This is a genomic window from Citrobacter sp. Cy070 (assembly GCF_030332245.1).
GTDB lineage: Bacteria > Pseudomonadota > Gammaproteobacteria > Enterobacterales > Enterobacteriaceae > Citrobacter > Citrobacter youngae.
On record NZ_JAOWIG010000089.1, the window covers coordinates 1 to 54,949 of the forward strand.

The 54,949-nt window shown below is 57.1% G+C and carries 62 protein-coding genes and 1 pseudogene (1 of these 63 cut by a window edge); 38 read left to right on the top strand and 25 right to left on the bottom strand.

Annotation, left to right across the window (positions count from 1 at the left end; genetic code table 11):
* Nucleotides 1-78: 78 nt before the first annotated feature.
* The 3 genes from OGY19_RS19760 to OGY19_RS19770 all read left to right on the top strand — a co-directional run bounded on the left by OGY19_RS19760 (nt 79) and on the right by OGY19_RS19770 (nt 3,143).
* The gene (locus OGY19_RS19760; RefSeq protein ID WP_286597160.1) at nt 79-843 is read left to right on the top strand and encodes a winged helix-turn-helix domain-containing protein; all 765 of its coding nucleotides are present in this window, start codon (nt 79-81) and stop codon (nt 841-843) included.
* On the top strand, nt 840-1,304 hold the full coding sequence (locus OGY19_RS19765) for a hypothetical protein (protein WP_061066869.1): 465 nt from the start codon (nt 840-842) through the stop codon (nt 1,302-1,304). Before OGY19_RS19760 ends, OGY19_RS19765 begins: the two co-directional genes overlap by 4 nt.
* A 342-nt stretch (nt 1,305-1,646) precedes the next feature.
* Nucleotides 1,647-3,143, top strand: a complete 1,497-nt coding sequence (locus OGY19_RS19770) for a C69 family dipeptidase (RefSeq protein ID WP_286597049.1) — start codon at nt 1,647-1,649, stop codon at nt 3,141-3,143.
* Between the two features lie 36 nt (nt 3,144-3,179).
* On the opposite strand, the gene OGY19_RS19775 is transcribed toward OGY19_RS19770, so the two are convergent.
* The gene (locus OGY19_RS19775) at nt 3,180-4,082 is read right to left on the bottom strand and encodes a LysR family transcriptional regulator (protein WP_115601277.1); all 903 of its coding nucleotides are present in this window, start codon (nt 4,080-4,082) and stop codon (nt 3,180-3,182) included.
* Nucleotides 4,083-4,192: 110 nt separating this feature from the next.
* On the opposite strand from OGY19_RS19775, the gene OGY19_RS19780 reads away from it, so the two are divergent.
* The 3 genes from OGY19_RS19780 to OGY19_RS19790 all read left to right on the top strand — a co-directional run bounded on the left by OGY19_RS19780 (nt 4,193) and on the right by OGY19_RS19790 (nt 6,528).
* Nucleotides 4,193-5,200 (top strand): zinc-binding alcohol dehydrogenase family protein, encoded by a 1,008-nt coding sequence (locus OGY19_RS19780; protein WP_115601276.1) that lies wholly within the window; start codon nt 4,193-4,195, stop codon nt 5,198-5,200.
* Nucleotide 5,201: 1 nt separating this feature from the next.
* Nucleotides 5,202-5,507: a putative quinol monooxygenase gene (locus OGY19_RS19785; protein ID WP_061066872.1), complete on the top strand. Its 306-nt coding sequence runs from the start codon at nt 5,202-5,204 to the stop codon at nt 5,505-5,507.
* A 118-nt stretch (nt 5,508-5,625) separates the two neighbouring features.
* Entirely contained in the window at nt 5,626-6,528 is a 903-nt protein-coding gene (locus OGY19_RS19790; protein ID WP_048213744.1) for a carboxylate/amino acid/amine transporter, read from the top strand.
* Nucleotides 6,529-6,556: 28 nt separating this feature from the next.
* On the opposite strand, the gene nlpA is transcribed toward OGY19_RS19790, so the two are convergent.
* From nlpA to OGY19_RS19840, 10 genes are all read right to left on the bottom strand, one after another.
* Nucleotides 6,557-7,375, bottom strand: coding sequence for a lipoprotein NlpA (nlpA, locus tag OGY19_RS19795; RefSeq protein ID WP_061066874.1), 819 nt, complete (start codon nt 7,373-7,375; stop codon nt 6,557-6,559).
* 123 nt (nt 7,376-7,498) lie between these two features.
* A complete protein-coding gene (locus OGY19_RS19800) occupies nt 7,499-8,413 on the bottom strand; it encodes an Rpn family recombination-promoting nuclease/putative transposase (protein WP_115601275.1) in 915 nt (304 codons plus the stop codon).
* A gap of 210 nt (nt 8,414-8,623) precedes the next feature.
* Nucleotides 8,624-9,367 (bottom strand): 2-dehydro-3-deoxy-phosphogluconate aldolase, encoded by a 744-nt coding sequence (gene dagF / locus OGY19_RS19805; protein WP_199954683.1) that lies wholly within the window; start codon nt 9,365-9,367, stop codon nt 8,624-8,626.
* On the bottom strand, nt 9,354-10,463 hold the full coding sequence (dgaE, locus tag OGY19_RS19810) for a D-glucosaminate-6-phosphate ammonia lyase (protein WP_115601273.1): 1,110 nt from the start codon (nt 10,461-10,463) through the stop codon (nt 9,354-9,356). Before dgaE ends, dagF begins: the two co-directional genes overlap by 14 nt.
* A 3-nt stretch (nt 10,464-10,466) precedes the next feature.
* A complete protein-coding gene (locus OGY19_RS19815) occupies nt 10,467-11,327 on the bottom strand; it encodes a PTS system mannose/fructose/sorbose family transporter subunit IID (protein ID WP_005121522.1) in 861 nt (286 codons plus the stop codon).
* The gene (locus tag OGY19_RS19820; RefSeq protein WP_003023960.1) at nt 11,324-12,073 is read right to left on the bottom strand and encodes a PTS mannose/fructose/sorbose/N-acetylgalactosamine transporter subunit IIC; all 750 of its coding nucleotides are present in this window, start codon (nt 12,071-12,073) and stop codon (nt 11,324-11,326) included. Before OGY19_RS19820 ends, OGY19_RS19815 begins: the two co-directional genes overlap by 4 nt.
* Before the next feature lie 25 nt (nt 12,074-12,098).
* The gene (locus OGY19_RS19825) at nt 12,099-12,584 is read right to left on the bottom strand and encodes a PTS sugar transporter subunit IIB (RefSeq protein WP_003023959.1); all 486 of its coding nucleotides are present in this window, start codon (nt 12,582-12,584) and stop codon (nt 12,099-12,101) included.
* A 12-nt stretch (nt 12,585-12,596) separates the two neighbouring features.
* Nucleotides 12,597-13,022, bottom strand: coding sequence for a PTS sugar transporter subunit IIA (locus tag OGY19_RS19830; RefSeq protein ID WP_040231533.1), 426 nt, complete (start codon nt 13,020-13,022; stop codon nt 12,597-12,599).
* A 120-nt stretch (nt 13,023-13,142) separates the two neighbouring features.
* A complete protein-coding gene (dagR, locus tag OGY19_RS19835) occupies nt 13,143-15,941 on the bottom strand; it encodes a transcriptional regulator DagR (RefSeq protein WP_115601272.1) in 2,799 nt (932 codons plus the stop codon).
* 90 nt (nt 15,942-16,031) lie between these two features.
* Entirely contained in the window at nt 16,032-16,448 is a 417-nt protein-coding gene (locus tag OGY19_RS19840; protein WP_003844473.1) for a GNAT family N-acetyltransferase, read from the bottom strand.
* 130 nt (nt 16,449-16,578) lie between these two features.
* On the opposite strand from OGY19_RS19840, the gene OGY19_RS19845 reads away from it, so the two are divergent.
* Entirely contained in the window at nt 16,579-16,872 is a 294-nt protein-coding gene (locus OGY19_RS19845) for a YicS family protein (protein WP_003840665.1), read from the top strand.
* Nucleotides 16,873-16,966: 94 nt separating this feature from the next.
* Complete coding sequence (gene gmuD, locus OGY19_RS19850; protein ID WP_115601271.1) at nt 16,967-18,349, top strand: 6-phospho-beta-glucosidase GmuD; 1,383 nt, start codon at nt 16,967-16,969, stop codon at nt 18,347-18,349.
* Nucleotides 18,350-18,395: 46 nt separating this feature from the next.
* Here the strand turns inward: gmuD and nepI are convergent, their stop codons facing one another.
* From nepI to OGY19_RS19865, 3 genes are all read right to left on the bottom strand, one after another.
* Nucleotides 18,396-19,589 (bottom strand): purine ribonucleoside efflux pump NepI, encoded by a 1,194-nt coding sequence (gene nepI / locus OGY19_RS19855; protein ID WP_200037611.1) that lies wholly within the window; start codon nt 19,587-19,589, stop codon nt 18,396-18,398.
* Nucleotides 19,590-19,758: 169 nt separating this feature from the next.
* A complete protein-coding gene (locus OGY19_RS19860; RefSeq protein ID WP_115601269.1) occupies nt 19,759-20,211 on the bottom strand; it encodes a DUF1198 family protein in 453 nt (150 codons plus the stop codon).
* A gap of 20 nt (nt 20,212-20,231) precedes the next feature.
* Nucleotides 20,232-20,987, bottom strand: a complete 756-nt coding sequence (locus OGY19_RS19865) for an IclR family transcriptional regulator (RefSeq protein ID WP_005121514.1) — start codon at nt 20,985-20,987, stop codon at nt 20,232-20,234.
* Nucleotides 20,988-21,233: 246 nt separating this feature from the next.
* Here OGY19_RS19865 and OGY19_RS19870 point away from each other — a divergent pair, with 246 nt between their 5' ends.
* The 5 genes from OGY19_RS19870 (at nt 21,234) to OGY19_RS19890 (ending at nt 26,615) form a co-directional block, all read left to right on the top strand.
* On the top strand, nt 21,234-22,133 hold the full coding sequence (locus OGY19_RS19870; protein WP_115601267.1) for a dihydrodipicolinate synthase family protein: 900 nt from the start codon (nt 21,234-21,236) through the stop codon (nt 22,131-22,133).
* A 21-nt stretch (nt 22,134-22,154) separates the two neighbouring features.
* Entirely contained in the window at nt 22,155-23,672 is a 1,518-nt protein-coding gene (locus tag OGY19_RS19875; protein WP_061066882.1) for a UxaA family hydrolase, read from the top strand.
* A 68-nt stretch (nt 23,673-23,740) separates the two neighbouring features.
* Entirely contained in the window at nt 23,741-25,051 is a 1,311-nt protein-coding gene (locus OGY19_RS19880; protein ID WP_005121510.1) for an MFS transporter, read from the top strand.
* Between the two features lie 51 nt (nt 25,052-25,102).
* Complete coding sequence (locus OGY19_RS19885; protein WP_115601266.1) at nt 25,103-25,999, top strand: 2-dehydro-3-deoxygalactonokinase; 897 nt, start codon at nt 25,103-25,105, stop codon at nt 25,997-25,999.
* Entirely contained in the window at nt 25,992-26,615 is a 624-nt protein-coding gene (locus OGY19_RS19890; RefSeq protein ID WP_115601265.1) for a 2-dehydro-3-deoxy-6-phosphogalactonate aldolase, read from the top strand. The genes OGY19_RS19885 and OGY19_RS19890 overlap by 8 nt, the downstream gene beginning before the upstream one ends.
* 47 nt (nt 26,616-26,662) lie before the next feature.
* On the opposite strand, the pseudogene uhpT reads toward OGY19_RS19890, so the two are convergent.
* Nucleotides 26,663-27,244: pseudogene (gene uhpT, locus OGY19_RS19895) on the bottom strand (hexose-6-phosphate:phosphate antiporter); the annotation flags it as partial.
* Nucleotides 27,245-27,588: 344 nt separating this feature from the next.
* On the opposite strand from uhpT, the gene OGY19_RS19900 reads away from it, so the two are divergent.
* Genes OGY19_RS19900 through OGY19_RS19910 form a run of 3 tightly spaced genes read left to right on the top strand, consistent with a single transcriptional unit; the run spans nt 27,589 to nt 29,420 of the window.
* Entirely contained in the window at nt 27,589-28,209 is a 621-nt protein-coding gene (locus OGY19_RS19900) for a DUF6088 family protein (RefSeq protein WP_153429411.1), read from the top strand.
* Complete coding sequence (locus tag OGY19_RS19905; RefSeq protein ID WP_249414721.1) at nt 28,169-29,215, top strand: nucleotidyl transferase AbiEii/AbiGii toxin family protein; 1,047 nt, start codon at nt 28,169-28,171, stop codon at nt 29,213-29,215. Before OGY19_RS19900 ends, OGY19_RS19905 begins: the two co-directional genes overlap by 41 nt.
* Entirely contained in the window at nt 29,205-29,420 is a 216-nt protein-coding gene (locus OGY19_RS19910; RefSeq protein ID WP_153429415.1) for a hypothetical protein, read from the top strand. The genes OGY19_RS19905 and OGY19_RS19910 overlap by 11 nt, the downstream gene beginning before the upstream one ends.
* 20 nt (nt 29,421-29,440) lie before the next feature.
* On the opposite strand, the gene OGY19_RS19915 is transcribed toward OGY19_RS19910, so the two are convergent.
* The 7 genes from OGY19_RS19915 to OGY19_RS19945 all read right to left on the bottom strand — a co-directional run bounded on the left by OGY19_RS19915 (nt 29,441) and on the right by OGY19_RS19945 (nt 34,560).
* Nucleotides 29,441-29,899, bottom strand: a complete 459-nt coding sequence (locus OGY19_RS19915; protein ID WP_153429417.1) for a ParB/RepB/Spo0J family partition protein — start codon at nt 29,897-29,899, stop codon at nt 29,441-29,443.
* Nucleotides 29,896-31,254, bottom strand: a complete 1,359-nt coding sequence (locus OGY19_RS19920) for a recombinase family protein (RefSeq protein WP_181519194.1) — start codon at nt 31,252-31,254, stop codon at nt 29,896-29,898. The genes OGY19_RS19915 and OGY19_RS19920 overlap by 4 nt, the downstream gene beginning before the upstream one ends.
* The gene (locus OGY19_RS19925; RefSeq protein WP_153429421.1) at nt 31,251-31,757 is read right to left on the bottom strand and encodes a DUF2924 domain-containing protein; all 507 of its coding nucleotides are present in this window, start codon (nt 31,755-31,757) and stop codon (nt 31,251-31,253) included. The genes OGY19_RS19920 and OGY19_RS19925 overlap by 4 nt, the downstream gene beginning before the upstream one ends.
* Nucleotides 31,758-31,973, bottom strand: a complete 216-nt coding sequence (locus OGY19_RS19930) for a hypothetical protein (RefSeq protein WP_153429423.1) — start codon at nt 31,971-31,973, stop codon at nt 31,758-31,760.
* A gap of 126 nt (nt 31,974-32,099) precedes the next feature.
* Complete coding sequence (locus OGY19_RS19935; RefSeq protein WP_153429425.1) at nt 32,100-33,314, bottom strand: hypothetical protein; 1,215 nt, start codon at nt 33,312-33,314, stop codon at nt 32,100-32,102.
* Nucleotides 33,315-33,331: 17 nt separating this feature from the next.
* Entirely contained in the window at nt 33,332-34,243 is a 912-nt protein-coding gene (locus OGY19_RS19940; protein ID WP_153429427.1) for an ImmA/IrrE family metallo-endopeptidase, read from the bottom strand.
* Nucleotides 34,240-34,560 (bottom strand): helix-turn-helix domain-containing protein, encoded by a 321-nt coding sequence (locus OGY19_RS19945; RefSeq protein ID WP_202324372.1) that lies wholly within the window; start codon nt 34,558-34,560, stop codon nt 34,240-34,242. The genes OGY19_RS19940 and OGY19_RS19945 overlap by 4 nt, the downstream gene beginning before the upstream one ends.
* Before the next feature lie 203 nt (nt 34,561-34,763).
* Between OGY19_RS19945 and OGY19_RS19950 the strand changes: the two genes are divergently transcribed.
* The 15 genes from OGY19_RS19950 to OGY19_RS20020 all read left to right on the top strand — a co-directional run bounded on the left by OGY19_RS19950 (nt 34,764) and on the right by OGY19_RS20020 (nt 47,539).
* The gene (locus OGY19_RS19950; RefSeq protein ID WP_153429429.1) at nt 34,764-35,993 is read left to right on the top strand and encodes a hypothetical protein; all 1,230 of its coding nucleotides are present in this window, start codon (nt 34,764-34,766) and stop codon (nt 35,991-35,993) included.
* Complete coding sequence (locus tag OGY19_RS19955; protein WP_153429431.1) at nt 35,956-36,960, top strand: hypothetical protein; 1,005 nt, start codon at nt 35,956-35,958, stop codon at nt 36,958-36,960. The genes OGY19_RS19950 and OGY19_RS19955 overlap by 38 nt, the downstream gene beginning before the upstream one ends.
* 182 nt (nt 36,961-37,142) lie before the next feature.
* Complete coding sequence (locus tag OGY19_RS19960) at nt 37,143-37,355, top strand: helix-turn-helix transcriptional regulator (protein ID WP_077144371.1); 213 nt, start codon at nt 37,143-37,145, stop codon at nt 37,353-37,355.
* The gene (locus OGY19_RS19965; RefSeq protein ID WP_250127323.1) at nt 37,352-37,822 is read left to right on the top strand and encodes a hypothetical protein; all 471 of its coding nucleotides are present in this window, start codon (nt 37,352-37,354) and stop codon (nt 37,820-37,822) included. The genes OGY19_RS19960 and OGY19_RS19965 overlap by 4 nt, the downstream gene beginning before the upstream one ends.
* 5 nt (nt 37,823-37,827) lie before the next feature.
* Entirely contained in the window at nt 37,828-38,142 is a 315-nt protein-coding gene (locus OGY19_RS19970) for a hypothetical protein (RefSeq protein ID WP_153429433.1), read from the top strand.
* Complete coding sequence (locus OGY19_RS19975; RefSeq protein WP_256074285.1) at nt 38,139-39,014, top strand: ATP-binding protein; 876 nt, start codon at nt 38,139-38,141, stop codon at nt 39,012-39,014. Before OGY19_RS19970 ends, OGY19_RS19975 begins: the two co-directional genes overlap by 4 nt.
* 2 nt (nt 39,015-39,016) lie before the next feature.
* Nucleotides 39,017-39,622, top strand: a complete 606-nt coding sequence (locus OGY19_RS19980) for a hypothetical protein (RefSeq protein ID WP_202324367.1) — start codon at nt 39,017-39,019, stop codon at nt 39,620-39,622.
* 14 nt (nt 39,623-39,636) lie between these two features.
* Nucleotides 39,637-41,313 carry a DEAD/DEAH box helicase gene (locus tag OGY19_RS19985; RefSeq protein WP_202324366.1) on the top strand — a complete coding sequence of 559 codons (1,677 nt, stop codon included), beginning with the start codon at nt 39,637-39,639 and terminating at the stop codon, nt 41,311-41,313.
* A complete protein-coding gene (locus OGY19_RS19990) occupies nt 41,310-41,732 on the top strand; it encodes a DUF6511 domain-containing protein (RefSeq protein ID WP_202324364.1) in 423 nt (140 codons plus the stop codon). The genes OGY19_RS19985 and OGY19_RS19990 overlap by 4 nt, the downstream gene beginning before the upstream one ends.
* Entirely contained in the window at nt 41,732-42,487 is a 756-nt protein-coding gene (locus OGY19_RS19995) for a PD-(D/E)XK nuclease family protein (RefSeq protein WP_286597079.1), read from the top strand. Before OGY19_RS19990 ends, OGY19_RS19995 begins: the two co-directional genes overlap by 1 nt.
* On the top strand, nt 42,484-44,676 hold the full coding sequence (locus tag OGY19_RS20000; protein WP_286597081.1) for an AAA family ATPase: 2,193 nt from the start codon (nt 42,484-42,486) through the stop codon (nt 44,674-44,676). The genes OGY19_RS19995 and OGY19_RS20000 overlap by 4 nt, the downstream gene beginning before the upstream one ends.
* Entirely contained in the window at nt 44,673-45,449 is a 777-nt protein-coding gene (locus OGY19_RS20005; protein ID WP_244857387.1) for a crossover junction endodeoxyribonuclease RuvC, read from the top strand. The genes OGY19_RS20000 and OGY19_RS20005 overlap by 4 nt, the downstream gene beginning before the upstream one ends.
* Nucleotides 45,446-45,649 (top strand): hypothetical protein, encoded by a 204-nt coding sequence (locus OGY19_RS20010; protein WP_043221801.1) that lies wholly within the window; start codon nt 45,446-45,448, stop codon nt 45,647-45,649. The genes OGY19_RS20005 and OGY19_RS20010 overlap by 4 nt, the downstream gene beginning before the upstream one ends.
* The gene (locus OGY19_RS20015) at nt 45,642-46,028 is read left to right on the top strand and encodes a DUF6362 family protein (protein WP_202324360.1); all 387 of its coding nucleotides are present in this window, start codon (nt 45,642-45,644) and stop codon (nt 46,026-46,028) included. The genes OGY19_RS20010 and OGY19_RS20015 overlap by 8 nt, the downstream gene beginning before the upstream one ends.
* A gap of 236 nt (nt 46,029-46,264) precedes the next feature.
* On the top strand, nt 46,265-47,539 hold the full coding sequence (locus tag OGY19_RS20020) for a site-specific DNA-methyltransferase (protein ID WP_235366375.1): 1,275 nt from the start codon (nt 46,265-46,267) through the stop codon (nt 47,537-47,539).
* Nucleotides 47,540-47,811: 272 nt separating this feature from the next.
* On the opposite strand, the gene OGY19_RS20025 is transcribed toward OGY19_RS20020, so the two are convergent.
* Genes OGY19_RS20025 through OGY19_RS20035 form a run of 3 tightly spaced genes read right to left on the bottom strand, consistent with a single transcriptional unit; the run spans nt 47,812 to nt 48,788 of the window.
* Complete coding sequence (locus tag OGY19_RS20025; protein ID WP_202324358.1) at nt 47,812-48,267, bottom strand: DUF3489 domain-containing protein; 456 nt, start codon at nt 48,265-48,267, stop codon at nt 47,812-47,814.
* Nucleotides 48,268-48,313: 46 nt separating this feature from the next.
* On the bottom strand, nt 48,314-48,535 hold the full coding sequence (locus OGY19_RS20030; RefSeq protein WP_043221806.1) for a hypothetical protein: 222 nt from the start codon (nt 48,533-48,535) through the stop codon (nt 48,314-48,316).
* 46 nt (nt 48,536-48,581) lie between these two features.
* A complete protein-coding gene (locus OGY19_RS20035) occupies nt 48,582-48,788 on the bottom strand; it encodes a DUF6900 domain-containing protein (RefSeq protein WP_043221808.1) in 207 nt (68 codons plus the stop codon).
* A gap of 355 nt (nt 48,789-49,143) precedes the next feature.
* Here OGY19_RS20035 and OGY19_RS20040 point away from each other — a divergent pair, with 355 nt between their 5' ends.
* The 7 genes in view from OGY19_RS20040 to OGY19_RS20070 are tightly spaced (at most 31 nt apart) and all read left to right on the top strand, a layout consistent with a single transcriptional unit that may run on beyond the window.
* Entirely contained in the window at nt 49,144-49,671 is a 528-nt protein-coding gene (locus tag OGY19_RS20040; RefSeq protein WP_153429463.1) for a terminase small subunit, Nu1, read from the top strand.
* Nucleotides 49,595-51,496, top strand: a complete 1,902-nt coding sequence (locus OGY19_RS20045; protein WP_202324356.1) for a phage terminase large subunit family protein — start codon at nt 49,595-49,597, stop codon at nt 51,494-51,496. Before OGY19_RS20040 ends, OGY19_RS20045 begins: the two co-directional genes overlap by 77 nt.
* An 18-nt stretch (nt 51,497-51,514) precedes the next feature.
* Entirely contained in the window at nt 51,515-51,721 is a 207-nt protein-coding gene (locus OGY19_RS20050; protein WP_153429468.1) for a phage head-tail joining protein, read from the top strand.
* 2 nt (nt 51,722-51,723) lie between these two features.
* Complete coding sequence (locus OGY19_RS20055) at nt 51,724-53,229, top strand: phage portal protein (RefSeq protein ID WP_153429470.1); 1,506 nt, start codon at nt 51,724-51,726, stop codon at nt 53,227-53,229.
* Nucleotides 53,226-54,359, top strand: coding sequence for a head maturation protease, ClpP-related (locus tag OGY19_RS20060; protein ID WP_153429472.1), 1,134 nt, complete (start codon nt 53,226-53,228; stop codon nt 54,357-54,359). The genes OGY19_RS20055 and OGY19_RS20060 overlap by 4 nt, the downstream gene beginning before the upstream one ends.
* Nucleotides 54,360-54,380: 21 nt before the next feature.
* The gene (locus OGY19_RS20065) at nt 54,381-54,725 is read left to right on the top strand and encodes a head decoration protein (RefSeq protein ID WP_153429474.1); all 345 of its coding nucleotides are present in this window, start codon (nt 54,381-54,383) and stop codon (nt 54,723-54,725) included.
* Nucleotides 54,726-54,756: 31 nt separating this feature from the next.
* Nucleotides 54,757-54,949 carry the beginning of a major capsid protein gene (locus tag OGY19_RS20070; RefSeq protein WP_153429476.1) on the top strand. It continues 812 nt past the right edge of the window, so only the first 193 of its 1,005 coding nucleotides appear in the window; it begins with the start codon at nt 54,757-54,759; its stop codon lies off the right edge, out of view.

Below are 54,949 nucleotides of genomic sequence, written 5' to 3' on the forward strand. Positions count from 1 at the left end.
AAAATCGGCTCAAACATGAAGAAATGAAATGACTGAGTCAGCCGAGAAGAATTTCCCCGCTTATTCGCACCTTCCCTTATCAACCAGTTGGTCGAATTTAATCCTGATAACAAAAGCCTGGTCAATCGACAGACAGGGCGAGCAATTCAACTGCAGATCCCAGCCTCGCTCTGTTTTCTCTATTTAATTACTCACGCAAGTGACATTGTTTCTCAGAGCACGCTGCTCAAAGTAGGTTGGGGAGAAAGAAACAATGTGACCACGACCAATACTTTTTACCAGGCAATTTTGACGTTGCGCAATGCACTGGCGGATGTCGGGTTGCCCCGTGATACAGTCAAAACTATTTCCCGGCGAGGACTCAGATTAAATGAGAGTACGCATGTGGAGACGATCACACATTCCCAAACTGAGCCCCCTTTAGCACCATTTATTAAGGAAAACAACGATCCCGAGGAAATGCCCTCTCCACCGCAAGTAGCAACGTCGATTCCCTGGTGGAACATTTTCTTAACCACCGGAGTGATTATTACTACTCTGATTATCTGGCTGGTTTGGTATCAGACTCGACCTGTCATGCCGTTTAGTAAATTCGTGTCGGTTTCTATGCAAATTCCCTCACAGGAAAACTGTAAAATTTATTACTCACCGAATGAACACAATCTGGAAAGCTATTTCAGCCTGATGCAATCGCATCCCGATCTTTGTGAATATAACAAACATGTGTTTCTTTCAGGTTACCGTAAGGCACAGAGGATGGTGGCCTTTGTATGCGATAAGGATGCGCGGATAGATGTTCACGCGTTTTGTTCTACTCATTACTACTGGATGCGCGGGAAATGAACAAAATACACAATCTTATCCTGCTGGCGATTGGCGTGGTATTGATGCTGGGTTCGGGCGCCTGGCTATGGTATTCACGCTACGCCGACAGACCGTTGAACTGCGTCGGTAACGTGGAGTGGAATATTGGCAGCAACCGCTTTACCGGCACGGTGTCATATCGGCTGTACGACCATCAGGGGCTGGCAACCTTAACCGGAAAACTGTACGGACGTCACGTCACAGGTATTAGCAGGAATATCTATTTTACCTATACCCAGCACCACGACGCGCGCGTGCTGCAGTCGACGCAACTGGTAAAAACCTTCTCAGACTCCGCCGATAAAGACGATATCAACGGGACGTTGCCCAGTTTTTATCGCGAAACCGGGCAGCGCCTGAGTCTGGTCATGGAGGAGTATAAAGGGGCGTGGATAGTGGCGAGTTCCACTGTTCCTTCGCTGTACTGCCGTAAAAGGTAACGTCATATCCGGATACAAAAAGAGTGCCCCCACGCAGGAATTCATATTTGTCATCATCGACTTACGCGACATGGGTCACTGAATCCATTCATATCCCATTGCTATTCTTTTCCCCGAATCAGGAAACATCCTGAATACCACAATATCCATTGCGTAACAATTAAGCGAAATGGGCGTTTTATTTTGCCCAGAAGACTTCAACCTATGGATGGATATTTGGAGAAGACGTGGGCAGGGGCGTTTATCTCTCTCGCGAGCAATGTCTGAAGGTTCAGGCGTTATCGCATTTCAGGAAACGGTGTGTTTCCGGTGTATTTTTGGCGTACATATGAGGGATACGTAATGTTTACTTTTAAAAAGTGCCTGATTGCACTTTCTATAAATTTGGCCGTTGTTTCATCAGGTTTTGCTTGTACGACCCTGCTGGTCGGTAACGAAGCATCAGCGGACGGCTCCATGCTGGTAGCGCGTAGCGCTGACAGCGATGCCCTGAAAGCGCAACATTTTGTCATTCACCCGGCAAAACAGAATCAGACCGGGGTATACAGCACCAAAGCACATAACGGCGCGAATGACTTTACCTGGCCGCTCCCCAAAAACTCGCTGCGTTATACCACGGTTCCTAACTGGAAAACCCAGTTGCACGGCGCAACCGGGTTTAACGAACTGGGCGTCGGCGTGAGCGGGACAGAATCTATTTTTGCCTCACCAAAAGCGCTGGCCGCCGACCCGTACGTTGAAGATAAAGGGATCACCGAAGACGATATCCCGGATATTCTGCTGTCGCAGAGTAAAACCGCGCGTGAAGCCGTGGCGCTACTGGGCCATATCGTTGAGACCGTCGGCGCAGGCGAAGGCTTTGGCGTTGCCGTCGTCGACGATAACGAGATCTGGTACCTGGAAACCGGCAGCGGCCATCAGTGGATGGCGCAGCGCCTGCCGAATAACCAGTATTTTGCCACCGGTAACCAGGGCCGCTTACAGGATTACGATCCGAAAAACCCGGACATGATGGCGTCAAAAAACCTGATTCAATTTGCGACCGAAAAGGGTCTGTACGAACCGGCGAAAGATGGCAAATTCAACTTCTCCAAAGCCTATACCCGTGATGACGAGCGTGACCGCACGTATAACGACCCTCGCGTATGGACCATCCAGAAAGAGTTCAATCCTTCCGTAAACCAGGATATGGCCAAAGGGCGTGAATTCCCGGTCTTCATGACGCCAGAGAAGAAAATGACGCTGGACGATGTGAAGGCCGTACTGCGTAACCATTACGAAGGCACCAGCCATGACCCCTACACCAACGGTCTGAACGGCAAAGAGCCATGGCGTCCGGTCAGCGTCTTCCGCACCTATGAAGCGCATGTTATGCAGGTCCGTCCGTGGTTCCCAAAAGAGATCGGTGAAACGACCTACATTGGTTTGGGCATGGCTGATCTCACCGCCTTTGTTCCGTACTACAGCGGCCTGAAAGCGTATCCGGCTAACTATACGATGGGTACCGATAAAGCGGACGATCAGTCTATCTACTGGAAATATCGTAAATTACAAACGCTGACGATGACCGATTATCCGAAGCTCGCGCCAATCGTCAAAAAAGCCTACAAAGCATGGGAAGACAAAGTGGCGAAGGAGCAAAAAGAGGTCGAAGCAGAGTATCTGAAGATGGCGAAAACCGATAAACCAGCCGCCGATAAGATGCTGAATGACTTCAACCTGCGCATCATGGCCGACGCCGAGAAGCTGACGGAAGATCTGACTAATCAGCTATTTACCATCCGCACCAAAGACATTCAGTCTGATATTTTCTTTGCCAACGCGGCGAAAAAAGACTGAGTAGCGACGCGATAGTATTCTGGCGTAAAGCGCTTATTAGCTTTGCGCCAGCATTTCACACCGCGCCTTCACTGCGTCGTGCAGCAGACGGACCGCCGTTGAAAGCTGCTTCCGATGCGGGCAAATCATATTCAGCGGGACTTTCTCCCCCTGATAATCCGACATCAGCAGTTGTAATCGACCGTCACGCACATCCTCACTGACATCCAGCCACGACTTGTACGCCACGCCCTCGCCGGCAATCGCCAGCCGTCGGATCACTTCCGCATCGTCGCTCATTATGGTGCCGTTAACCTGCACGCTGCTGACCTCGCCGTCACGCGTAAACGTCCAGCGATCGTGCAGGCGTCCGCGTAAGACGAAGGTCATGGCGTTGAGCTGCGCTAAGTCACCCGGGCTTTGCGGCGCACCGTTTTGTGCAACCCATTCCGGTGATGCCACCAGCACACGTCGGTTCCCCGGCGCCACGGGCAGGGCAATGTAAGACGCGTCTTCGGTATTGCCATAGCGAAACGCAACATCGACGGGGTCTTTAAAGACATCCGTCACCTGATCGGAGAAAAAGATCCGCAGGCGCAGCGCGGGATATCGGCGTCGAAACGACTGAAAGACCGGCAGCAGCAGGTTGCGACCAAGATCGGAAGGCACGGCAATTTGCAGCGTGCCAGACACTTCATCTTCCGGGGTCTGTATTTTTTGCAGCCCGGCATGCATTACGTCCAGCATCTGGCGGGCATAGGGTAGCCAGACCTCGCCTTCGGGCGTCAGGCGCAGGCTGCGCGTGGAGCGGGCGAACAAACGGATAGCCAACGTCGACTCCAGACGCTTGATGGCGGAGCTGACCTGAGCAGGCTGAACGCCGACTTCGCGCGCGGCATCGCTAAAACTGTTCAGCGCCGCGGCGCGGACAAACAACGTGAGATCTTCAAGCCGGAACATTTTCACTCCCCGAGTATAAGTCCTGTCGCCGTAGGGCTATTTTTCCCGTTCTGCTGCCGGTTTACCATCGAATTATTCAACAGAGATAAGGTTTCTGAACCGGAGAGATTATGAAAGCCATCGCTATTACCCGCGCCGCGACCGACGGCAATAACATTGAATTTTTACAAGAGATTGACCTGCCTGTGCCGGTTGCCGCCGGGCACGATCTGCTGGTTGAAGTGAAGGCCATTTCCGTCAACCCCGTTGATACCAAGGTTCGCGAAGGTTTTAACGCTGATGTGCCGCGCGTGCTGGGCTGGGATGCCGTGGGCGTGGTGAAATCCGTGGGTGAAGCCGTCACCCTGTTCTCACCGGGCGATGAAGTCTGGTACGCCGGTGCGCTGGGTCGCGCTGGCAGTAACAGTGAATTTCAGCTGGTTGATGAACGTATTACCGCGCTGAAGCCACAATCACTCGATAACGCCTCTGCGGCGGCGCTGCCGCTGACCGCGATCACCGCCTGGGAAATGCTGTTTGACCGTCTGGGCGTTGAGGAAAACGGCAATGAAGATGATGTGTTGCTGATCGTTGGCGCGGCTGGCGGCGTCGGTTCTATCCTGACGCAACTGGCCAGTAAGCTGACTAAAATGACCGTCATCGGCACCGCATCACGTCCGCAAAGCCAGAAATGGGTACGTGAAGCAGGCGCTCATCATGTCATTGACCACAGCAAGCCGCTGACGGAAGAGCTGGCACGGATAGGGGTTAAGGCGGTGACGCACGTTGCCAGCCTGAACAACACTGAGCAGCATTATCAACAAATTATTGCCGCACTGGCACCACAGGGTAAACTGGCGCTGATTGACGATCCTGAATTCCTCGATGCCCGTCCGCTGAAGGCCAAAAGCATTTCGCTGCACTGGGAGTTTATGTTTACCCGTTCGATGTTTACCACCCACGATATCATCGCGCAGCACCAGCTATTGACCCGCGTGGCGCAATTGATCGACGACAATACCCTCCGCACCACGCTGGGCGAGCATTTTGGCGCTATCACCGCGGCGAATCTACAAAAAGCCCACGCGCAAATTGAAACCGGTCGTTCGGTCGGCAAGATTGTGCTGGAGGGGTTTTAACATGTCTGATTCAGAAGTGATTTCAATTATTGCGGTATTGAAAGCCCAACCCGGGAAGATCGACGCACTGAAACAGGCGCTGCAGGCTCTGCTGTTACCCACTCGCCGGGAGCCGGGCAATATTGAGTATGAGCTGTACCAGTTACGCGACACGCCGGATGTATTCTACGTACGCGAATCCTGGCACGGTCAGGCCAGTCTGGACGAGCATATCACTCTGCCACATTTCCAGGCGTTTATTCTGCAAATGAACGATCTACTCGCCGAACCGCTACGGCTGGATTATCTGACGCCGATTGCGCCATAAAATGACTGCCGAAGCCCCCTGCCGCGCGGGGGGCTGCACCAGTCATGTCTCACTCGCTTCGCTATCTCTGCTATGATGCCTGCACACAAATAAAACAAAACAACATGCAGAGGAAAAGATGAGTTCCACCAGAAGAGGGATGATGAACGTCCTGATTGCTGCCGTATTGTGGGGAAGTTCGGGCGTTTGCGCGCAGTACATCATGGAGCAAAGTCAGATGTCGTCGCAGTTTCTGACCATGACGCGCCTGATTTTCGCCGGGCTGATTCTGCTGATGCTCTCTTTCGTTCACGGCGACAAAGTGTTCTCCATTATCAAAAATCGCAAAGACGCCATCAGCCTGCTGATTTTTTCCGTAGTTGGAGCGCTCACCGTACAGCTCACCTTCCTGCTGACCATTGAAAAATCCAACGCCGCCACCGCGACGGTGCTGCAATTTTTGTCACCGACCATTATCGTGGCGTGGTTTTCCGTAGTGCGCAAAGCACGACCGGGGATTTTAGTGCTGACGGCGATCTTCACCTCGCTTATCGGCACTTTCTTACTGGTCACCCACGGTAACCCGACATCGCTGTCTATTTCACCTGCCGCGCTGTTCTGGGGAATTGCTTCGGCGTTTGCCGCCGCGTTTTATACCACCTACCCCTCAACGCTTATCGCGCGTTACGGCACGCTGCCGATTGTCGGCTGGAGCATGTTGATAGGCGGCCTGATCCTGCTCCCGTTCTATGCCGGAGAGGGAACAAACTTCGTGGTTAATGGCAGTTTGATTCTGGCGTTTTTCTATCTGGTGGTCATCGGTACGTCGCTCACGTTTAGCCTGTACCTGAAAGGCGCGCAGATGATTGGTGGGCCGAAGGCGAGCATTTTAAGCTGCGCAGAACCGTTGAGCAGCGCGTTGCTGTCCCTGCTGTTATTAGGCATTACATTTACCCTGCCTGACTGGCTGGGCACGCTTTTGATCCTCTCATCGGTAGTGCTGATCTCAATGGACTCACGTCGCCGCGCCAGAGCGGTTTAACCCCAACCGGCGCGGCAACGGGTCACGATTACCAGCCCGGAACCGCGCCGCCGTTAAAGATAGTTTCTGCCGCCTTTGCCACTTCCGGTGACTGATAAGATTGCAGGAATTCTTTCACATTCCCGGCATCTTTGTTGTCTTCTCGCGCCACCAGGATGTTCACGTAGGGTGAGTTTTTGTCTTCAATAAATACGCTGTCATGTACCGGAGAAAGCCCGGTTTGCTGGATGTAGGTGGTACTGATAATCGCCACATCCACTTTCTGATCGTCCAGCACGCGCGGCAGCTGCGCGCCTTCCAGTTCCATAATATTCAGGTGTCGCGGATTATCAGTAATATCCAGCGCCGTGGGCAGCAGGCCTGTATTTGCTTTCAGCGTGATTAACTTTTCTTTTTGCAGCAGCAGTAGCGCCCGCCCGAGGTTGGTTGGATCGTTAGGTATCGCAATCGTCGCACCGTCTTTAAGCTCCGCAACGGTTTTGATTTTCTTCGAATAACCGGCCATCGGGAACACAAAGGTATTACCCACGGCTACCAGCTTATAGCCGTGCGCTTTATTATCTTGTTCAAGAAATGGGCGATGCTGGAAGACGTTGGCATCCAGTTCACCGTGATTGGTGGCATCGTTAGGCAACAGGGAACCGCTAAACCCTACCAGTTCGACATCCAGCCCATATTTTTCTTTAGCCACTTTCTTCGCGACTTCCGCCACATCCTGCTCTGCGCCGTTAATCACGCCGACTTTGATATGCTTTGCATCGCTGCTCTGCTGATCGCATCCTGCCAGCAATAATCCCGCCAGTAATACCGCCGCCCCGGCCCCGAAATGAGGTATCTTCAGTTTCACGTTTTATCCTTTTGTAATAACCGCCTGATGAGTAATGAAATGACTATAGCGGCAAGGCCGCTGCGGTTTAAAAAACGAAAAAGCATCAGCAAGAAGAAAAAAGCATAACGGGAAAAAGATACATTAGTCGGAAGATGCCGTTAGTTCATCACTTGAAAGCCCGGTGATAATTAGCACCAGTTCACGATCGATCCCCTTCTCCAGCATGGCATGGGCTATCCGCAACGCTTCGTCTTGTTTGCCTTCAATCTTGCCCTCTAGCAAACCCGTTCTTCGCCCTGATTCACGTAAACATTCTGCAATCGTCATTAATCTCTCCTTGTGTTGGGGAACGCGTAAAGCCACCTCGCGAATAAACGCTTCGAAACGCGGTGCGCTGCCAGACTGCATCAGATAATTAAATAGCGTTTCTACCTGGCTGTCATTAGCGTATCCCTTAACCAGCAGAGCAACCAGGTTATCCACCAGCACCATCAGGTCACGTTCACGTATATGCTTCTGGACAAGCTCAAGTAGCGCCATCCGCCGATGCTGCATAATCTCATCATCAGACACCACCGTGACGTCTACCAGCGGGAAGGTCGCGCCATAAAGCTGCCGCGCAGTTTGTGGATCGTCAAATTCATCCAGCCAACACAGCGAGTATGGATACGGGCTGTCAACGCCATGATAAAAAAGTATCGGCACCACCAGCGGCAGCGTTTTGTGTCCTGCATCAAGATGCTTCTGCATCGCAGCAATGGCATAACGCATCATCCTGAATGCCATATGAGCATCTGGCGAGCTTTGGTGCTCAATCAACGCATAGATATAGCCTTTACCCGATGTCGTTTTCAGCGACCACAGCACATCGGAATAACACGCTCGCAAATCTTCTTCAATAAAACTCCCGGGTTCCAGCTTCAGTGTGTCCAGATCGCAAAGCTCATGTAATGACGCCGGAAGATAGGTATCAAGAAAATCCCGTGCCGTATCTGGATGGCCCAGGAACTTTTTAAATACCGCATCATGCGGCGTAGAGGTTGTTGGTTTTTGCATGGCGATCCGTCACCAGAAGAACAAGATGACGGGACATTACTCGCCAGTGCTACAGACGACATCAGGGAAATGACCCCTTTGCGAGGCGTTTTCGAGGATAAATAGATGCTGCTGCAATGCATTCATTTTCCATGAATGATGTTCGCAAAAATGCCCGGTAGGCGTGAGCACCTCCGGGCATTCTCTTTTCGCTCTCCAACGATGGCGGCATCACACCAGGGTTTTGACTATCTCCATCAACCTGGCGACATCTTCTGGTCGGGTATTGCCGGTTTGCGAGTCGATAATCGAGCTATAAACATGCGGCATGACGCGCGGTACTCCTGCTTCCAGACAGGATTGCAGGATAATGCCGAAGTTATCGAGATCGATACCGCCAGTCGGCTCAATCAACGTCATGCCGTTGCGCGCCGCGGTCGTCGCCAGCGCGTACAGCTCAGGCAACGATTTCTCACCGCCCATCGGGAAGAACTTCGCGGCATGCGCGCCAGAGTCCAGCATCATGCGCACTGCGGCATCGCAGGAAACGCGGGCTGGCGTGCCCTGGCTGCTGCTGACGCCGGTGGAGATCAACACCTCTCCAGGCATTCCAGTCGGACTGACTAACGCGTTGATATGGGTCTGCTCACCGCCCGTTGCGGCCAGCGCGCCTGCCGCAAACCCACAACCGGTAAAGGTCTGGTTGACGTGTGCTGGATGGACCTGTGAGGCAATCATCGCCGCTTTGTAATACTGCGCCGGGTCACCGGCCCCCAACCCCACGGAAATCGACGGCACGTCGGCCATCCAGCGTTTTACTTCCTTAACCCCTTCCTCAACCGAGGCAAACTGTGCGGAAAGGATGCCGATCACCGCGTGACCTTCGGCAGCGTCATAGATTTCCCGGGCGTTGGCAATATCCTTCGCCAGCACGTTAATAGCCACTTTATTGCGATAAAAATTAATGCGCTGCATGCTCTGCAATCTCCTTTAGTCGCGCCACGATCAGCGCCATTTCCCCTTCTGCGACCGTACGCGGATCGAGACTAAAGACGCCCTGATGAAGGTTATAACGACGCGCGTAAATCGCGATATCACCCTCTCGCAGCTGCGCTTCTACGGCGTAAGCATCCATCCCCAGCTCTTGTGCATTCACCCGAATACGAATCCGCCAGATGGCGCGCCCGGCTTCGTCCTGCTCAATATCCGCCTTCAGTCCGCGAATCGCTGAAATCGCCTGCGCCACGGGGCGAAGCTCTTCGGCGGTGACCACGGTTTGCCCCTGATGATAGTTTTCCAGGGCATACACCAGCCCGACCATATTCTCTTTGCCGATCTTCATCGCCCGGGCAATTCCGTGGTGCTGCACTTTACACGCGGCAATCCACTTTTTCTTTCCGGTGATAAACCCGGAGGTCGGCGCGTTAAAGGCTTTTGCCCCGCTGTAGACCACCATATCCGCCCCGCTCGCCACCCAGGCGTGTAAATCCTCCTCGGCGGCGGCATCGACAATCAGCGGCAGGTTATGAACCTGCGCAACCTGTACGAAGTCTGCAATGCTCAACATGCCTTTCTGCACGCAGTGGTGCGATTTCACATACAGCAGCGCGGCAGTGTTGTCGGTAATCGCGCTCTCCAGCTGCCAGCAGGCCGCCAGATTACTTGAGCCAACCTCCACCACGCGTCCACCCCCTAAGCGGATCGCGCTGGTGATGGGCGCACCGTAGTCAACGTTATGCCCGCGCAGCATGACCACTTCATTAGCCATACCCGCGCTATCCGGCATCAACGTGACTCGCGCCTGGTCACCGCGGGTAATGGCCGCGGCAACGGCAATCGCAATACCCGCCGAGGCGCACGAAGTAACATAGCTGTCCTCCGCGCCGGTGTAGCGGGAAACCAATTCACCGGTACGGTCCACCAGCCGGTCAATTTCAACAAAGGCCGAAGCTGCCCGCGCGGTGGCCTGCATCACTTCCGGCGCGACGCTGGAAACGCCCAGAATCGTCATTTTGCCGCAGGCGTTAATCACCTGTTTTAGCCCCAGTTGTTGATAGATATTCTGTGTCATGGCTTACAACACTCCCAGCAGCGAACAGACCACGCTGAGCGCGACAATCGACAGCAAAATCGTGGTGTAACGCGGTCCTTTCTTCACCAGATAGAAGTAGATGGCGAACACCGCCGCCAGCGGCAGCAGGCCGGGGGCAATAGAGTCGAGGATTTGCTGGACCACCACTTCAGAGCCTTTCAGGGCGCTGAGTTTTAACGGCGTGGTGATCTTGACGTAGCTTGCCGACAGCGCGCCCATCATGATCAGGCCCAACACGTTCGCGCCGTAGATCAGTTCCTTAATTCGCCCTCCCTGTAGCAGACCGATAATCGAGTCACGCCCCAGCGTATAGCCTTTGTGCACCATGCCATAGCTGATTGCCAGCGTAATGGCCGGGTAGAGGATTAACGGTACAATTCCGCCCATCGCGCTGCCATTGGCGGCGAATGGGATGAAAATAGCAATTAACAGCGGCATCACGGCGGCCCAGATGATGGAGTCTCCCATCCCCGCCAGCGGTCCCATTAGCCCGGTTTTAATCCCGGTAATTGAGGCATCGCTGATCGGCTCGCCGCGGGTTTTCTGTTCCTCCATCGCAATGGAGATCCCCTGAATCACCGCCCCGAACGTCTGCTCTGAGTTGAAGAAGTTCAGATGGCGTTTCAGCGCTTCTACCTGTTCCTCTTTTTGCGGATAGAGCTTTTTGATGATCGGCGTCATCGAGGCGCAGAAAATCAGGCTCTGCAAACGCTCATAGGAGCTGGAAACTTCCGCACCCAGCCAGTAGATAAACCAGGCTTTGGTGATGTCTGCTTTGGTCAGCGTGCCGCTTTCACGTGCACGCTCCACCAGTTCATGTTGCATTACGTCGCTGCTCATCATGCTGCTCCTTCATTTTTCGCCAGACCTTTAATCAGGAAGGCCACGCAGGTACCAAAGATTGCCATCGCCATGATGTCCACCTTCAGGTACAGCACTGCGAAGAATCCGCCGATAAACCACGGCAGCAGGCTCTTTTTACCGATCACCATAATGGTGATAGCGAAGCCCAGCGCTGGCAGAATGCCGCCCATAATTTCAAAGGAGTGCGTCAGCCAGTGCGGCATCAGCTTGAGGAAGCTTTCCACCACGTCCTGACCAAAATAGTTGGCAGCGAAAACCACCGGGAAACGCAGTACAAGGCCAAGCAACGCCGGGTAGAGGAATGCACAGCGCATAATGCCCGCCATGTTGGCCGTTTCTGCATGCTTGTCGGCCATATGCACCCACGCTGCGTTTAACGTGCGGCGCAACTGGTCGAGGAACACGCCGATGACGCCAAACGGGATTGCCAGTGCGATAGCCAGGTTCGGGTCCATTCCGGCCTTCACGGCGATAGGAATTGAAATGCAGGCAGCCAGCGCAGGATCCGACGGGACGTTACCGCCTGGCGTAGAGGTCACGCCGAGATAAACCAGCTGCATGCCTGCACCGATGATCATCGCCGTTTCCATGTTGCCTAACAGCAGGCCAACGAATACGGCAATCACGACGGGCTGTAGCAGCATGGCGGAGAAGGTGTAGCCAAGGCGTAATCGGGCAAACCAGTAATACAACCCCATCAGGCTTGCAAAGACTAAAGTATCCATAGTTAAGTACCCTGTTATCAAAGAATTAGAATTTTTTCAGGATATCGTCCAGCGACTGAGGCTTATCTTCCGGGATAGTCTGGAAGAACACCTGAATCCCACGATTTTTCAGGTCGCTCAGAATGCCGACGTCTTTTTCATCCAGCGTAATGTTCTGGAATACCGCTTTGCGGTTTGGCCCGCCGCCCAGTCCACCGACCTGAATGGTAGTGACGTCAAACCCCAACTGGACCGCTTCCTGAACCGCCGCCAGAGAAGGGAACAGCACCAGCACTTTGCCGTCACCAAGCTGGTTTTCTTTCCAGGCTGCCGCAAAACTTTGGTTACCGAAACAATCCACTTTGATGTTTGGCGGCGCGGCCATCAGGTAGATGTTTTTCATAAACGGATCGGCATCCAGCTCATCGCTGACCACCGCAATCCGGTTGGCCTGAGATTGTCCAACCCATTTGGTCACCACTTGTCCATGAATCAGACGGCTATCGATACGACATAAGACGATGTTTGCCATGATGTTTATTCCTTATTGTGATTGTTGTAATTGACGCACGTGGGCGACAACGTCCAGGCAACTGCTACGCCCGGCTTCGACCAGTTCAGCCACGCAGGTGGTCAACTGGCCATGCTCGCGTTTGTCGAGCGCCTCCAGTAGCAAAGAGGCATTGAGCCCGGAAATCACTGCCACCGGGTAATCGGCACTCAGCCGCGCCGCCACGTTAGAGGTGGTGCCGCCAATAAAATCAGTCAGGATCAGTGAACCTTCCGGCATGGTTTTCACCACAGCTTCAACGCGCTGGTAAAACTCGCCGAGCGTATCAACGGGCATCAGCGCAATTTCCGTCACGCCTTTGATTTCACCCATCACCATGCGCAGGCTGTTGCAAAGCTGTTGCCCCCAGCCGCCATGGGTCAGCAGCAGGATCTGGGGCAAGGATTCAGTGGTAGTCAAAATGGCCTCCTGGCTCGATTACATAGACATAAGTAAACAGAGCAAAGGCTGTGCCAGAATTTGTGTCACGCAGGGAAGAGAGGAGTGCTGACGGGGCAGAAAGCCGCGCCAGCAAAGGGATTAGCTATACAGCAGTTCGTAGATATAAAAATATTCCGCGTCCGATAAGCGAATGGCATAGGCCTCTTCGATCGGCAGGAAAGCGGATTTAATGACACTAAACGCGCGATTATCCAGATCCGGCTTGTTCTCCAGCGCCATCTGTAACGGTTTGCGGTTAATCACGATACGCTCGACCATACAGCAGCAGTGGATCAGGAAGCGCAGTGTCACCTGACGGCTCGGTTTGAGCGAAAGCGCGGTGGTCAGATGGTTCAGCACGCCTTCCATCTCTTTGAGAATACGCTGCGGGTTGAGCACCGAAATATGGTTAATGATGCTCTCCATGGTCAACGCGCTGATAAAGCGCATCGCGCTGCGCTCCATCTCCAGACGGCGTTCGCTGCTGGAGAGATCTGGCGTCAGCAGGCTGAGTACCAGCTCGGGGCCTTGCTCAGAGAACAGCTCCTCGAGCGAGATAAACGGGATATCCGGCAGTCCTGGCTGGAAAGTACCGACTATTCCTGCCAGACGTTCACTGGCGTTAATCGCCTGCTGAACACGCTCCAGGCTGCGAACTTCGTTGTAATCGAGGATCACCATCCGTGTATCCTGCGACATCAACTCACCGAAGCTCTCTTCCAGCACCTTTTTGATTTTTTCTGCCGTTCCCATTCCGGTGATGCAGGAGATAACCAGCACCTTACCGCTGTTTTCCTGCTGCGGAGTACACAGCTGACAGGGAATATTTTTGCTCTGCATCAACGCCGCCAGCTGCGGCAAGTCGCTGGTTTCGTAGCTTAAATCCAGCCCGATTTCCAGCAGGCTGGTGAGCGTGATATTGGGCATCAGCAGTACGTCTATCTGGAATAACTTACTGATCGTGCTGCCAAAATGGACCAGCGAGCCAATATCCACCATCAGGATCAACCGGCGATATTTTCGGGTCTGGATCATCTGTGTCAAAGCTTCCAGCGTGTCATGCACCGACTGCTCGAAAGGCATATCGATAGCCCTGAACACCTCGCGCTCCAGCACGCGATTCACGTACTGCGCCTGACTTGTCGCCGTCGTCGCACCGTGGGCAATCAAAATCACCCCGCAGTCCGGACTGGCGTCAATCCGTTGGCGGTAATGGCGACACTCTTTGAGGAACAGGCACAGCCAGACCACTTCCGTCGCCGGACATTGAATATGCAGCAGTTCATTGATTTTCCGGCATAGCAACGTGGCGTTATCATATTCATCTTTGCAGCGATCGAGGATCAGGCTGGAAGAATAAAGTTGCGGAATAAGGCCGCGCTGCACATAGCCAATCAGCGCCAGGAAGTGTTTGCGCAGCGGGTTAACCAGATTCTCCGGCAGCGTAAAACCAAGCACCTGCTCAACACAGCCGATCAACAGCGTGACTCGCTCTTCAATCTGATCGCCATAGCGCGGAGGATGCGCCACGCTGTCGCGGCTATAGAGACCATATTCAAATATCGAACTGAGCTTGTTTTTGAGGATTGCCAGCGTTTCGGCTGGCGGCACGTTGCTGTTACGCAGGTTGATATATTCGCGGGTCAGGAAGCTGTAGAAAAGATCGCTCTCTTCAATTTCGGCTCCGGTCGCCAGCGAGTTTTTCAGCGCGGGCAGCGTGCGGGCATCGATGCTTAAATGCTCTTTGCCTTCGAACAGTGCGCCAACCAGCAGACGTTGTTCCGGCGTGGCGTTAAAGGGGATCTCGGTCAGACGTTTATCCAACTGTAGCGTATCGCTGTGCTCCGTCATTCCCGAAGCCCAGGCCTGGGCGCAGAGAAACTGGATGTCGCTCTTGAGCTGACCAATATTGCCTTCCAGCGGCTTGTTCAACAGCCAGAGCAGCAAGGTACGGTCGATGCTTATCGTACGCTCGATTTTGCGGCTCTCACGCTGCAAAAAGCCAACGATAAGCTCCACCTGCTCTTCCACCGAACGCTGGCGGATGCCGGGCAAATCGATACATACCTGAATACGTCGCTGGAAAGTGCGCAGCAATGCTGAACTCACCGGCTCGGTGGTGGCGCAAATCAGGCGAACCGAGATTGACCGCGCCACGGCGCTTGAGCCCAGCGGGCGATACTCACCTTTGTCGAGAATAGAAAACAGCTTTTCCTGACCTTCATACGGCAGACGATGCACTTCATCGAGCAGCAGATAACCGCCGTCGGCCTGCTCGACCAGGCCGGGTTTATTTTCGTTTGCGCCGGTAAATGCCCCCTGTCGATGACCAAACAGGTGCGAAGAAAGCAGTTCCGGGTTATGGGCGTATTCCGCGCAGTTAAAGTAAACCAGCGGCGGCGACGCTCCCACTGCGCGTTCGCAGGCGAAACGGTGCATCAGTTCGGCAAAAAAGGTTTTGCCGACGCCGGAGGGACCGGTCAGCAGAACGTGCAGTCCATGGGGATACAGCACCGCCGCGCGGCCTTTTTCCACCGCGTCGCGCAGGCTGCGATCGTAACCAATCAGGCCAGAAAAGGGATCCTCTGTCGCCTGGTTTTCCTGAACAGGTAACAGGTCGGCAACGGTTTGCACTTCGCGCTCGGACTCATCCAGTTTGCGCCCCAGCAGCGTTTCAATCGCCTGACGATGCAGAAAGAATACCGGGCGTCCGCGGCTTTTAATCGCCAGGCCGTCGTTCCAGAGCTGATTGAGATCTTTACTGACCGAGTTGCGCGCCAGTCCGAGGTTAAAGCCGATAGCTTCCGCTGTGAACGCCGTTTCCTGCGCCAGATGGGCAAGATTCAGTCCTCGCGTCAGCCGTTCCAGCTCCCCCAGTATTATCTCAATCCGTCTCATCTCTTTACCGCTTAAGAAATAAATGATTGTTCAGAACATACACTATTCTGCTGCGCAAGACAGTGAGGCGGCGTCCAGACCTTCCGGTCATCAAAACGTTTTCGACAAATAATGCCGCGCTGAGCCGGTTTCCGGGAAGTTATCGAGGGTCATTTGCAGTTGATAGCCGTTTTTCTGATAAAACGGCAGCGCCTGGAAGCTCATCGTGTCCACCAGCGCATGCAGGCATCCTCTCTCACGCGCAGTCTGTTCGGCAGCCTGCATCAATTTTGTGCCGTAACCGCCTTTACGCAGCGAATCATGCATCCACAGGAAATCAATACACAGCCATTCGCCTTTGATTTTGCCAATCAGCCCACCCAGAATTTCATTGCGTTCATCGCGCCAGTACACCGCCAGGTCGCCAAAGTTGGTGGTTCTCAGGAACTGGCGGTTGTAGGCGCGCAATCCGGCAAGCAGGGCATTTTGATCGTCTTCGGTAATGGTATCTGTAATCTGTATTTGCATCCTATCCTCCTGAAAAACTACAACTTCTGGCTGATTATTTGTTTAGAAATTAACACAGGCTGATGAGTGAGGCGCATGCCGTCTACACTTACTCTTGAGATGATGCGCATCGACAACAAGGATTATTATCATGAAACGAGCCGCTTTACCGCTTATTGCCATTCTTTTCACGCTGCCGGGTTTAGCGCAGGCCGATTCGGCTTACGGCTCTCTACAGTCTGTTCATGAAAAAAATACTGTATTGAAGGACTTACGCAAGATTTGCACCCCACAGGGGTCGCCATCCGATGACGTGTGGGAAAAAACGATTATGTCTGATACACGTAATCAGCAGCATATCCGCGAGGCTATTCTGGCAATACAAAGAAATAACCAGAACAACTACTGGGAAGCACTTGGCAAAGTGGAATGCCCGGATTTATAAGCATCTTGTTGTAAAATGAGCACTGTAACCGGTTTCTGTGTCGCAAAAACACGTATTGTTGCCAGAACGTATAAATAGCAATGGAGCAACAACAATGCGATACCGTTTTCCAGAAAACTTCTGGTGGGGCAGTGCCTGCTCGGCACTGCAAACCGAAGGGGATAGCCTGAACGGCGGCAAAAGCCAGACCACGTGGGATGTGTGGTTCGACCGTCAGCCAGGGCGTTTCCACCAGGGGGTTGGCCCGGCGAACACATCCACGTTTTATCAGCACTGGAAACAGGACATCGCACTACTCAAACAGCTGAAACACAACAGCTTCCGCACCTCAATCAGTTGGTCACGACTGATTCCGGACGGTACTGGCGAGGTGAATCCTGAGGCCGTCGATTTCTATAACAACGTCATCGACGAGCTGCTTTCGCAAGGCATTACACCGTTTATCACCCTGTTTCACTTCGACATGCCGATGGTGATGCAGGAGAAAGGCGGCTGGGAAAACCGTGAGGTGGTTGAGGCGTTTGGCCGCTACGCACAGACGTGTTTTACATTGTTCGGCAACCGGGTGAAGCACTGGTTCACCTTTAACGAGCCTATTGTCCCGGTAGAAGGCGGCTATCTGTATGACTTCCATTACCCAAACGTGGTGGATTTCAAACGCGCGGCCACCGTGGCGTATCACACTGTACTGGCGCATTCCACGGCGGTGCGCGCGTATCGCGCCGGAAACTACGGCGGTGAGATCGGTGTGATCCTGAATCTGACGCCCTCTTATCCACGCTCGCAGCACCCGGCGGATGTAAAAGCCGCGCACCATGCGGATCTGCTGTTTAACCGCAGCTTTCTTGATCCGGTACTAAAAGGGGAATATCCGGCGGATCTGGTCGAACTGCTGAAAGAGTACGATCAGTTACCGGTATGCCAGCCGGGCGACAGTCAGCTCATCGCCGAGGGGAAAATCGACCTGCTCGGTATCAATTATTATCAGCCGCGCCGCGTGAAATGTCGTGATACTGCCGTCAATCCAAACGCGCCGTTTATGCCGGAGTGGCTGTTTGATTATTACGAAATGCCGGGGCGTAAAATGAACCCTTACCGTGGCTGGGAAATTTATGAGCCTGGTATTTACGATATTATTACTAATCTGCGTGATAATTACGGCAACCCGCGCTGCTTTATTTCTGAAAACGGTATGGGTGTGGAAAATGAGCAGCGTTTCGTTGAGCATGACCAGATCAACGACAGCTATCGTATTGAATTTGTTTCTGAGCATCTTAAATGGCTACATAAAGGCATCAGCGAAGGTTGTAATTGTCTTGGCTACCATATGTGGACTTTTATTGATAACTGGTCCTGGCTCAACGGATATAAAAACCGCTACGGTTTTGTCCAGTTAGATTTAGACACGCAAAAGCGTACGGTGAAAAAGAGCGGCGAATGGTTTGCCCATACTGCCGAAAACAATGGTTTTAATTAAAAATAACCAAGATGCCGGATAGCGATCCGGCATACCGAGCTTTAGTTTATTGCATACCCTTTATGCGAACTTTTGCTGCCACCAGAAGCGCCGTCAGCAGCATCAGGCTGCCGGAAATCATCAGGGGTGACAGCAGTCCGAGAGTATCGAGCGCATAGCCTCCCACCGCAGCCCCACAGGTATTGGCAAGCTGGATCACGGCGACCTGGATGGATCCGGCTTTTTCTGCCTGATCGGCAAGCGAGCGCGTGATCCACGTCGACCAGCCGACCGGTACCAGCGCAAACAATAGTCCCCAGATAATCGCAATACCCGCCGCCACCACTTTGTCACTGCCCCACAGAATCAGGACCAGCGCACTGAGCGCCAGCACCAGTGGCGCACCGGCTAACGCCAGTTTGACCGAACGCTTCAAAATCATCGACGAAAACGACGTACCAACAAAGCTGGCAATACCGAAGCTCAGCAGCACCAGCGTCAGGCCATCAACGTCAAAGCCCGCCAGATTCATATAGATCGGGCGAATATAGGTAAAGAAGGCGAACTGCCCGGCAAAGGACATGAAGATGGCAATCATCCCGGCCATCACCCCCGGTCGCTGCAACAGGCTGAACATGTTTTGTTTCTGATGCGAAGGCTCGCCAGGCAGCGAAGGCAACGCTCTCACTACCCAGATGGTACACAACACCCCCATCACCGCCGCCGCATTAAACACGTTACGCCAGCCGATAATGCCGCCCAAAAAGCTCCCCAACGGCGCGGCAATCACCAGCGCGATAGAGACTGCGCCAAAAATCACCGACAGCGCTTTCGGCACCGTACGTGCAGGAACCAGACGCATGGTCAGCGACGCCGACATCGCCCAGAAGCCACCAAGCGCCAGACCGAGGCAGGCGCGGCCAACGAGCAGCAGCGAAAAAGAATTGGCAAAGGAAACCAGCAGACAGGAAAGCGTCAGCAGCACCGAAAACAGGATCACCACATAGCGACGATCGGTCGCCTGAATAATTTGCGTCACAAACAGGCTGGCGAACATGGCGACAAATGCCGTCACGGTCACCGATTGCCCCGCCACACCTTCAGAAATCCCCAGATCCTGCGCCATCGGCGTTAACAGGCTAACGGGCAGAAACTCAACAGTTATCAGGCAGGCAACACAGAACGCCACGGCAAATACCGCCGACCAGTTAGGTCGGGAATTTGCCTCAGCGCGGGATTTTTGTTCAACAGCTTCACTCATTTTGTTACCTGCGTGGGGTTATTGTAGAAAAGTTACGCAGTGTAGCATTAAATTTGTGACCTATTTAACGTTTCAACAACTTTCACCGCTGAATGGCGATGTGGCTTATTCCATCTACGGCAGGGCCCTTTTGTCGACCTGAGAACCGTAACGCCATCAGGCATGACTATCAATGCAACCAATGCACGCCATCCTCGGGCTGGAAAAAGGCGTTATAGCGCATCTGGAACGCATTAAGTTCCTGCATATCCGGCTCCATCTCACGCAGAAAACCGAGCGCCAGACGTACCTGCGCATCGGTAATAGGTGCAGCCAGCCGGGCTTTTTGCAGCCAGCGGTGCCATTGCAACAGGTTCTGCTCACTGCCGTCGACAATCACGATTTGCCAGATCAACAACACCTGGGAGGCATTTTGCAGATGCGATTCATCCGGGCGGTGTAGGTACTGTAAAAACGCCTCACCCTGTACTTTTCCCATCTGATCGATCATCGACTCTACCGGCACGACATCAATATTCAGTCGCTCGCTCAAACGGCGAATTGCGCGTCGTGAACCGGACGTCAGCACCCTAAATCCCACCACAAAAACAACCACCAGGGTGGCCAGCATTATCCAGATCATTAACTACGACACCTGCATACTTAAACTAATTTTGCCGAGAGTGACTGGCAGGCTTCGCGCACCCACTGAGAATATTGTGGAATACAATCTTTTGGCATTTGTAGTTCAACGCCACTGATGCTGATTGCTGCAATCACATCTTTATTACGGTTAAATACCGGTGCGGCAATGCAATAGATACCAGGAGAGTCTTCCGCATTATCAAATACCCAGCCTTGCGCGCGGATTCTGGCAAATTCCTTCATCAACGCTTTTTTGCTGGTAATGGTGGTATCGGTATATTTCGGCAGGTCTTCATCCGGCAACAGTTCGTCGATTTTATCCTGCGGCAGCCAGGCACACAGCGCTTTCCCTACACCGGAACTGTGCATCGGCAATTTTTTACCGACCCAGGTACGAATGCCAATCGGCTGGGTGTTTTCCAGCTTCATAAGATAAATTGGCGCGACTTCATCCAATATGCCCAAGTGACAGGTCAGGTCCGTTTGTTGACGCAATTTTTCCAAAACAGGAAGCGCTGCATTACGGATATCAAACTGCTCCAATGAACGATTTCCCCATTCGTACAGCTTCAATCCTAAAAAGAAACGCCCCTTTTCCAGACGCAAAAGATGATGCTCAACCAGCGCATTTAGCAGAGAAGACGTGCTGCTTTTTGGTAATGCCAGATCCTGCTGGATCTGACTGAATGTTGCTCCAGGAGAATTAAAAAGGTAATTACAGATTTTTACCGTCTTATCCAGAGCGGGAACAGAAGTCGTGATGTCTTGGTTCATGCGCAATTAATCTTTTTTATTCATAGACTCTGCACAGTATACCGCAATCACTTTTCCCAGGTATGCGGCTTTTTTGCACATATGCAAACTGCGCTCTGTTGCCTAAATCTTACATCCGCAAACCCGATCCACCTCACAGTTGTTCATTTGTTCTGCAAAAAGCATTGACGAACGATTTGGATATTTGCTGTACTAACTTCAACATACAGAACATAAGTTCCATATACAGAACAACAAGGAGTGAGCATGTTGAACGTTTTTAAGGGCATCTTCCCGCCAGTACCGACCATCGTTGACGATAACGGTGAATTGGAACGCGCAGGAATGGCGGTAATGATTGATCATGTGATTAGCAATGGTGCCGACGGAATGCTAATTCTGGGCAGCGGCGGCGAATTTTCACATTTCTCGTCTGAACAAAGAAAACAGATTGCAGAATTTAGTCTGCAGCATGTTGCCGGCAGGGTCCCCGTACTTATCGGTATCGCCTGCGCTAGCACAGCAGAAACTATCCAGCTTGGAAAGCATGCCGAAAAAGCGGGCGCGCAAGGAGTACTGGTAGTCAATCCTTATTATGCAAAACTCAGCGAAGAAGCCCGCTTTACGCATTACAAAAGAATTGCTGAAGCGTTAAACGTTCCAGTCTTCCTATATAACTTTCCAGAACTAACCGGCCAGGATATTGGTTTAAACGTCATCACACGCCTTGCCCGCGAAGTACCCAATATCGTCGGAATTAAAGACACTATTGATAATATTAGCCACACCAGGGAAATCATCAATCAGGTTCACTGTTTCCGCCCAGATTTTATCATTTTCAGCGGCTATGACGAATATTTACTTGATACATTAATGTTGGGGGGGCATGGTGGAATTCCGGCAACATTTAACTTTGCACCTAATATTACGCGCGGAATTTATCAGGCTGTTCAGCAGAACGATCTCGCCACGGCTAAAGCACTTCAACAACAACTGTCAGGATTATCACCTTTATATGCATTAGAACAACCGTTCTTTGGCGTTATAAAGACAGCCATAAAATTAAGTGGTGTGGACATATCAACCGCAGTTGTCCCTCCTGCATTACCGTTGAATGAAGAAAAAATAGCGCAGGTTAAAAATATTCTATCCCGTATTTCGGTGTAAACCAGCATGAGAGCAATGATAATGAACATCAACCCGGTACTAAAATTGAATCCCAAAGATGATGTGGTTATCGCAAGACAGACGGTCCCCGTGGGCACCTGGCTTGAAGAAGAACAAATTACGGTGCTAAGTGAAATTCCAGCAGGGCATAAAATCGCCCTGCATGCGTGTAACGTAGGTGATGCGGTCAAACGTTATGGGCAGATTATTGGCTTCGCAACTCAGCCAATTAAGCCCGGCGAACACGTCCACATGCATAATTTAGGTATGGGCGATTTTGAACGAGATTATGCCTGGGGTGAAGACTGCCATTCTCCCTCTTCGGTTCCTCAACAGGATACTTTTTTGGGTATCCGCCGGGCTGACGGCCGCGCTGCTACACGCAACTACATCGGCATTTTAAGCTCCGTAAACTGTAGTGCTACGGTCGTCAGAGCGATTGAGGATCACTTTCGTCTGCATGGTCTTGCAGACTACCCAAATGTTGATGGCGTGGTGTCGTTGCCACAAAGTTTTGGCTGTGCCATCGGATCTAAAAGTGAATCAATGGATGTCATGAGACGTACGATGGCTGGTTATGCCACCCATGCAAACTTTGCCGGAGTAATCATCGTTGGGCTGGGATGCGAATCCAGCCAAATTAAAGATATGATGAACGCCCATGGGTTAGCTGATGGCCCAATGATGCACAGCTATACCATTCAGGAGGTGGGCGGCACACGTCATGCCATTGAAAAAGGAATTAACCTGGTTAACCAAATGCTGCCTGTTGCTAACCGGGTAACACGTCAACCAATCCCTGTATCAGAAATCATTCTCGCATTGGAATGTGGCGGTTCCGACAGTTATTCCGGGATTTCAGCCAATCCAGCGCTGGGTTATGCGGCAGATAAGTTGATCCAACAAGGTGGAACAGCGATATTATCTGAAACCTCCGAAATTTATGGCGCTGAGCATCTTCTTACTCGCCGCGCCGTTTCCCGTGAAGTCGGGGAAAAACTTATCGCCCGTATTCACTGGTGGGAAGAATACTGTCGCCGCACTGGAAGTGAAATGAACAATAATCCCTCTGCGGGTAACAAAGTCGGAGGGCTGACGACAATACTGGAAAAATCACTCGGTGGTATTGCTAAAGCAGGCACAACAAATCTGACAGAAGTGTATGAGTACGCGGAACCAGTTACCGCGAAAGGTTTTGTCTTTATGGATACACCAGGGTATGACCCTATTGCCGTCACGGGGCAAATCGCCGGTGGGGCAAATCTTCTCTGCTTCACAACAGGCCGCGGTTCGGCGTTTGGATCCAAACCAACCCCAAGTCTGAAGCTGGCTACCAATAACGCACTTTGGGAACGTCAGCAGGAGGATATGGATATAAATTGCGGAACTATTGTAGAGGGGGAAGAAACAATTGCAGAAGTCGGTGAACGTATTTACCAGATGATTCTTGAGATGGCATCCGGTAAAAAAACAAAGAGTGAGGAATTTGGCTATGGCAGTCAAGAATTCGTCCCATGGACTATTGGCTCCATAATGTAACACTTCACAATATAATAATACCTCGTACCGCCATACTCATATTATTATGAGTATGGCAAGGAGCCCTTATGTCTCTTGTTAATGCAAATACTGAAGAAGAAAAATTAAAGGCAACAACTGTAAGATGGCGGATATTTATCATCATGCTTTTATTAGGCGCCATTAATTATATTGACCGCACATCTCTTTCCATTGCCATGCCATATATTACGGATGAATTTGGCATTACTGACACACGCGTTGTTGGGGTTATTCATAGTGCCTTTTTCTGGGCTTATGCTTTGATGCAAATTCCCAGTGGAGTTATTGCTGATAAATTTAAAGCGAGAAATATCATAGCGCTGGCCACTATCTTATGGGGAGCATTTCAGGCCGTTGCGGCGCTGTGCCACTCCATTTTTACTCTCTCACTTTCTCGACTGGGGTTAGGCGTTACTGAATCTCCAATTATGCCCGCTGGCGCAAAGTTAATGGGGACATGGTTAACACCAACAGAACGCGGGCGTGGTTCGATGCTACTTGATGGCGGCGCGCCGTTGGGGACGGCATTAGGGGCGGTGATCATCGCAGGACTTATTGCTTTTTTCGACTCCTGGCGTATGGCATTTGTGGTGGCAGGTGTGGGAACAATGGTGGTCGGCTTACTGGCCTGGTGGTACATCCGCACTTATCCATCAGAACATCCCAGCATTAATAAAGCAGAACTGGACCATATTACCGCTGCAAACGGTGCTGAAACCAGCAGCAAGAAATACCGTCTGGCCGACATCAAACCTTATCTAAAACAACGGAATGTGATTGCGCTCATCGGTGGTTGGGTTTGCTACAGCTTTGTGTTCTACGGCCTGATGACCTGGCTGCCGCTCTACTTTCAGGCCACCTACGGTTTCGATATCAAATCGATGGGTGGAGCAATGGCGCTGATCTTCTTGCTGTGTTTTGTCGGCCAACTGACCGGCGGCTACATTATGGATAAATGGCGCAGCAAAGGGGCAAAAACAAGCCGTGTGATGCATACAATGTTGGCTATTTCTGCCACTACCGCTGGCGTTGGTATTTTCCTTTGCGCACAAAGTTCTACACCAGCCGTTGCGATAACCCTGCTCACCATTGCCCTTTTCCCACTGCGGTGGGCCAGTGTTTACTGGTCAATACCTGGGCTGCTAGGCGCGCAATCTGTTGCGGGTACCATCTGTGGGACCATGAACTTCACCAGTAACTTATTCGCCGCTATCCTGCCAATTTTTATCGGTTTCCTGGTGCAATCCACCGGAAATTATTACGCCGCCATGATGTTCTTTGCACTGGCTGCTGTGGGTTATCTCATCTGCTCGCTGCTGATCAATTTTGATAAAAAAATGGTTATTGCCGACGAGTAATCCCCTGAATATGGCCCGCTTAGGGCCATCTTTTCGTATCAGGAATGATGTATGTTCAATTCAGAGAATTTTATTGCCGTGGATTGGGGCTCCAGCAACCTGCGCATTTGGGTCTATCAACAGAATCAATGTGTCTGGCAACACGCCGATCAGAATGGTGTACTCAAGCATAATCCTGACGCATTCAAAGATACCTGGCTAACACTGCTAAGTTTGTGTCCGCAGCCATTAAGCAAAGATACAACCGTCATAATGAGCGGTATGGTGGGCAGTAATATCGGTTGGGTAGATAGCCACTATTTGCGTTGCCCAACCCCGTTAAGCGCATTATCGCAGCATCTGACAGCGGTTGAGGATGCGGGTCCTTTTCCCACTTTCATCGTACCGGGTCTGCAAATTGCTGGACCGAAAACCTACAACGTCATGCGTGGAGAGGAAACGCAACTTTTTGGCACCCTGACTGATGACCTCTGGTACGTCTTCCCTGGGACACACAGCAAATGGGTTCAGGTGCAAGAGGGTATCGTCTGCGATTTTCAAACTATCATGACCGGCGAGTTTTTTCATTTGCTCTCCCACTATTCCATAGTGGGAAAAAATGCCGGGGAACAAAACACGAACATTCAGGCTTTTTTAGACGGAGCCGAACGTGGCTGGAATGAAACGTGTTTATCCCGCAGCGTATTTGACCTCAGAGCTCGAATACTCAGCCATTCCTTGCCACCCGACACGCTATACGAATCTCTCTCAGGATTACTGATTGGCCACGAAATCGCGCAAATGCTACAGCATTACGCCATTAACACCGGGGAAGAAGTCGTTTTGGTAGGCAATGAAGATTTGCTCAGCCGCTATCAAAGTTTGTTTCATCATTTCGGTTATCGCTGTCGTCTGTGCAATGGTGAAAAAGCATTTATTAATGGTATCAGGAGACTTTTACATGAATAGCCGTAACCCTTTGGTCGCCATTCTGCGCGGAGTGAAGCCTGATGAGGTGCTGGCTCATATTGACGCGCTGATCACAGCTGGCTTCAGCACAATAGAAATACCGCTGAATTCTCCAGACTGGAAAAGCAGTATTGCTTTGGCCGTGGAGCATTATGGCCAGACGATAAAAATCGGTGCAGGGACGGTTACTCATGTCGCGGATATCAGCACTCTCTCTTCACTTGGATGCGCATTTATCCTTACACCCAACACCGATCCGGAATTAATTGATGCCGCCAAAGCGGCCCACATGAAAACCTGCATCGGTTGCCACACAGCCAGCGAAGCATTTCTTGCACTCAGGCACGGCGCAGATGGACTGAAAATTTTCCCTGCGGGAGAACTGGGACCGAATTACATCCGGGCATTAAAAGCGGTTTTACCTCCTCAAACACCTTTATATGCCGTAGGCGGAATTCGCCCTGACAATCTGTCTCATTACCTGAATGCAGGTTGTTACAGTGCCGGATTAGGCAGCGATCTTTATCGCATTGGGCAATCTGTCCACCAAACTGCAACAAATGCGAAGTTATTTGTTGAGGCTTATAACAGCTACTGTCAGCATAATGGGGCATAAAAAAGCCCGCCATTAAGGCGGGCAAAAGTTACCAATGCACACTTAACTTAAGCGACTTTCAATTGTTGAATCTTTTTCTCGCGACGAATTTTACGTTCTTCAAACACGGCCACGATGGCCATCAGGCAGATACAACCGATGGCGGCGGTGTCCAGCGCGGCGAAGGTTCCGGCCCAGCCGGTGAGGCCGAAAATCGGCGTGCCGTCGGCAATCATCCCCAGACCCAGCTTGGCGAAGCTGTCACCAATCAGATAGGCGAAAGTACCTTTAATCCCATCGGCGGCGCCGATCGCTTTTTTCGGTACAAATCCGACTGCCGCAACGCCGATTAACAGCTGCGGACCAAACACCAGGAAGCCCAGCGCAAACAGCGACGCCAGATAGACATACTGGTTGCTGGCGTGCTGATAAACGCCCAGTGTCGCAATGATTAATGCCAGCGCCACGCAGGCCACCAGCGCCCGGCGACCATTCGCCAGATCGGAGAGCCAGCCCCACAGCAGCGTGCCGACCAGCGCGCCCACTTCAAAGAGAGTAAAGCCCTGAATCGCCACTTCTTTGGAGAGCTTCAGCTCCTGGAAAGCGTAGACGGTGGACCACTGGTCAATACCGATACGCACCACCAATATTCAAACCCCAACCACTATCGGTTGGGGTTTTTTCTTATGTGCTCCCGCCAGACCCCGCGAACATGCGCGGAACGCTGAGTAGGTTTGCGGACTTCGACAGTCAGGCCTGCTGCCCACCTCTGGCCACCTGGCGCTCTCTCCGGGCCATTCCTCTCTCTTTTCTGTCCGCCTCAAAACCGCCCGAAGTCCGCAGGCGTCACACCTGCGGCCTATGTAAATCAATGGCTTGCGCGTTGATTTATCAAGCGGTTGTTTTTTGGCATCGGTAAGCGAAGGCGATATGAATCGTCCTTGGCGGGTAGCAGTGCTTGCAGTTTGTCAGAAACTCGACTATATTTTCGTACATGAAAACGACCCGCAATACTGCCGAGCTGATTCGTCAGCGCATTGAGGAGATGCCGGTCGGGGAGCCTTTTACCCCGACGGTGCTTCTGGAGTGCGGTACCCGTGCATCCGTTGATCAGAATCTGTCGCGCCTGGTCAAGGCGGGGACGATCGAACGTGTGACGCGCGGTGTCTTCGTGCGCCCCGAGGTCAGTCGTTTTGTCGGCAAGGTGATGCCCGAGCCACTGAAGGTGGCCGAGACCGTTGCTAAAACAACTGGCGCGGTCATTCAGGTTCACGGCGCTGAAGCCGCCCGTCGGCTTGAACTGACCACACAGGTTCCAACGCAGTCAGTCTTCGTGACCTCTGGTCCGTCAAAGCGAATCCGCGTGGGTAATATGGAGATTCGTCTGCAGCACGTCTGCCAACGCAAGCTTGCCCTGGCTGGCCGCCCGGCAGGCCTTGCTCTTTCAGCTATGTGGTACCTCGGCAAAACGGAAGTGACACCTGCCCTTGTCGAAAAGATTCGGCGCAAGCTGGGCACGAGCGAATTCGAGGTTCTGAAGTCGGCGACTTCCTCAATGCCGGCGTGGATGAGCGATGCCATTTTCCAAAACGAACGGACGGCAGCTCATGCCTGAAGCCTTCCTGCACCTCAACGCTCAAGAGCAGTCCCAGATCTATCGGGCGCTGGCACCGCAAATGGCGCGCTCGCCAGTGGTACTGGAAAAGGATGTGTGGGTCTGCTGGGTGCTGCAGGCCCTGTTCACCATGCCCGGTCGGCTGCCCATGGCCTTCAAAGGCGGCACTTCCCTGTCCAAGGTATTCGGCGCCATTGCCCGTTTTTCCGAGGATGTTGATATCACGCTCGACTACCGGGGTCTTGACGGCTCTTTCGACCCATTTGCCGAGGGTGTGTCCAAGACGAGGCTGAAGAAATTCAGCGACGACCTCAAGTCTTTCGTGCGCGACCATGCCTTCGATGTTGTGGCGCCGCACATCCAGAAGATTCTTTCAGCTGAGTTTGATAGCAACGCCGCTGCGTTCCGGCTCGAACTCAGCGAGAACGGCGAGCAGATGCGCCTGCATTACCCCAGTGTGCTGGAAACGCCGGGGGACTATGTGGGCAACAGCGTCTTGATCGAGTTTGGTGGCCGCAACATCACCGAGCCGAATGCCGAACACATCGTCGAGCCGGATATCACGCCGCACGTAACCAGCCTGGCATTTCCGCGCTCAACAGTGAGCGTCTTGTCCCCGGCCCGCACATTCTGGGAAAAAGCGACGTTGATGCACGTCGAATGTCAGCGCAACGAGTTCCGCGCCAGTGCCGAGCGCCTGTCACGCCACTGGTATGACTTGGCCATGTTGGCCGAACATGATCATGGCCAGGTCGCCATAGAGGATCGCGCCCTGCTGGCAGACGTGGTGAAACACAAGAAGGTCTTCTACAACGCGAGCTACGCCAACTACGATGCCTGCTTGACCGGTCAGCTCAGGCTTATCCCGGAAGATGCTGTGCTTGCCGCCCTGCGTGATGACTTTCAGCGCATGATTGGCGCCGGCATGTTCATCGGTGAGCCGCCAACTTTTGACGCCATCGTCGATCGCCTTCGCGCCTTGGAAGCAGCCATTAATGAGCGCTGATTTGATCAATCCCACCGGTGTCGATGTCGGCGGTTTGCAGGTCGACGACCCTGCCATTCAAGGTTTTCTTGCCTTGTTGGAGACTGATATTCAGACAGGACGGCACCTGTCGAGCCTGTCCGACAGCCTCGCACAAGCCATGCTAGACAAATCGATGGAGTCTGTGGACCTTCTTGCAGATATTGAGGGTAACGTGGCGCTCTGATCCAGCGCCACAGATGCGTTTCAGAGCGTACGGGCAGGATCTTCCTGCACTGACCAAATCTGCGCCCGCTGCTCATCCCACAGGAGCGGCGTGCCCGACGCGAGGTCAAACAGCGTCACTTCTGACGGCAGCGTTTCATCGAGAATGGCGGCCACTATGTCCGGTGCCAGCGTCGTGAGGTTGACCATCCGGCTCACGTACGCCCGATCCATACCCTCGCGCTCGGCAACCTCCGTCAGGTTTTCTGCTTCCCCGGACTCCAGCATCGCCAACCAGCGGTGGCCACGCGCCAGCGCCATTTGAATGGGCGTCGGTTTGTCGTTGATGGGCCTGGGCTTCAAGGTATTGCCGTCGGGAAGTCTCACCACCTTGCGACCGCCACGCCGCTTGATCTGGATCGGCACGGACAGGGTCAGCCGACCATCGCTGGTGCTGACCACATCCTGCTGGCCAGTCTTTTCGATGCGCACCTCCTTCATGCTGTCACCTCCGCTGCTTCCTTGGCCGGCTCGGGCCGCAACTCGAGCACCAGCCGCTCGATGCCGTTCGGTCGCAGCCGGACCTCGAGATCGGTGGGCGAGACGATCACCTTCTCGATCAGCAATTTGAAGATCCGGGTTTGCTCAGCGGGGAACAGTTGATCCCAGATCGCATCGATGCGCGTCATGGCGACCGTCACCTTGGCCTCGTCCAGTGACGGGTCCAGCTTCGCTGCGCGCGGTAGGATGTCGGCCAGCAAGTCCGGCGATCGCAAGATCGATCGCACCTGATCAAACACAGCGGCTTCCAGCTCGGCAGCTGGCAGGCGTGGCAACCCCGAGGCGCCGGCATGCTCCTTGGCATCGCGTTGGGGAATGTAATAGCGATACCGCCGGCCGTTGCTTTTTTTGACCGTGTGCCACGGTGACAAGGCTCGCCCATCGTTGCCGAAGACCATGCCCTTGAGCAGGAACGGCACCTTCGAGCGGGTGTTGTTGCCACGCACGCGGCTGTTGGTCGACAGGATCGCATGCGCTTTGTCCCACCACGCCTGCTCCACAATAGGAAGATGCTCCGCCGGGTACCACTGGTCCTTGTGGCGCAACTCGCCAAGGTAGGTCCGGTTGTGAAGCAGTGCGTACACGAGGGTCTTGTCGATCAGCTTGCCCTCGCGCACCCGACCGTCCTGCGTGGTCCATGATTTCGAGGTGACCCCGTCCAACCGCAGCTCCTTGACCAGCAAGGTGCTCGATCCCAATTCCACAAATCGCCGGAAAATGTGCTGGACCACCTTGGCTTCTGCCTTGTTGGGCACCAGACGCCGGTTCTCGACGTCATAGCCCAGCGGTGGAATGCCGCCCATCCACATGCCCTTTCGCTTGCTGGCTGCGATCTTGTCGCGGATGCGCTCGCCGGTGACCTCCCGTTCAAACTGGGCAAAGGAAAGCAGGATGTTCAACATCAAGCGGCCCATGGACGTGGTCGTGTTGAACTGCTGGGTGACGGAGACAAAAGACACCCCGTGTCGCTCGAACACATCGACCATCTTGGAAAAGTCGGTGAGGCTTCGCGTCAGCCGGTCGATTTTGTAGATCACCACCACGTCAATCAGCCCAGCCTCAATGTCGGCCATGAGCCGCTTCAGGGCAGGCCGTTCCATGTTCCCGCCGGAAAACGCCGGGTCGTCATAGTCATCAGCCACCGGAATCCAACCCTCGGCCCGCTGGCTGACAATATAGGCATGGCCGGCGTCACGCTGCGCGTCGATGGAGTTGTATTCCTGATCCAGCCCTTCGTCAGTGGATTTGCGCGTATAGACGGCGCAGCGCATCCGGCGCTTGAGAACTTCGCTCATCGATGACCTCCCTTGCGGGCTGACTTCTTGGGCCGGACGTTGGTCTTCAGGCCAAAGAACACCGGCCCCGACCACCGGGTGCCGGTGATCTCACGCGCCAGTTGCGACAGGCTCGTGTAGGGTTGGCCAGCGTGTAGAAAAGTCCCGTCGGCCTGGACTAGCACTTCGTGTTCAACGCCCTGGTAATGGCGGCAGAGCACCGTACCCGGGGTCAGCGCGTAATCGGCCGAACGGGTCTGTGATTTCTGCTTGCCGATTTCCAGCAGGTTGTCGATACGACGCTGATTGCGCTCAAGCAGATTGCGGTCGGTCTTGCGGCATTCGATGATCTGCAGTTTGTAGGCAATTCGGCGCTCGAGAAACTGCCGGTTGTGCGTCGGGGTGTCCCCTCCGAACAGGCGCCGCCATAGCGACTTGATCTCCGGCATGCCCAGCTTGGGCAGGTTGGAAATTTGCGCCACGACGGTGTCGGGCGTAGGGGCAATAGTGATTCGAGGTTTCATTCAGGGCTCCATCGATGGGTTGTTGTCGATGTCTGAATGAACGCTCTGTTCGACCGGAAAGCCAAGTACAAACGGCGTCTCTTGTGGCGTATTTGCGGACTTGGCGAAATCGGGCTGGCGCAAGCGGCAAAGCCCGGCGGCCAAGAGGCCGGCGAGCTCGGCGCAGCGCTGCTCCGCCGTCATTCGTTCGGGTGGGAGGGTGTTGATCTGCAGCATTGGTAGTAGTCCTTATTTGTCAAAATCACATGAAGTGAAATTGTCCGGATGGACTGCCACCCACGCCATGAGGGAGTTTCGGATGCGTGCGGGCTGGTGCGGGCTATTGCGGAAAGCGGGTCCCGTTCAGCTCGACAAATGACGCGCCAGGATCGTACTCATAAGCGAGTTTCCGGGCTGCGCACCGGCGGTCATCGCCCGGATCTGCTCGTTGATGCGATGGGCAGGCACACCCGCGCCGGCGGCCGCCTGCATCACCGCCGCATACGCATCGAGTACATCACCGCCGGTGATCTCGTAACCGTGGCCGCGCGAGATCCAATGCAGTGCAGCCAGTCCCGCCGCCAGCGCGAAGTCCGACTGCTTCTCAGCGTAATCACGGGCGGCGCGCATCAGCGTGCGCGGATCGGTCGGGCTGCGCGTGGCCAACTCGATCGCCACATCGAACAGGCCCGCATCCTTGGCGGCAGCAAACCACTTACCTTCTGCGCCCGGCGTGCTGGCAATCAGGTCCCGAAGGATTTGCTCCGGCGGCACGCTGGGGTATTTCTTGGCGATGGCACGAAAGGTCGCCAGGTTCGTGGTGCCCTGGTTGGCCGCCACGCCATAGCGTCGGTAGGCATCAATGGCCAAACCTGAAGACAACAGGATGGCCTCGCAGGCTTGGGCGATCTGCCAGCCTGGGTCGTTGAGGCCGCGCGATTCCTCGGCGTAGCGAATCGCTTCAGCCTTCTTGCCCATCGCTGCCAGTGCCTGCACACCCCAGCGCCGGTCGTGCCACCACTTGAACCGCGCCTTGTCGATCAGGGTCAGCAACTCGTCATAGCGACCCGCCGCGAACAGCGCGGACAGGCAGGCACTGGTGCCCTTGAAAAATCCATGCCCCGATGCATTCTGGCTCCACACGCTTTCAACAACGGGCATGAACTCGTCGGCCCAGCGTGATGCCAGTTCTGGCGTCACGCACAGTTCGCCCCAGTAGTCGCCCAGCAGTTCGATGTAGGGCATCTCGTCGTCCTGCAGCGCTTGCCAAAGCCGCTCCAGCCAGCGTTGTCGCAGCTTTGGCTCGACGTCGGCCTTGACGATGATCGGCACGAGGGTATCGATGGCCTTGTTGACCGCCGAACCCAGTGCGCCCGATGAACTGTCCACCTGTTCCAGCGCCGGGGATAGTTTTTCCAGCAGGGTAATGGCACCTTCAGCCGCGAGCACAGGCTCCTTGCGAGCGACCTGCTTGATCTCCGATACGGCCTCCTTGATCCGCTGCACCGGCGTGTCAGACCGCCAGCCAAATGCATGACGGCGGAAACGGGAGGCGAATTGCCACTTGTGCGCGCTCATGATCGAACCGCCATTGGCTATCGCACCGGGTACTGGCCGTTGCGGATGAAACGGTCGTAGGTGTCTTCCTCCGGTTCCTCATCGTCGTGCCGCGCTTCCTGCCACTCGGCCTCGGGCAGCAATAGCAGTGTCAGCGTGTAGTCGTACTGGCCCGCAACCCGTGTCATCTCCGTGACCGGCATGCTGGCAGGTTCACGGGAAAACCAGGACTGGGCGCGCCCCGTCCGGATGTCGGCCGTGTCAAAGGCGTTGTAGCTGTGCGCCAGCGCATCGTGCGGCAGCTCGATGGTGTTTTTGCGCGTCGCGAAGTAGGCACCGGACCTGAGCGCCGCCTTGTTCGACTTGGCCCAGAGCATGTGATCGTCGCGGCTGGCCACGAGCACCGCTCGTTTGGGAGCGATCTCGGTCCAGCGCAGGGCGGCAGCTGTCAGCGATACCCCATAGCGGTCAGCACAGTGGCCGAGCAGATCGAAACTGACCGGTTGACCGTCCACCTGCCGCCGGAAATCGTCCAGCGGCATCAGCAAGGTCGAGGCGAACAGATCCGCCTCGGCCTCGATGTCGCGCTCGTTGTTGTCCCCCGTCTCGATGTCGTCGTCGCCGCATTCGAACAGGTCCTGCTGGTGACGGTGCAGGATGTAGTGGCCGAACTCATGCGCAATCGTGAAGCGCTTGCGGCCCTCCGACGGGGTGGCGCTGTTGAAGAGGACCAGCCACTTCGAGCGCGCCTTGTTGGCCTTCAGCAGACCATCGAAACCTTCCAGATCCTCGCCCCGAACCGTGTCGATCGGCGAGTCTGAAAAGCACTGGCGGGAATACTCCAGCGCCAGTTCGTCAATCTTGACCGGAAAGCGATCCGCACCGAGCACCGCATTGAGCATGGACGAGATGCGATTGGCCTCGGCCATGGGCTTTTTCGCGTCCGTCATTCATCTTCCCAGGCATCGAGGATCTTGCGGATCTTCTTTTTGTCCGGCTCGGACATGTTCTTGTACTTACGGAAGAAGGCCTCATCGAGCACTTCCTCATCCGGGGTGGTTGCCGACTCGGTCAGCAGGAACTCCGCGGTGACCTCGAGGACGGCTGCAATCTTGCCGATCTTCTCGGCCGATGGTTTCGGATCGTCTTTGTTTTCCAGCTCCCAGATGTAGCTCTTGCTGGAGTCGGTCAGTTCGGCCAACTGTTCCAGACTGAGCTTCTTTTGCTTCCGCAATGCGCGGATCTTGTCCCCCAGGGGCGATGGCACCGGTATTTCCTCATTTGTTGGCTTCAGTCCGAAAATAATACCACTGCGCCGAACGATTTCGTACCTGCTTGACAAACCCCTAACCGCTCCGCGACAATCTGAATCGTTCGGCACACCGAACGCCATCGGTCTGCACACCCCAACAAGAAGAAGGGGCCGTCGAGGCTGATACCAAGCCGATCCAAACCTTTGAGGGTATGTAGATGAACGATGCAGAAAACCTGAGCAAGCTCCTGGGCCACCTGCCGCCGGCGGTGTTCCGTGAATTCATGGTGGACGAATTCGGTCTGGCCATGCCGGCTGTGGACGCCAAGAAGCCCAAGAAAGAACAGCGGGAACAGATTGAGGCTGTGCTCGCGGCTCTTGGTGTGGGCGAGCGGCAACGGATCGAAGAAGTGGCCGAACGGATCGTGCTGCTGTCGGACGGCGCCGGCCAGGACGTCATCGACGGCTTCAAGGACGACATCTTCGATGACGCCGCCCGAGAAGCCTTCGCCGCGATCCCGAACCAGTACCAGCGCGCGCTGTGGCTGCACGTCAATGAGCCCGTAATCTTCGAGGAAGCCCTTAACGCCCGCCAGGCCGACGTGTTCCGGCAAAGCGCCGCCTGCTACTCGGGTTTCATGGCGCCCGCCAACCTGGCGGTGCTCGACGACGCGACGGCCAAGGCGGCGTTCCACCAAACCGTCGCCCAGCAACTCGGGTGCTCCGATGACGCGGTCGCGATCCAGATCTTCAAGCGTCTGCGGCCCGACACGCAGACCGGCGAGGACGTGGACCTCTACCAGATCAGCATCCACCACAACCGCCCGCCGGAAATCATCGACTGCGTGCAGGCTAGCGAACTGGTGCCACAAGAGGTGATCCGGGCGGTGTCATCGCACATCACTTATGAGCCGGCCAATGGACACCTGGAGGTGCTGTCGAAGGATACGGGTGGGCGCGAAGCGCTGGCCCGAATCGTGGCCGACTCCCTGCTGCAATCGCCCATCACCGGAGAGAAGATCCCGCTCAAGCAGTACGACTACCAGAGCCTGGCGGCGCCGCGAAACTTCGACTTGGCTGGCGAGCCCGTGGCCTATGTCAAGGTCGTCGAGCTCGGCTATTCCGCTGCAAACGGCCGCTCGCTTCTCGTGAAAATCTGGACCAAGGATAGCGACGACATCTACATCGCTGCTCGGTCGTTGATCAGCCCCACCTTCGACTTCCGCGATCACCACCTGAACTACGCCAAGCTGTCCATCAAGCTGAAAAAGGTTGGCAAGGACCGCGCGCGGACGATCACGGTGATCCTGCGTGACAACAACAAGTGCAACATCAAGACGAAGCGGGAAAAAGATCGGGCCCTGTGCGACCGCCTGCTGGCCAAATGGCATCTGGTGAAGGAGATCGGTCATGTCGTCGAAGCCCCTGCCGACGCAGTCGCTGCTTGAGCTGATCGACCTGTTCGAGCAGTCGGGACAGCCGATTCTCGATGGAGATGGACAGCGGCTTCATGGCGTCCCAGGGTGGAGCGCTTTCGGACGTACTTCCCTGACCGCCAAGGAGTTCGAACACTGGGCGGATTGCGTGGGCTATGCCGGGAGCTACCCAGCGCCACTCGGCGATGACCGCGTGCATGTCGACCTGGAGGAGGATGACCAGCCTGACCGCTATCGATATCGGTGCCCCGAGACTTTTCGATGGAAGTTCGTCCCGGCCGCAGAGATCGCAGTCTTCAGCGTCCGACCGCCGGCAATCCTGAACGTCGTCTGTGATCTTCTCGGTATCGCTCAGGCGCTGCGCAAGGGAATCGAGACGCCCTTGCTGGACGATTCACTGTGGCATCTTGGCAAGACCAGAGTGGGACCAGCACTGACAGACGTCTGGCTTGTTCGTGGGTTGGCGCGATCCGTCGAACAGGTGTTTCGGCATTTCAGCCAAACCAGTCTGCCTGATCAGGGCCTGATCTTGTCGTCAGGCGGTGTGCTGCCGCAGTTTGTCCGGCCGCCGCGTAGCTACCGATTCGCATCGCTACGAGCTGCAATCGTCGACTACGTCGCCGCGCCGTGCATCGACATGGATCTCCTGCATCGCATACTGGCTGCTCCGCCCGATGGCGTGATCCGCCCCGTGTTGCCGGTGCACTTCGACGAGTACACCAACACGCTGACCATCCGCACCAAGACCAAGCCATGGACGATCAAGGGCGAGCGTCAGGCTGCGGCAGTCCGCTACATGTTCGAGCAGGCTATCAACGACAGGTGGATTCTCTCAGCCGCTGAAATTCTCGACGCAGCCTATGCAGATAAGAAGACGGCGCGCAGTCAGCGCATGCAGAACCTGTTCAGTGGCAACACCGACTGGGAGGACTACATCGACAACCCTGAAAAGGGGAAGTATGGCTTCCGCCGAGATTGACCGGCCACCAGTTGGCAGCACCACGCACAACCGCCTTCGGGCGGTTTTTTGCTTTCTGGGCCCCGCTTTTCCCCGCAGAAGCTGCGCCCGTACATCAGCCCGTACATGGCTGCGGCAGACGCCCGCACAGGCCGACTTCGAAACTGACCTCACGAATTCGCAACAACCAGAAGGAGTGCATCGTGAGTGTCAAACATCTGAACCAAGGCCAACTGGCCGAACGCTGGGGAGTCAGCGAAGCCACGCTTGAGCGCTGGCGTTCCGAGGGAATCGGCCCGGTATTTCTGAAGCTGCAAGGTCGCGTCGCGTATCGCATCGAGGACATCGAAGCCTACGAGGCCGAGAGCCTGCGCAAGAGTACCTCCGAACGCGTCAATGCAGGAGGTGCACTGTGAACCGCATCTCCCCCGACGAAGTCCTGACCACCCCAGCCGGTGAACTGGCTGCGCTTGCCAGCGAATCGCTGTTCCAGCTCAAAAACGACGCGGCTGATCTTCTTGCCATGGCCAAGGCCATCGACCAGCACGTCGATCGCGCACTGGATCTCAAGTACGCCGACCGCGCCCATCAGCTGCGCTTGGCAGCCGGCAAAGACACCGGCGTCGTCCATTTCGACGACGGGCACGTCCGCATCACCGCCGATCTGCCCAAGAAAGTCGACTGGGACCAGAAGCGACTCGCCGAGATCACCCGGCGCATCGCCGCCAACGGTGACGACCCGTCCGAGTACGTGGAGATCAGCTACCGGATCTCGGAAACCAAGTTCAACGCGTGGCCCGAGTCGCTCAAGAGCGCCTTCGCCCCGGCACGCACCCTCAAGACCGGCAAGCCGGGCTTTCGTCTCGCTCTGCTTCAGGAGTAATCAAAATGAAAACCAAACCTACGCTGCTCGAACTGCTGCGCAAACAACCGGAGATGTACCTCCGGGATCTGCCCGAAACCATTCGCATCCCAGCGCTGGACGGCAACCGCCCCGACGAAGTCGTGCGTCGCCTTGAGGACGCCACGATCGATGACGTGGCATTCGCGATCCAGGGCCTGGAGTCTGAAACCCGCGTTATCCATCGGCGCCTGAGTGGTCTGCGCGACCTGTACGAAATGGCCCGCAAGCGTGGCGCGCTCGGTATGACCACCGTTGCTGACGCGTTCGCCAGCATCAGCACTGAGGAGGCCGGCAAATGAGCCTCCCCATCATTACTGCAGACCAGCGTCTGGCCGAGCGCCGTGGCGTGAAGGGTGTGCTCGTCGGCAAGAGCGGCATCGGCAAAACCTCGCAACTCTGGACGCTGAAACCCACGGCCACGCTGTTCTTTGATCTTGAGGCTGGTGATCTCGCGGTCGAGGGCTGGGCCGGCGACACGATCCGTCCGCGCACCTGGCAAGAGTGTCGTGATTTCGCGGTTTACATCGGCGGGCCGAACCCGGCGCTGCGCGACGACCAGCCGTTCAGCCAAGCCCACTTCGATGCTGTGTGTGCGCGCTTCGGCGATCCGGCCGTACTGGACAAGTACGACACCGTATTCGTCGACTCCATCACCGTGGCCGGACGCCTGTGCCTGCAATGGTGCAAGGGCCAGCCCCAGGCCTACTCCGAGAAGACCGGCAAACCCGACAGCCGGGGTGCATACGGACTGATGGGCCAGGAAATGATCGCCTGGCTGACCCACCTGCAGCACACGCGCGGCAAGAACGTCTGGTTCGTCGGCATCCTCGACGAACGCCTCGACGATTTCAATCGCCGGGTGTTCTCGCTGCAGATCGACGGCTCAAAAACCGGACTTGAACTGCCCGGCATCGTCGATGAGGTCGTCACCCTGGCCGAGCTGAAGGCCGATGACGGCGCCAGTTACCGCGCCTTCGTCTGCCACACGCTGAACGCATGGGGCTACCCCGCCAAGGACCGCTCCGGGCGACTCGATCCGATCGAGGAGCCACACCTCGGCCGCCTCATGGAAAAGATCGCCGGCCCGGCCAGACCCGCCACCGAACGCCTCGATTTCGCGCGCCCCGCGCCCGCTGCCATCCCCGAATCCACTTCGACTCAGGAGTCCTGATCATGACCTACTTCGATTTCAATTCCGCTTCCGAACAGACCTCTTTCGACCTGATCCCCAAGGGCACGCTGGTGCGTGTGCGCATGACCATCAAGCCGGGTGGCTTCGATGATCCGTCGCAGGGATGGACCGGCGGCTACGCCACCCGCAACGACAACACCGGCTCGGTCTACCTGAACTGCGAGTTCGTCGTGATGGAGGGTGAGTTCGCCCGTCGCAAGATGTGGTCGCTGATTGGCCTGCACAGCCCGAAAGGCCCTGAGTGGGCCAACATGGGCCGCACCTTCGTCAAGGCGATCCTCAACTCGGCGCGCGGTGTTCATCCTGGCGACAACAGTCCTGCCGCGCAGAACGCGCGCCGCATCAGCGGGTTTGCTGATCTCGATGGTATCGAGTTTCTCGGCAAGGTCGACTGGGACAAAGACCAGAACGGCCAGGACAAAAGCGTGATCAAGGCCGCGATCACGCCCGACCACAAGGACTACGCCGCCCTCATGGGTGGCGCGCAGGGAGCGGCGAAAGCGCCAGCACCCGCAAACGGGTTGAACGCGTATGCCCAGGCCACGGGCCGTGCCTCCGTGCCGGGTCGCCCGAGCTGGGCACAGTAAGGGGGGGCGCCGCCATGATGCTCCGCCCCCGCCAAGCCCTGCTGGTCGAGCGCTCTTTGGCGGCGCTCGCCCAACACGGCAACACCCTGTCTGTTGGCCCCACCGGGTCGGGCAAGACCATCATGCTGTCGGCTGTGGCCGGCAGCTTGTTGGCCGAGCCAGATGCCAAGGCCTGCATCCTCGCTCATCGCGATGAACTGACCGGCCAGAACCTATCCAAGTTTGCACGCGTGAATCCGGGCGTCAGCACCTCCGTGTTCGATGCCAAGGACAAATCCTGGTCCGGGCGCGCCACGTTCGCGATGGTGCAAACGCTGTCGCGCGACAACCATCTCGCTGCCATCCCGATCCTCGATCTGCTGGTGATCGATGAAGCGCATCACGCAGCCTCGGCCTCTTACCGCCGCGTAATCGACCGGGTGCTGGACAAAAACTCGCGCGCCCAGATCTTCGGGGTGACGGCGACGCCTGCCCGCAGTGACGGCAAGGGACTGCGGGAGGTCTTCAGCAACGTCGCGGATCAAATCACCCTCGGCGAGCTGATCGCCTCCGGCCACCTCGTGCCGCCACGCACCTTTGTTATCGATGTCGGCGCCCAGGAGCAGTTGACGCGGGTGCGTCGCACCGCCACTGACTTCGATATGACGGAAGTCGAGGCGATTCTCAACAAGACGCCGATCACCGATGCCGTGATCCGTCATTGGCGGGAGAAGGCTGGCGAGCGCAAGACGATCGTGTTCTGCTCGACCGTCGCCCATGCCGAATGCGTGCGCCAGGCCTTTCAGGATGCCGGGGTGTCTGCCGTGATCGTGCATGGCGAGCTCTCGGACGCAGAGCGAAAGGCACGCCTGGCCGAGTACGAATCCGGCAGCGCGCAGGTCGTGGTCAATGTGGCTGTGCTGACTGAAGGGTACGACTTTACGCCCACCTCCTGCGTGGTGCTGCTGCGACCCAGCTCGCACAAGTCCACGCTGACCCAAATGATCGGGCGTGGCCTGCGAACGATAGACCCAGCGGAGCATCCGGGCGTCATCAAGACCGATTGCGTGGTCCTGGACTTCGGCACCGCGACCTTGATGCACGGATCTCTGGAACAGGACGTCAATCTCGACGGGCACCAGCATCACGGCAAAGCGCCCACCAAGGACTGCCCGTCCTGTGACGCCACCGTCCCGCTCGGCTGCCGCGAATGCCCGCTGTGCGGATTCGTCTGGGAGAACGAGACCGCCGAGGAAGGTGATGCGCTGGCCGATTTCGTGATGACCGAGATCGATCTGCTCAAGCGCTCCAACTTCCGCTGGTGTGACCTGTTCGGCTGCGACGACGCACTGATGGCGACTGGGTTCAACGCCTGGGGTGGCGTGTTCTTCCTCAATGGGCGCTGGCATGCCGTGGGCGGCGGTAAGGATCTGCAGCCGCGCTTGTTGGCTGCCGGCGACCGCACGGTTTGCATGGCCAAAGCCGATGACTGGCTGAACGACCGCGAGTCGGCTGACTCCGCGCACAAGACCCGTCGTTGGCTGAACGAGCCGCCGACCGCGAAGCAACTCCAGTATCTGCCGCAGGCGCTGCGCGCCGACTTTGGCATGACGCGCTATCAGGCCTCGGCGCTGCTGTCCTTCCAGTTCAACAAGTCGTCGATTCAGCGCCTCGTGGTGGCTGCCAACGATGCCCACCGGGAGGCCGCGTGAAATGTGCGGTCTGCTCCCGAAAAGCCAAGGGCTTCGGCTACTTCAATCCACGCCTGCCGCGCAGCGATCCACGACGTTACTCGGACCGCTGGGTGTTCTGCTCCATGCGCTGCCAGAACGCGTTCTGCAAGCTCATGACGAAAACGGAGGGGCAAATGATCGATCCCAGTGAGATGGAGCTCGCCGCCATGGCGTCCTGCCTGGCGCCGCTTGGCGAGTATGTCGGCGCCATCGGTATGCAGCGACCACTGGCCGACTACAGCAAAGACGAAGTGCTGATGCTGATCGACGTGGTTGTGACGGCCTACCAGGAACACATGCTCGTCGAGCACGAGCGGATCGCGGAAAAGGACCGCGCCTTTCTTGAGGAGCGGCTTGCCCGCCAAGGCAAACCGGCTTCGACGGGAGTGCCGTTCTGATGCTGGATTTCAATCATCGTCCCAAGATCCATGAGCAGATCGGCGTGCTCATCGACGCTGCACTTAGCGCCGATCGTGACAAGCAACCCCGTCGCAACTATCTCGGTGCGTCTCGCTTGGGTGTTGCCTGCGAGCGCGCCCTGCAATACGAGTATCTGCAAACCCCTGTCGACCCGGGTCGAGAGATTCCCGGTCGCGTGCTGCGCATCTTCGAGGTGGGACACGCCCTCGAAGAGCTGGCCATCCGCTGGCTGCGTATGGCCGGATTCGATCTGTACACCCAAAAGGCCAGCGGAGGGCAGTTCGGCTTTTCCGTCGCAGGCGGCCGCATTCAAGGGCACGTCGACGGCGTCTTGAACGGCGGCCCCGCAGCGCTGGGCATGGCCTATCCCGCCCTGTGGGAGTGCAAGACCATGAATGACAAGTCCTGGCGGGACACGGTCAAGCACGGCGTCAGCAAATCCAAACCGGTCTATGCCGCTCAGATGGCCATCTATCAGGCCTACATGGAAGCCAGCATCCCGGGCATTTCCGCGAACCCGGCGTTGTTTACCGCGATCAACAAGGACTCCGAGGAGATCTGGTTCGAGCTGGTGCCGTTCGATGGCGGCCTGGCGCAGCGGATGTCCGATCGCGCGGTTCGTGTCATCACGGCGACCGACAGCCAGGAACTGTTGCCGCGCCATGCGACTACACCGACGCATGTCGAGTGCAAGTTCTGCCCCTGGCAGGACCGCTGTTGGGGTTCGACATGATGGCCGACAACATCATTTGGCTCGACTTCAATGACGCCCCCGAGCAGCGCGACGAACTGGCATCCGATACCGATGCGCTGCGTGCAGGGCTACTAGACCGGCTCGAAGCCGTTCTCCACTACCTGTTTCCGCAGGGGCGCATACGGGGTGGCAAGTTCACCATCGGCGATGTCGATGGCAACCCTGGCAAGAGTCTGGTGGTTGAACTCGACGGACCACGGCGCGGCCTGTGGAAAGACTTCTCCACCGACGAGGGCGGCGATGTCATCGATCTGTGGGCGCGCTCGCAGGGTCGCTCCGCCCGCAGCGACTTCCCCCGCATTGCTGGCGAGATCCGGCAGTGGCTGGGTCTTGCTACCCCGAACATCACGGCGATGCGCCGCGATGTTCGCAGCGTGCCGATGGACGACCTCGGTGCGTACACCGCCAAGTGGGACTACCTGTCATCCGAGGGCGAACTGATTGCCTGCGTCTACCGCTACGACCCACCGACCGGCAAGGAATACCGCCCCTGGGATGTTCGCGCCCGCATGTGGCGCGCCCCCGACCCCAGGCCGCTCTACAACCTCCCGGTCATCTCGAAGGCGCGAGAGGTCGTCCTGGTCGAAGGCGAGAAGTGTGCGGCTGCATTGATCGCTTGCGGCATTGTGGCCACCACCGCGATGAACGGCGCCAAGGCCCCGGTCGACAAAACCGACTGGCGACCGCTGTCCGGGAAATCGGTGGTCATCTGGCCGGACCGGGATGCACCCGGCTGGGACTACGCGGAGAGCGCGGCGCGTGCTTGCGTGACTGCGGGTAGCACGTCCGTGGCCATCCTGGTGCCGCCCACCGACAAGCCCGCCAAGTGGGACGCCGCCAACGCGGTCGACGAAGGGTTCGACTGCGCGGTATTTATCGCCCAGGGCGAACGCCGCGTGGTCAAGGCGGCGGCTCCCTCCCTGCCCACCTTCACGTTCGGCGAACTGCTCGACGACAACTCGCCGCTGCCACAGGATCTGATCTCTCCTCGCGTGCTGACGCCGGCAGGCATGTTGGTGTTCGGCGGTGCGCCCAAGGTCGGCAAGAGTGACTTCCTGTTGTCGTGGCTGGCGCACATGGCGGCCGGCGCTGCGTTTCTGGGCATGCAGCCACCCCGGCCACTGCGGGTGTTCTACCTGCAGGCCGAGGTCCAGTATCACTACCTGCGCGAGCGCGTGAAGGATGTCCGCCTGCCATCCCATCGGCTGCTGGACGCCCGCGCCAATTTCGTGGCCACACCGCAGTTGCGGCTTGTACTCGATGACGCGGGGCTGGCGCAAGTGATCCCGGCGATCATGAACGCCTTTGGCGGCGAGCCTCCCGACATCATCGCCATCGATCCTATCCGCAATGTGTTCGACGGCGGTGATGCCGGTGGCGAGAACGATAACGGCGCCATGCTGTTCTTCTTGTCGCAGCGGGTGGAGCGGATTCGCCAGGCGGTCAATCCAGACGCCGGGGTGATCCTCGCCCACCACACCAAAAAGCTCGGCAAGAAGCAGTTTGAGGAGGACCCGTTTCAGGCCTTGGCTGGTGCGGGAAGCCTGCGTGGTTATTACTCCACCGGGATGTTGCTGTTCCGGCCGGATGAAACGCGCACGCCCCGTCAGCTGATCTATGAGTTGCGCAACGGTGCCGGCATTCCGCTCAAGCACATCGACAAGGTTCAGGGTGAGTGGCGCGAGGTCGACGCCAACGAGCGGCTGGTGATGAAGGAATACGGCGAGCGGCTGGATGCGGAGCGTCGGCGTAAGCGCGACGCGATCCTGGAGATTCTGTTTCAGGAGGCCGCCAACGGACGATGCTACACCGCCAATCAGTTTGCCGAAGGCTTTGAAGGCAAGGCCGGGCTCGGTGGCGAGCGCACCATCCGGGAGCGGCTATCGGCCCTGGCGACCCAGGGCTACATCAAGTATTTCCGGAACGCGGCTGATTACGGTTTGCCGTCCTGCGGGCGCACCAAGTTCGGCTACCTGTGTGTGGAAGGCATGGCGTTGCAGATGGCCATCGGACCGCCTGATCCGGACACCGGGGAGGTCGTGATGCAGACACATCTCGTCCTGCCCACCCACTACAAATGCCCGCAATCGGGGGCCGCCATGCCGGTCGAGAACCCCGAGGTGTGGGTGTACCAAGACGATCTCAACGATACCCAGGAGCCCGCATGAATACGCATCGCCAAGTTGGCAAAAGTTCTGCCAACTGGAACCCACTTTTTGCCAACTGGATTCAGTTGGCAGACCCTTGCCAACTTCATTTCCATGTAAATCAACCACTTGAGCGCAAGTTGGCAAGTTGGCAAGTTGGAAACGCTGCCAACTTGCCAACTGACGAAAACCCGCATGGTTACTGGGTTTGCTCGGATTCTTCAGTTGGCGAAAACTCCCCCTCCTACTACGTAGGAGAGGGAACAGTGGTTCCCTCTCCCTCACGTAGGGAGGTTTCCTCCGATGGTTGTGGCAGGGATCTGAATCGGCGGGTGGTGCTGGCACTTGATCTCGGGACCACCACCGGCTGGGCACTGCTGACCCGGGAAGGTCACATTGCACACGGGTTTGCGAGTTTCCGACCCCAGCGCTTCGAGGGGGGTGGCATGCGGTTTCTGCGCTTCAAGCGCTGGTTGGGGGAACTCAAGACGATCGCCCAGGACATCCATGCGGTGTACTTCGAAGAGGTACGCCGTCATGCCGGGGTGGATGCCGCCCATGTCTACGGAGGCCTGATGGCCACGCTCACTACCTGGTGTGAGCACCAGAACATCGCCTATCTGGGCGTACCTGTCGGCACGATCAAAAAGCACGCCACCGGCAAAGGCAATGCGGGCAAAGCCGAGGTCATCGCAGCCATGCGTGCCCTGGGCCACCCGGTCACCGATGACAACGAGGCCGATGCCCTGGCCTTGTTGCACTGGGCCATCGCGACGCAGGAGGCCTGGCCATGAAAACACCGACACCTCACTACCGCTGCCCCCTGGGGCGCCTGCAGCCCCAGTCGCCCGATCTGGACGCGATCAAGCAAAGCGGCTGGCAGGAGCAGCGCATCCTGGTCGTGCATGCCGATGACAGCCGCCTGGACTTTCTTGAGCAGGAGATCGTTCGGCGCATTGGCCAGCGTCTTTACGGAGGGTCTCGCCATGGCTAAGTGGACGATCGAGGATGTGGCTTTGCGCTTCAGTCAGGCGGCCGATGTAGCCCGACGTCTGCCCGCGGTTCGAGTCCAAGGGTATTTCAACTGCTGGCCGACGATCAAACGCGCCGAACATGAAGACCTGGGTGCGGATGACCGGCCCACGGTCTATTTCCCGCCCAGCCCGGAGTCGGTTGATCGGATGCTGGAGGTGATGCGTTGGGTGCTTTGGCTGGAAGAAGAGCAACGGCACCTGGTGTGGATGCGCGCCAAGCGCTACGGCTGGCGTGAAATCGGTATCCGCTTTGCCTGTGACCGCAGTACCGCCTGGCGACGCTGGCAGATGGCCCTGGCCAAGGTGGCGCTGCACCTCAATCTGGAAGATCGGTCATGAAATTGCATGAAATCGCCAGCGGCTTACAAGGTCTGCGCAGACCTGCGTAGCGGTGCGGGTTGAACCCGAAATCAGGCGTGCAACATATCCGCCGGATTGGCGTAGTATTTCAGCTATCTTCTGGACAGAGGTGCGAGGCAGCCGCACACCCTGATTTGGATACTACCTAACCCCACGAACCCGCCCTGAGCACCATGCTCTTGGCGGGTTTATCATTTCAAGGCTCCCAGACCATCGTGCAAATCGAAAACCGTCCGATCGAGGCGTTGATTCCTTACGCCCGTAACAGCCGCACGCACTCGGATGCCCAAGTAGCACAGATCGCGGCATCCATCCGCGAGTTTGGCTGGACCAACCCGGTGCTGGTCGATGGCAGCAACGGCATCATTGCTGGTCACGGCCGCGTCCTGGCGGCACGCAAGCTGGGCTTCGATCAGGTGCCGGTCATCGAACTGGCGCACCTGACCGAGTCGCAAAAGCGCGCCTATGTGCTGGCGGACAACAAGCTGGCTGAGAACGCCGGCTGGGATGATGAGTTGCTGCGCATCGAACTGGAGGCCTTGCAGGCTGCCGGGTTCGATCTGTCTCTGACAGGCTTTGCCGATGATGAACTGGCTGCTCTGATGGCCGAGTTGGCCGGCAACGAGGGGTTGACCGACGATGACGCAGTACCGGAGGTCACCGACGACCCCGTAAGCCAACCAGGGGATGTGTGGCTGCTGGGTGAGCATCGTCTGCTGTGTGGCGATGCCACGGACCCCTTGGCACTGGAGACCCTGATGGGCAGCGATCTGGCCGACATGGCGTTTACCGATCCGCCCTACAACGTCAACTACGCCAACACCGCCAAGGACAAGCAGCGCGGCACTCACCGGCCCATCCTTAATGACAACCTGGGTGAAGGCTTTGCCGGATTTCTGTCGGCGGCCTGCGCCAACCTGCTGGCCTATAGCAAGGGTGCGGTTTACATCGCCATGAGCTCCAGCGAGCTTGACACCCTGCAGCTGGCGTTTCGCGGCGCGGGTGGCAAGTGGTCCACCTTCATCATCTGGGCCAAGAACACCTTTACACTGGGTCGCGCCGACTACCAACGCCAATACGAACCCATCCTGTATGGCTGGCGTGATGGCGTCGATCACTTCTGGTGTGGTGACCGTGACCAGGGCGATGTCTGGTTCATCAACAAGCCGGTCAAGAACGATCTGCACCCGACCATGAAGCCGGTGGAACTGGTCGAGCGGGCCATTCGCAACAGCAGCAAAACGCGGGACATCGTGCTCGACCTGTTTGGCGGCTCCGGCACGACCCTGATTGCCGCCGAGAAAACTCAGCGCCGCGCACGGCTGGTGGAGCTTGATCCCAAGTACGTCGATGTGATCGTCAAGCGGTGGCAGGATTACACGGGGAAACAAGCAACACGTCTCCAAGATGGGACGTCATTCGTCGAATGCCCAGCTCAGGTGAAGAAAATGGAGATGGCTGTCAGTACAGCTGAGCCGACAAGGCAATAGATTCCGGCTCTGACCCACGATCCCGACAATCGGTTGGCAGTCGCAATGCGTTCGTCCAGTCCCCGAAAGACGTAAATATCGCCTGACTGAACTACAGATTCGATTGACGTAGAAAGCGCGTTCAGTGCAAGGCGCATCTCCGATAAAACTCGATTCAGGCTGTAGGCCAGAATGGTTCCGCCAACCAAACCCAAGATCGAAGCCAACAGCTGAATTGTTTTCGCATCCATAAAACCACCTCAAAGGTGAAAGCGTAGCCCATCGCTTGAAACTCAGTCAGTGTGGTCGATCCGGTAAACGCGTTGGCCATGGTCATCCTTGCTGGAGATCAGTGTCAGGCCCAACTTCTTCTTGAAGGCACCGGCAAAGGTGCCGCGCACCGTGTGTGGTTGCCAGCCCGTGGCCTCAACGATCTGGCTGATGGTGGCGCCTTCCGGGCGCTGGAGCATGGCGATGATCTGCGCCTGCTTGGTGTTCCCCCGGGTGCGTGGCGCGGCTTTGATCGGTTCGATCGAAGCCGTTGGCACCGCCAGTCCCAGCGTCTCGTAAGCCAGGTCAGTGACCCGGTGGGTTTTGCCATCGATTTGAATCAGGCCCTGTCGCAGCAGGCTGCCCAACACCTTGTCACGAGCACCGCCCTTGAGGTTGTCTGGAAACCAGCTCAGTCGGCCATCGGACGACTGGATGGCGGTGTTGAGAATCAGGGTCTGGGTGTCGGTCAGTTTCATGGTCATCTCCTTGTGACGGATCGGGGTGCGTTGAATTGGGGTGGGCTTACTCGGCGTACTCGCCTTGCCAGAAGTAGGCATCGGTCACTTCCTTGAGGGCGGTGACGTAGCGCGTCACGTCACCCACATGGCCCCAGGTCACCGCATCGGGGCTGACCCCAAAGTGGTCATCGCGCATCTGTTGCAGCCGCTGGAGCAAGACGTCGAATTCGCCGGCCTTGGCGATAAAGCTGTCCAGGGCGGTGGGCTTGGCGGTCTGGGTGGTCATGGTTCGGTCCTTTTTGCGGGTGGGTGATCGTGTCTGTATGAACGCTTCATTCGGCCGGCGTAGCAACTCGTTTCTGCGGGGTTTGGCGAGGTTTCTTGCCGGCCTGCTGGCCTGCCTCAAAAGCCGCCTGCAGCGCGGCTTTGATGTTCCAGACCGCCAGGTCATGGAAATCCAGCCGGTCGCTGTTACGCGTGTCCAGGGTCTCGAGCCCGAGGATGGTTTGGGCGATGTGATCGAGCGTCGGGTGGGTCATGGTGTGGGCTCCGGTTGATTGCGATGACCGTATGAACGCTTCATTTCCGGAAGAAGCCAAGTTGAATCTGGACGATGTCGCATCAATCCCACGCAGTGACATGCAGTGGCTCGCAGCGCTTCGCTATTTCATTGCCGGGGACCCTGGCGATCTTGGCCAGTGCGGGGCGGCGGACCCGCGAGATTTGCGCAGGCACAGGCCGCGTTACGGTTTCGCTTCGCGGCCTTGTTCAAGGCGCCACAGGGCCTGGCCGTGAACCGAGACGAAATGTGTGGCATCGGTGTTTCGCTTGACGGCGAAATGTCGGCGCTGCCGGCCCAACTTTGATTTCACCTTTGCTCACGAGCCACTTTGCATGGCAACTGCCCCCATCGAATCGCTGGCCAAGCTGCTGGATCTCACCCCGCGCCGGGTGCAGCAGTTAGCTAAGGAAGGCGTGATCCCCAAGCCGGCGACGCGCGGGCAGTACGACATCATCCCGTCGGTAGTGGCCTACATCCGCCACCTGCGGGCGGTGGCCAGCGGCGACGGCGGTGATCTCCTGACTGAAAAAACCCGCCTCGCCCGAGCCCAGGCCGAAAAAACCGAAGTCGAGATCGCTCGCCTCAAGGGCGTGCTGGTGCCCGCTGAGGAGGTTGAGCGCGCCTGGGCCAGCATGATCGCCGCCGCCCGGGCCAAGTTATTGACCCTGCCGGTGCGCGCCACTCCGTTGGTGCTGCCGCTTTCTGAGGAGTCGGCCATTGAACGGCTGCTGACGGACATGGTGATGGAGGCCTTGTCGGAACTTGCTGAGGCCGCCCTTGACGATGATCCAGACCTTGCTAACCCGGGTGCGCTCGCTGTGGCGGCCACCCCCGACGATGACGGTGAGCCAATGGGCTGACACGCATCTTTACCTCTCACCCGAGGACAGTGCGGAGTCCGGCAAGTACCTGAGCGATCGTGCCCCGTATCAGCGCGGCATCATGGATGCGTTCAGCGAGCCCGGGGTCGAAGAGGTCGTCATGATGTCCTCGGCGCAGGTGGGCAAGACGCTGATCCTGAAGTCCTTGATTGGCTATTTCATTGATCTCGACCCGTCGCCGATCCTGGTCGTGCAGCCCACCATCGAGATGGGGGAGACCTTCTCCAAGGATCGTCTGGCGCCGATGATCCGCGACACCCCGGCGCTGGTCGGCAAGGTGCGCGACGCCAAGAGCCGCGACTCGGGCAACACGATTCTCAAGAAAAACTTCCCCGGCGGGCACCTTACGATCGCCGGGGCCAACAGCGCAGCGAGCTTGTCCAGCCGCCCGATTCGGGTCTTGCTCTGCGACGAAGTCGATCGCTACCCACCGTCGGCCGGCACCGAAGGTGATCCGGTCAACCTGGCCCGCAAGCGTACCGCCACTTACCGCGCGCGCAAGAAAGTGGCGCTGGTGTCCACGCCGACCCTCAAGGGGCACAGCCGGATCGAGCGCGCCTGGTTGCAGTCGGACCAGCGACGCTACTTCGTGCCGTGCCCCCATTGCGGCCACCGGCATGTGCTGGAGTGGGCCAATGTGCTGGTCAATGAAGCGGACTTGGCGCAAACATCGCTGGTCTGCCCGTCTTGCGGTGCCCTGATCCGCGACAGCGACCGGCCGCTGATGCTCGCGCAGGGGCAATGGATAGCCCAGTGCCCGCAACACCCGATTCCCGGGTTTCATCTGAATGAGCTCTATTCGCCCTGGCGCAAGCTCTCGGAGATCGCCAGCGATTTCCTGCGCGCCCGAGGCAACCCCGAAGAAGAAAAGACCTGGTGGAACACCGCCATGGGGCTGCCCTTCGAAAGCGTGGGCGAGCGAGCCAGTGCCGAACTGCTGGCCCAGCAGCGCGAAGCGTACGGACCGGACCACCTGCCAGCAGGCGTGCTGACCGTCACCGCAGGGGTGGACACGCAAAAGGATCGACTGGAAATCGAGCTCGTGGGCTGGGGTGCGGGTGAAGAGTCTTGGGGTGTCGAGCACATCGTGCTGCACGGCAACCCGGCGGAACCCGCGCTGTGGCAGCAACTGGATGGCTTGTTGATCACCACCCGCCTGCCCACCGAGGACGGTCGGGCACTGCGCATCGCGGCCTGCTGTATCGACTCAGGCGGCCACCATGTGCAGCAGGTGTATGAGTTCGCCACCCCGCGCGCGGCGCGCAACGTCTGGGCGGTCAAAGGCCAGTTCGGCCCGCGCCCAGTCTGGCCCAAGCGGCAGACGAAGTCCAAAAAATACCGGGGCCACACGGTGCGCCTGATCGGTGTCGACACTGCCAAGGACGCCATTTACGCGCGCTGGCAGGTTGCGTCAGGTAAACCTGGCTACTGCCACTTTCCGATGTCGTATGACGATGAATGGTTCGAGCAGGCCACTGTCGAAAAACGCGTGACCCGCATCGATGCCCGAGGCAATGAGATGCGCGCCTGGCAGAAACCCTCCGGGGCGCGCAACGAAGCGCTGGACTGCCGTGTGTATGCCTATGCCGCGCTGCAGGGACTCAAGATCGAGCGCCGCTTGGTGCTGGCCAAACTGGCTGGCGCAGTCATCGAAGGCGAGCGCATGACATCACAACACGAGCCCGTCGTCGCCACGCCCAACGAGGGCTCGCCTCGACTGAGGCAATCGCCGGCGCCTGCTGCCGGAACCCACCAATCACCAGCCCGTCGGGTCGCGGCATCCGCCTATCTGCGCCGACGCTGAGCATCAAGGAAACCTCACATGGCCTTTACCCAGGACGACGTCGTCCGGATTGAGCGTGCCCTGGCCAAGGGCGAGCACATCGTGCGGTTTGCGGACCGCACTGTGGAATACCGCTCGGTGCAAGAGCTCATCGAGGCACGCGATCGCATACTCAATGAGCTCTCGAAAGTAGGCAGGCGGCGTGCCCGGATCGTGCGCTTGTTTCATGCCGGCAAGGGGTGGTGAGCATGTCCAAGTCCTACCCCTGGTTGGCGCAGCGCGGCTTTCTGCTGCCGCAGCGTTTGACCCGCGTGCAAGCCAGCTATGACAGCGCCGGCAACGGTCGTCGCCTGGGCGGCTGGAAGGCGCCCGATGGCGGGCCAAGTTCGGCGTCGCTCGGCGGTCTGCAGCATTTGCGTAACCGATCGCGCGCCGCCACGCGCAACGACCCCTATGCCTTCTCGGCCATAGACCGGCTGGTGTCGAACACCATCGGTACCGGGATCACCCCCAAACCCCGCCATCCTGACGATGGTGTGCGGCGCCAGTTGCAGGCGTTATGGGAAGACTGGTGCGACGAAGCCGATGCCGACGGTCGCACCGATCTCTATGGGCTGCAGGCCCTGGTTTGCCGGGCGGTGTACGAGTCGGGCGAGTGCTTCATTCGCCTGCGGCCCCGGCGGCTTGAGGATGCCATGGCGGTGCCCCTGCAGTTGCAGGTGCTTGAGCCTGAGTTCGTGCCGCACGACAAGCATGAGCAAGGCCGTGGCGGCAATGTCATCCGCGCCGGCATTGAATACAACGCAATCGGGCAGCGGGTCGCCTACTGGATGTACCGCGCCCATCCCGGCGACGGCCCGAGTCCTGCATTGGGGTTCAACGACCTGGTGCGCGTCCCGGCCGAGCAGGTGTTGCACATCTATGAGCCGCTGCGTGCCGGTCAGCTGCGTGGTGTCCCCGTTCTGGCGCCGGTCTTGGCGCGACTGAAGTCGCTCGACGACTTTGATGACGCGGTGCTGTTTCGGCAGGAGGTGGCCAACCTGTTTGCCGGCTTCATTCGCAAACCTGCCCCCGAGGACCCGCCGGTCGATCCGGTGACGGGCGCCCCCATCCAGACCGATGCCGATGGTTTCACCCCAATGGTGGGGCTGGAGCCCGGCACCCTGCAGGAACTGCTCCCCGGCGAAGAGGTGGATTTCTCCAACCCACCCGACGCCGGCAACACCTACCCGGACTTCATGCGTCAGCAGTTGCTGGCCACCGCTGCCGGGGCAGGTTTGCCCTTCGAGTTGCTGACCGGTGACCTGCGCAATGTGAACGACCGGGTGATCCGCGTGGTGTTGAACGAGTTTCGGCGGCGCATCGAGCAGCGCCAGTTTGGCGTTTTCGTCCACCAGATGTGCCGGCCTGTGCGTGCTGCCTGGCTGGACATGGCAGTGCTGGCCGGAGCCATCGCGCTGCCTGACTACCCTCGACAACGGCGCGCGTATCTGCGCACCCGCTGGGTGCCGCAAGGTTGGTCCTACCTGCACCCGGTGCAGGACGTGCAGGCCCGGCGCATGGAAGTGCGCGCCGGTTTCACCTCGCGCTCGGAAGTCGCGCTGCGCCAAGGCTACGACGCTGAACTCATCGACGCAGAAAACGCGGCCGACATCGCCCGCGCTGATGCATTGGGCCTGGCCTATGACTCGGATGCGCGCGCCAACCCGGCAGCGCCCACACCAACCATTTCCAATCTTGAGGAGCAGGCATGAGCCACCTTCCCCAGGCTGCGCCAACGCGCAGCTGGTACCGCATTCAAGCCAAAACTGATGCCGATCAACCGAAATCCATCGAAGTGCTGATCTATGACGAGATCGGGCTGTGGGGCATCAGCGCCGCCCGATTCATCGACGAGCTCAAGGCGATGGACGATGGGCAGGTCGCGATCACGGTCGCCATCAACAGTCCGGGCGGTGATGTGTTCGATGGGTTTGCCATTCACAACGCGCTGCTGCGTCTGGGTGCGCGCTGCACCGTGCGCATCGACGGCCTGGCCGCATCGGCTGCCAGTGTCATCGCCTGTGGCGGGCATCAGGTGGTGATGGCGGCCAACGCCATGCTGATGATCCACAACCCATGGACCTTCACCTACGGCAGTGCCCACGACCTGCGCAAAACCGCTGACATGATGGACAAGGCGCGCGACGGCATCCTGGCGGCCTACCGGCGCAAGGCTCCCGCCATCGAAGACGCCACGCTCATTCAGATGCTCGACGAAGAAACCTGGTTGAGTGCCGATGAGGCCTTGGCGCTGGGCTTGGTGGACGTCATTGGTGAGGCCGTGGCACTGCAGGCCTGCCGAGGCACGACCAATGTGCTGGCGCGCTTCAAGCATCCCCCCGAAGCCTTGCTGGCAGCCAGTGCTGAGTTGATTCCCGAAGAACCAGCCCAGGCGCCCGAGCTCCAGCTAGACCCGACCCGGCTCGCACGCAACGCTGCGCGTCTCTCTCAAGCCTGCCTGGCCTGCGGGTTGGCTGAATTCACCGAGGAGTTGCTGATGAACACCACCCTTTCCGATGACGGCGCGGTGTCCGCACAGATTGAGCGTCTGCAAGCGATTCGCACGCTGTGTGCCAGCGCCCGTTTGCCGGAGCTGGCGGCCGACTACGCACGCTCCGGTCTCAGTGTGGAGGCCGTGCGTGCGCGGCTGTTTGATCGGTTGCTGGCCGCGCAAGGCACTGCGATCGACAACAAGGAGCCGCCTATCACTCCTGAAGCCCAGGCGGCGCCCAGCCCGAACACGAGCGCCATCTACGCCGCGCGCAAGAAAAAGCCCAGCCGCCCGGCAGCCGTCAAAACGGCCACGCCCCAAGCGCCCACCTCCCAAGCACCCACCCCTTAATCGTCACCTGGAGCACACGCCATGAACATCCAAACCGAGGCCGTCCACACGGCTGAATTTCTTCTCTCCGAGGGCAACCGCGAGATCTCGCGCGAAGCCATCACGGTCGCTGCCGGTGACGCGCTGCCTGCCGGGCAGGTCCTGGGCATCCAGACCGCCTCGGGCCATTACGCCGCCTACAGCCCGGCCGCCACCGACGGCACTGAGGTGGCAGTGGGCATCTTGCATGCCGCACTGCCGACCTCGGCAGACGTACGTAACGGCGTGGCTTTCGTGCGCCTGGCTGAAGTCGCCGCAGCGCGTCTGACGGGTCTGGATGCCGCCGCGATTGCCGACCTCAAAACCCGTCACCTCATCGTGCGCTAACCCACGTGCCTAACCCTTTGCGGAGACTTCCATGCCCCTGACTCTCGACATCTTCAACGACGACGCCTTCGGTGTCGCTTCACTCACCGCCGCCATCAACAACCCGCCCGAAGGCCAATATGTGCCCACTCTGCTCGACAGCCTCTTTGAGGAAGAAGGGATCACCACGACCTCGGTCATGATCGAGCGCGATGGGGATGCTCTGGCCCTGGTGCCAGCCAGCG

What these genes read in the sequence shown, in the direction of transcription:
- OGY19_RS19765 (WP_061066869.1), top strand. Translation starts at nt 840, where the DNA reads ATGAACAAAATACACAATCTTATCCTGCTGGCGATTGGCGTGGTATTG.
- OGY19_RS19770 (WP_286597049.1), top strand. Translation starts at nt 1,647, where the DNA reads ATGTTTACTTTTAAAAAGTGCCTGATTGCACTTTCTATAAATTTGGCC.
- OGY19_RS19775 (WP_115601277.1), bottom strand. Translation starts at nt 4,082, where the DNA reads ATGTTCCGGCTTGAAGATCTCACGTTGTTTGTCCGCGCCGCGGCGCTG.
- OGY19_RS19780 (WP_115601276.1), top strand. Translation starts at nt 4,193, where the DNA reads ATGAAAGCCATCGCTATTACCCGCGCCGCGACCGACGGCAATAACATT.
- OGY19_RS19785 (WP_061066872.1), top strand. Translation starts at nt 5,202, where the DNA reads ATGTCTGATTCAGAAGTGATTTCAATTATTGCGGTATTGAAAGCCCAA.
- OGY19_RS19790 (WP_048213744.1), top strand. Translation starts at nt 5,626, where the DNA reads ATGAGTTCCACCAGAAGAGGGATGATGAACGTCCTGATTGCTGCCGTA.
- OGY19_RS19800 (WP_115601275.1), bottom strand. Translation starts at nt 8,413, where the DNA reads ATGCAAAAACCAACAACCTCTACGCCGCATGATGCGGTATTTAAAAAG.
- dagF (WP_199954683.1), bottom strand. Translation starts at nt 9,367, where the DNA reads ATGCAGCGCATTAATTTTTATCGCAATAAAGTGGCTATTAACGTGCTG.
- dgaE (WP_115601273.1), bottom strand. Translation starts at nt 10,463, where the DNA reads ATGACACAGAATATCTATCAACAACTGGGGCTAAAACAGGTGATTAAC.
- OGY19_RS19815 (WP_005121522.1), bottom strand. Translation starts at nt 11,327, where the DNA reads ATGATGAGCAGCGACGTAATGCAACATGAACTGGTGGAGCGTGCACGT.
- OGY19_RS19820 (WP_003023960.1), bottom strand. Translation starts at nt 12,073, where the DNA reads ATGGATACTTTAGTCTTTGCAAGCCTGATGGGGTTGTATTACTGGTTT.
- OGY19_RS19825 (WP_003023959.1), bottom strand. Translation starts at nt 12,584, where the DNA reads ATGGCAAACATCGTCTTATGTCGTATCGATAGCCGTCTGATTCATGGA.
- dagR (WP_115601272.1), bottom strand. Translation starts at nt 15,941, where the DNA reads ATGAGACGGATTGAGATAATACTGGGGGAGCTGGAACGGCTGACGCGA.
- OGY19_RS19840 (WP_003844473.1), bottom strand. Translation starts at nt 16,448, where the DNA reads ATGCAAATACAGATTACAGATACCATTACCGAAGACGATCAAAATGCC.
- OGY19_RS19845 (WP_003840665.1), top strand. Translation starts at nt 16,579, where the DNA reads ATGAAACGAGCCGCTTTACCGCTTATTGCCATTCTTTTCACGCTGCCG.
- gmuD (WP_115601271.1), top strand. Translation starts at nt 16,967, where the DNA reads ATGCGATACCGTTTTCCAGAAAACTTCTGGTGGGGCAGTGCCTGCTCG.
- nepI (WP_200037611.1), bottom strand. Translation starts at nt 19,589, where the DNA reads ATGAGTGAAGCTGTTGAACAAAAATCCCGCGCTGAGGCAAATTCCCGA.
- OGY19_RS19860 (WP_115601269.1), bottom strand. Translation starts at nt 20,211, where the DNA reads ATGATCTGGATAATGCTGGCCACCCTGGTGGTTGTTTTTGTGGTGGGA.
- OGY19_RS19865 (WP_005121514.1), bottom strand. Translation starts at nt 20,987, where the DNA reads ATGAACCAAGACATCACGACTTCTGTTCCCGCTCTGGATAAGACGGTA.
- OGY19_RS19870 (WP_115601267.1), top strand. Translation starts at nt 21,234, where the DNA reads ATGTTGAACGTTTTTAAGGGCATCTTCCCGCCAGTACCGACCATCGTT.
- OGY19_RS19875 (WP_061066882.1), top strand. Translation starts at nt 22,155, where the DNA reads ATGAACATCAACCCGGTACTAAAATTGAATCCCAAAGATGATGTGGTT.
- OGY19_RS19880 (WP_005121510.1), top strand. Translation starts at nt 23,741, where the DNA reads ATGTCTCTTGTTAATGCAAATACTGAAGAAGAAAAATTAAAGGCAACA.
- OGY19_RS19885 (WP_115601266.1), top strand. Translation starts at nt 25,103, where the DNA reads ATGTTCAATTCAGAGAATTTTATTGCCGTGGATTGGGGCTCCAGCAAC.
- OGY19_RS19890 (WP_115601265.1), top strand. Translation starts at nt 25,992, where the DNA reads ATGAATAGCCGTAACCCTTTGGTCGCCATTCTGCGCGGAGTGAAGCCT.
- OGY19_RS19900 (WP_153429411.1), top strand. Translation starts at nt 27,589, where the DNA reads ATGAAAACGACCCGCAATACTGCCGAGCTGATTCGTCAGCGCATTGAG.
- OGY19_RS19905 (WP_249414721.1), top strand. Translation starts at nt 28,169, where the DNA reads ATGCCATTTTCCAAAACGAACGGACGGCAGCTCATGCCTGAAGCCTTC.
- OGY19_RS19910 (WP_153429415.1), top strand. Translation starts at nt 29,205, where the DNA reads ATGAGCGCTGATTTGATCAATCCCACCGGTGTCGATGTCGGCGGTTTG.
- OGY19_RS19915 (WP_153429417.1), bottom strand. Translation starts at nt 29,899, where the DNA reads ATGAAGGAGGTGCGCATCGAAAAGACTGGCCAGCAGGATGTGGTCAGC.
- OGY19_RS19920 (WP_181519194.1), bottom strand. Translation starts at nt 31,254, where the DNA reads ATGAGCGAAGTTCTCAAGCGCCGGATGCGCTGCGCCGTCTATACGCGC.
- OGY19_RS19925 (WP_153429421.1), bottom strand. Translation starts at nt 31,757, where the DNA reads ATGAAACCTCGAATCACTATTGCCCCTACGCCCGACACCGTCGTGGCG.
- OGY19_RS19930 (WP_153429423.1), bottom strand. Translation starts at nt 31,973, where the DNA reads ATGCTGCAGATCAACACCCTCCCACCCGAACGAATGACGGCGGAGCAG.
- OGY19_RS19935 (WP_153429425.1), bottom strand. Translation starts at nt 33,314, where the DNA reads ATGAGCGCGCACAAGTGGCAATTCGCCTCCCGTTTCCGCCGTCATGCA.
- OGY19_RS19940 (WP_153429427.1), bottom strand. Translation starts at nt 34,243, where the DNA reads ATGACGGACGCGAAAAAGCCCATGGCCGAGGCCAATCGCATCTCGTCC.
- OGY19_RS19950 (WP_153429429.1), top strand. Translation starts at nt 34,764, where the DNA reads ATGAACGATGCAGAAAACCTGAGCAAGCTCCTGGGCCACCTGCCGCCG.
- OGY19_RS19955 (WP_153429431.1), top strand. Translation starts at nt 35,956, where the DNA reads ATGTCGTCGAAGCCCCTGCCGACGCAGTCGCTGCTTGAGCTGATCGAC.
- OGY19_RS19970 (WP_153429433.1), top strand. Translation starts at nt 37,828, where the DNA reads ATGAAAACCAAACCTACGCTGCTCGAACTGCTGCGCAAACAACCGGAG.
- OGY19_RS19975 (WP_256074285.1), top strand. Translation starts at nt 38,139, where the DNA reads ATGAGCCTCCCCATCATTACTGCAGACCAGCGTCTGGCCGAGCGCCGT.
- OGY19_RS19980 (WP_202324367.1), top strand. Translation starts at nt 39,017, where the DNA reads ATGACCTACTTCGATTTCAATTCCGCTTCCGAACAGACCTCTTTCGAC.
- OGY19_RS19985 (WP_202324366.1), top strand. Translation starts at nt 39,637, where the DNA reads ATGATGCTCCGCCCCCGCCAAGCCCTGCTGGTCGAGCGCTCTTTGGCG.
- OGY19_RS19995 (WP_286597079.1), top strand. Translation starts at nt 41,732, where the DNA reads ATGCTGGATTTCAATCATCGTCCCAAGATCCATGAGCAGATCGGCGTG.
- OGY19_RS20000 (WP_286597081.1), top strand. Translation starts at nt 42,484, where the DNA reads ATGATGGCCGACAACATCATTTGGCTCGACTTCAATGACGCCCCCGAG.
- OGY19_RS20005 (WP_244857387.1), top strand. Translation starts at nt 44,673, where the DNA reads ATGAATACGCATCGCCAAGTTGGCAAAAGTTCTGCCAACTGGAACCCA.
- OGY19_RS20010 (WP_043221801.1), top strand. Translation starts at nt 45,446, where the DNA reads ATGAAAACACCGACACCTCACTACCGCTGCCCCCTGGGGCGCCTGCAG.
- OGY19_RS20015 (WP_202324360.1), top strand. Translation starts at nt 45,642, where the DNA reads ATGGCTAAGTGGACGATCGAGGATGTGGCTTTGCGCTTCAGTCAGGCG.
- OGY19_RS20025 (WP_202324358.1), bottom strand. Translation starts at nt 48,267, where the DNA reads ATGAAACTGACCGACACCCAGACCCTGATTCTCAACACCGCCATCCAG.
- OGY19_RS20030 (WP_043221806.1), bottom strand. Translation starts at nt 48,535, where the DNA reads ATGACCACCCAGACCGCCAAGCCCACCGCCCTGGACAGCTTTATCGCC.
- OGY19_RS20035 (WP_043221808.1), bottom strand. Translation starts at nt 48,788, where the DNA reads ATGACCCACCCGACGCTCGATCACATCGCCCAAACCATCCTCGGGCTC.
- OGY19_RS20040 (WP_153429463.1), top strand. Translation starts at nt 49,144, where the DNA reads ATGGCAACTGCCCCCATCGAATCGCTGGCCAAGCTGCTGGATCTCACC.
- OGY19_RS20045 (WP_202324356.1), top strand. Translation starts at nt 49,595, where the DNA reads ATGATCCAGACCTTGCTAACCCGGGTGCGCTCGCTGTGGCGGCCACCC.
- OGY19_RS20050 (WP_153429468.1), top strand. Translation starts at nt 51,515, where the DNA reads ATGGCCTTTACCCAGGACGACGTCGTCCGGATTGAGCGTGCCCTGGCC.
- OGY19_RS20055 (WP_153429470.1), top strand. Translation starts at nt 51,724, where the DNA reads ATGTCCAAGTCCTACCCCTGGTTGGCGCAGCGCGGCTTTCTGCTGCCG.
- OGY19_RS20060 (WP_153429472.1), top strand. Translation starts at nt 53,226, where the DNA reads ATGAGCCACCTTCCCCAGGCTGCGCCAACGCGCAGCTGGTACCGCATT.
- OGY19_RS20065 (WP_153429474.1), top strand. Translation starts at nt 54,381, where the DNA reads ATGAACATCCAAACCGAGGCCGTCCACACGGCTGAATTTCTTCTCTCC.